Here is a 54979-nt window from a genome sequence, read left to right as displayed (position 1 = left end):
GCCGCATGGCTGACCGTGACATAGAGCGCACCGGCGATCAGAGGGGCCGCCGTGTTCATCGCGGCGTTGAGCGACTGCGTCGCTCCGCCGAGCCAGCCCTGCTCGTCGTCGCCGACCGCGTTCGACATGGCTCCGTCCATCGCCGCGGTCGAGGCGCCCTGCCCTGCGGCGAGCATCAGCGCACCGACGATGAACACCCACGGCTGCGCGAAGATCGACGCGACGACAGCGAGCCCGGCCAGTCCGATCGCCTGCGCCACGATGCCGCTGATCATCACGCCGCGCTCGCCGATGCGAGGAAGCAGGATGCCGAGCAGCACGCCCTGGATGAGGATGTCGATGATGCCGACGCCTGCCGTGAGCAGACCGATCTGCGTCGGCCCCCACTGGATCGAGTCCAGCGCGAGCACGCTGAAGTTGTTGACGAAGAAGCCGAACGGGAGCGCCAGGAGGCCGAATCCGATCATCAGACCACGCAGCTCTTTGCGTCCGAACGCTTCCTTGAAGACGCCGAACGGCTGGATCTCGCGCACCGAGATGCGCTCGATCCGGTTCTCGGGCGCGAGGCTCTCGGGCAGCAGGAAGATGCTGAGGATCGCGATCACGAGGGCGACGGCTGCGGTGAGGAAGACCGGCAGCTGCAGGCTGACGGCCGCGAGCAGTCCGCCGATCGCGGGTCCGATCATCATGCCGATTCCCGAGAGCGCACCGAGCAGACCGAACCGCTGAGCGCGCTTCTCGGGCGGCGTGATGTCGGCGAGGTAGGCGAAGAGGGCCGGAAGGTCGCCGGCGGTCAGTCCCTGGATGACCCGCGCGAGCACGAGCACCCAGATCGCTCCCCCGATGCCGAACAGCGCCATGGCGAACGCCGCTCCGAAGGCGGCGGCGATGATCACCGGTCGCCGCCCGAAGCGGTCGGACAGGCGACCGAGGAAGGGGGCGACCAGGAAGGCGCACAGGCCGTTGATCGCTTCGAGGATGCCGACCCAGATGGCGAGGTCACCTTCGTGCGACACGTACTGCAGCACGACGAACGGCAGGACAGGAAGCACGACGGTCATGCCGACGACGGTGAGCATCGTCAGCACGATGAGCATGGTCCAGGCGCGCTTGTCGCTGCGCGCGAGCGATGTGTTTAGTGAAGTCACTTCGAAAATGTATCAATACCAGTTTTGTTGTCAAGCCAGTTTCGGATCGGGTTCGCGATATCGTGGACGCATGACGAACGTTGAGCCGATCGGTCGCCGCGAGCGCAAGAAGGCCGCGACGCGCAAGAACATCTCCGATGTCGCGACGATGATGTTCCTCGAGCGCGGGTTCGACAACGTCAGCATCCGCGAGGTCGCGGACGCGGCCGACGTCTCCCCGACGACGGTGTTCGCGCACTTTCCGCAGAAGGAGGCGCTCGTCTTCGACGAGGACGACGAGCAGCGGGACCGGCTCGTCTCCGCCGTTCGCGACCGCGCCCCGGGCGTCACCATCAACCGCGCGATCCACGACTTCTACACGGCCGAGGTGCACGCGAACCTCGCCGAGCACGGCGCGGAGGTGTCGCAGGTCTTCTCGCGGTTCCTCAACGAGACGCCGGCGCTGCGTGAGTACGCCGCCCGGATGTGGCTGCGACACGAGGACGCGCTCGCGGATGCGATCGCGGTCGAACTGGGACTGACCCTGGCCACCCCGGAGATCCGCGTGTACTCGCGGTTCGTGCTGCAGATGCAGCTGCTCGTCAACGAGAGCGACGACCAGCTCGGGATCCTCGCCGCCGGATTCACCGTGCTCGAGAACGGATGGGCGCCGGTCGAAGCGCGGATCACCGGCGAGGACTGACTGCGTCAGAAAGTCGACCAGCGGTCAACAACGCTGGCGTTCGACTAGATCGCGTGGATGCGATCGACTCTTCGCGACCGCGAAATCGCGGGATCCTCGACGACGTACCCGAGGGCTCGAAGTTCGTCGGCCGCAGACCGGGGGTCGTCCGACACAGCCGCGCGGAGCTGCATGGTTCGCCAGCGCTCTCGCCCTTCACAGATGGCGGCTTTGGCGGTCGACTTCACGTCAATGCCGAATTCGATCCACAGCATTTCGACTATGTCCTCGAGGCAGAGGCGAAAGCGATGCCCGCCCGTTGGAAAGTGTAAGTCGGCCAATCGCGGGGCCCTGCCAGCCCGGACCCCCTTCTGGTGGATCTTGCCGCGCCTAGTCGCCCCAGTCCGAAGCAGCTCTGCTCCGATCGATCCATGCTCGAAGTGCAGATTGTAGTGCGCCGCGGGAGTGTTCGAGCGAGCGTCTCGGACGTAATCAACAGTGAACAGCGGACGTCCGACTTCGAAGGGACGCACGAGGAACGTCGATCCGACGACAGTGGCTCGCGACGAGTTGGGACTCATCATGAGCTTGTAGTCCACCTCTAGTTGCAGCGCCGGACGTTCTTCAATCGTCAGCGGGATGCCACCCGCAAACACCGAGGCAATAGCAATGCGGGCCGATCCGTCCGGCTCCGTTGAAGCGTCGGCCGTGAATCCCAAGTGTCCAGTGGGCAGTATCTCTGAAAGGCGGAGCATCAACTGGACTGCGAACTCATAAGCCTCGTCTTCGAGGGGCGAAGCTTCCACTTCGTCGACTAGTTACCGGAGAGAAACTCTAGGCGCTCGAGCTCACGGAGGACTTCGAGTTCGTCGATCGAGAGCACATACTCATGCGCACGATCTCGCAGATCGTAGAGAGAGAATCCGACGGAGCTCAGCAGCTCGCGGCGCCGAGACTCGAGGTCGGTCGGCGAAAGCACGTTGACGATCGGTTCCGGGGTCATGGGAACAGGATGTCATGGGCCACTGACATGAGCTATCAGCGGCACACGGTTATTACCGTCAATCGGCCGGCGAGAACTGACTGCGTCACCGGTGAAGTGGACGCGACGGCGGGAGTCGAACCCTACGCACGCCCGCGGAATGACGTGGCCGGGCTAACAGAACCGCGTAAAATCGAGACTTCTCGGTCACCACAGTGGATTTGAGTTGACCCCGCTCACCAGTTCTGTTGTCACGGTGTTGTCACCGATGAGAGTGCACAGCGTGAACCTGGCCTCGCGCGCGCGACCCCCTACCCTGTCTCACTTGCGGGGAGAGAGGACCACCTCCCGGTGGTGGTCCCCCTCAGCCCTCCGATCGCTGGTTTTTTGGGCACCCCCGGCCGCTAGATTGTCGCCATGTCGAAACGAATGATCCGACGGTGGCTCCGGCCTCGAGAAGTGAACCCAGCATGGTTCACGACCTTCGCGGCGATCGCGGGTGCAGGTAGTGTGCCGATCACTTCGACATGGCCGTGGCTGCAAGTCACCGGCTGGGTGATGTTCTGCGTCGGTGTCGCCGGCGTCCTGTTCTTCGCCGGGCGTCTCGTCTGGTTCAAGCTGACCCCGGTTACACACGCCAAGCTCGAAGCGTTCTACCCGAAGTGGGTCAACGCTGAACACGAGCGCGCTCGCGGCGAGTCGAACATCAGGAAGGTCCGACGCTGTGTCGATATGTGGGTCGAGGAACGCTACCGGTTCTACAGCACGTACAACCTCGCACTCATGGCGTTCGTCGACGGCGGGGGTGGGATTACGTCCGGTCCCGCGCATGACCGGTTCATGCAGCACGAAATCCGTCAGACGTTCGCGATGATGGGTGCCGAGTACTGGCAGGATCGCCTCAAAGAGCTCGACCCCACGTACGAGTTCCCGCCCTATCCCAACCCATTGAGACGCTTGAACTTCGGAATTTGAATTTGCCTCTGCTCAGCCTCGGTGTGGCGGCGGAGTATGAGTCGCCTTGACTACGAGTTCGGCGAACTCCTCGCGGGACTTCGAACGCGTTGAGGTGTTGGCGTAGGTCACTACGTATCCGAAGTCTCGGCCGGCCGCTTCTCCCGCGAGGCTGACCGAGAACCATGCCGTGAAAACATCGCCAGGCGCGAGACTCTTCGGGAGATCAGGGAACGGGATCAGCTCCGAGTCGTATCCACGGCGCATGCTCGCGCTGCGCAGGTACTCGTCATCTTTGGTGATTGCGCTTACGTCGTAGATCACAGCCGCCGTGCGGCCAAGGTTTGTGATCACGACCTCGTCGCCGGTCGTGTGCGCCGTGTCCTCGAACGGAAGATATCTGCGTACGACGAACGCGTGCACCCGCGGCCTCGCGCTCAACGTATGCCAGAGCGAGACGCCAGACACGATCAGAGCGACGACGCTAATCAGCACACCCCACGACCCATCAGGGAACACGACCAACGGTGAGTCAACGACGATCCACGGATCCGAGGGGGCTGGAGTCGGCGGCATGGCTCAGATCGTAGCGGCGTTCAGCCCGTACCGATCCCGGAGTCGACCTATCTGCCCCATGCGGCAGATGCCCACCGTGTCCGGGTAGTCCGGCCACGGTGGGCATGTGGTGCATCTGGTGTCAGCTGGGCGTGTCGCCGTCGGCTGAGACGAGACGGTGCCCAGGAGCTCCGTGAGCAGCGCGATTAGCACGCCGGCATGGCATCGCAGCCGAAGAGCGCGACCGTGGTCCTGCTCGGGCACAAGTCCGCGGCCATGACTCTTGACGTGTACGCCGACCTGTTCGACGACGACCTGACCGCCGTCTCAGATGCCCTCCATCAGGCCCGGGCAGCGTCGAGTGTTGCCAAAGTGTTGTCACCGAGCATCGGCGGAGCAACAGGAAAGCCCCGCAAGCCCTGATTTCTCGGGGATTGCGGGGCTTCCGAAGTGGACGCGACGGCGGGAGTCGAACCCGCAACGCCATCAGGTATGAGCTGAGGCCCGGGACCGCCCGGATCGCCGCGATGGGAATGACGCTACCCGGCCCCGACCGGGAAGACCAGGAACGTTGCGGGGATTGACAGAGTGAGTCCGCGCATGACAAGGACCGTCGCGGGGCGTCACACGTCGGCGTCGGCCCGGCGGTGTACCGTCACGATCATGGCAGCCGCAGACGCCCCCGTCACGACCGGACAGAAGACGCATCGCTACCTGCGTCTGGCGCTGGTTCTCATCGTCGTCGCGCTGATCTTCGCTGTCGTGTTGCAGAGCATCGTCGTGTCGTGGACACCCCTGATCTTCGGCTGGAACCCGCTGCCCTCGATCAGCCACGCCTTCTACACACCGGTCCGCGACGTCTTCGTCGGCACCCTGATCGCGGCATCCGTGGCCCTGCTCGCGCTCTCGGGACGCAGTCGCGCGACGACCCTGCTCGACGTGTGCGCGGTGTTCGCGCCGCTCATCGCGATCGTTCCCGTGGGCATCGCCGATCCGCGCGCGGTCGACCGGATGTCGTGCCCGACGGCGCAGGAGTGCATCCCCGCCGACGCCGTCGCAAGCGCGAAAGCGGGAATCGCCGTCTACGCCGTGGTGGTCGTGGCGGTCGTGGTCACGATGGCGCTGATCCGTCGCCGCACCCGCACCCCGAATCGCTCGGCGACGCGAGTCTCGATCATCGCGCTCGTGACCGCGGTCGTGGTCGTGGCGCTCGCATTCGCTCCGGCGGTCAACGAGCACTTCCCGTTCAACTTCTGGCCGGTCAACAGCATCCACTTCGCAGCGACCCTGTTGTTCTTCGGAGTGTTCGCAGCCGTCCCGATCCTCTACGCGGGCGGGCCGCTCGACCCGGCCGAGACGCCGCCCACGCCCCGACAGCGCACGATCTATCGGTGGATCTCGGGGCTGATGATCGCCGACCTCGTGCTGCTGGTGGTGGCGCTGCTCTTCCGTCAGGCCTTCGGTGAGACTCCGGTCGTGCTGATCGGCGAGGCCGTCGCACTGATCCTGTTCGCCACGTTCTGGTGGGTGCAGACCTTCCAGCGGTGGAACGACCCGAACCCGCCGTCGATCGCCGCGCCTCGACCGTCCGCCGCGTGAGGGCACTCAGCCGTGTGAGGGGTCGGCAGCGCCCTCAGCGCCGGATCGAGTCGTGGAAGGGGTTCGGCTCGAGCGTGAAATCGGTCGACGCGTCGGCCCAGGTGCCGCCGCCCGCCGACGATCGACCCCGCCGCAGAGCGCCGAGCAGCGCCGTGGCAGGCACGCCGACGGCGAGCGCCGCGGTTCCGCGGAGTGTGCGGTCGTTCGCCCCGAGCACACTCGCGCGATGCCACGCCTCGTGCATTGCGCCACCGCGGGCCGCCGGCACGCGCTTCGCCGGGAGTCCCCCGGCGCGGCGCAGCGCGACGAGCTGTTCGACGTGCTCCCACCAGGTCGACTCGGCCGAGGGGTGGAAGTAGTTGTCACGCAGCCAGACGGGGTGCGGATGCCGGAAGCGCCCGGCCACGACCTCACTGCGCCCGCCCAGCAGACCGCTGCCGACGAACACCGTGTTCAACAGGCTCTTGCTCACTCCGAACGAGTCGAGGGCGATCACGGGCACCCCCTGCGCCACCGCCTCGACCGCCGCGGTGGAGCTGACCGTGACGAGTCCGGCCGCCGTCGACAGCGCCTGTGCCATGGATCCGTACGAGACGACGAGGTTCTCCGGACGCCTCGCAGGGAGCAGATCGAGGTACGCGTCGCGTTCGAGATGCGTCTCCGACTCACCGGGCCGCGACCGCAGCTTGACCACCACACGGCGGTTCGGGTCCGCTTCGGCCGCGCGCACGAGGGTGGCCGCGATCTCGGCCCGCTCCTCCCGGTCGGTGGGCACGAGGGCCTGGGCCGCGAACACGATGTCGGTCGCCGGCATCCGCACCGCCCGGGGCTTGGCCGGCCTCTCGGCGACGAGGGTTCCGGACGATCCTCCGGACTCGGCCGCGATCACCCGTGCCCGATCAGCCGCCACCATCCGCGATCGGGATCTCGCGAACGGCAGGGTCGCGAGTGCCGTCGGCACCTGCACGCCGATCCGGCGACCGAGCTCGGCGAACGCGCGCTCCTCCCGATGCGAGTGCACGACGAGCAGATCTGCGTTCCGCCGGTACTCGAGGGCACCGCGCTGCGCGGGAACGGCCATGCCCGGAAGTCCGGCGACGACGACCGGTCGCACGGTGAGCCCGTCGACGACCCGGCCCAACAGGCGCACGAACGGGCCGCGGCCGGCGAGCAGCACGACGTCAGGACGCTGCCCCTCGAGCCAGGCGCTCACGCGCGCGAAGGACAGGCGGGTCACATCGTCGGACAGCATCCCCGTGCCCGCCAGCGCACTCCGCTGCTGGTCGAGGCTGGCGGTCAGCGGCGTCTGCACGAGCAGCAGGTGCGGACGGATGCCGGGCACGCTGCCGAGCAGCGACGCCGACCATTTCACGAACGAGTCGGCGTCGGCGATCGCGACGACCCGCAGCGAGCCGGATCCGCTCATGCCGGGATGCGGCGCAGCTTGGCCATCGGCGCCCGCTCACTGTCGAACACGCGCTTGACGCCGTCGCCCAGAGCCATCTCGATCACGCGGATGTCGCGCACGAGGTGCTCGAGTCCGGTGGGTTCGAGGGATGCCGCATGGTCGGAGCCCCACATCGTGCGGTCGAGCGTGATGTGGCGTTCGACGGCCACCGCTCCGATCGCGACGGCGGCGAGCGAGATCTGCAGCCCCCGCTCGTGGCCCGAGTATCCGACCGGAACACCGGGGTAGCGGTCGCGCAGGGTGGCGATCGCGCGCAGGTTGGCCTCTTCGGGCTCGAGCGGATACGTCGAGGTGGCGTGCATCAGCACCACCCGGTCGGTGCCGAGGGTCGTGAGGGCGCGGTCGATCTGCTCGATCGTCGACATGCCGGTGGAGAGGATGACGGGCTTGCCGGTCTCGCGCAGCGCGACGAGCAGCTCGGTGTCGGTCAGGCTCGCGGAGGCGACCTTGTGCGCCACGACATTGAGGTCTTCGAGGAAGGCGACGCTCGGCACGTCCCACGGCGACGCGAACCAGTCGAGCCCGAGCATCGTGGCGTGATCGCCGATCGCGATGTACTCGTCACGGCCGAACTCGACGCGGCGGCGGTAGTCGAGGTAGCTCATGGTGCCCCATGGCGTCTCGCGCGGAACATCGCGCATGTGCTCGGGGGTGGAGATCTCGGGGGTGCGCTTCTGGAACTTCACGGCGTCGGCTCCCGCCTTCGCCGCGACGTCGATCAGGCGCTTGGCGAGGTCGACGTCGCCGTTGTGGTTGAGGCCGATCTCCGCGATGACATAGGCGGGGTGACCGCCGCCGATTACGCGTGAGCCGATGCTGACAGTCATGGTTCCTCCGGTCGTCGAAATGGCCTTCTCTCCTGAGTACGCGCCGGGGGTGAACGCCGAACGACAGGAGGGTTACCGGCACCGGTCAGGCGGGCAACACCCGTTCGATCAGCTCGCGGACGGCGCCGTGGCCGCCCCGGCGCGTGAGCACGACCCTGGCGGCCTCGAGCACCAGCGGATGCGCGTCGGCCACCGCCACCGGCCAGCCGACGATGCGCAGCGCCGGCAGGTCGTTCACGTCGTTGCCCAGGTACGCGATGTCGGCCAGCGCGATGCCGACCTCCTCGGCCCACCCGCGCAGCGCGGACTCCTTGTCGTCGATGCCGTGCAGCACCGGAACGCGCAGCTTGTCGGCCCGAGCCCGCACCACCGCGTTGACCTCGGTGGAGAGGATCAGCATCGGGATGCCGGCCCGCCGCAGCAGCGACACCCCCATGCCGTCTTCCCGGCTCACCCGCACCCGTTCGATGCCGTCGGCGTCGACCGTCGCCGTGTCGTCGGTGTGCACGCCGTCGAAGTCGGTCACGATCGCTCGCACCGGCACCCGGTCCGGGCTCTCGTGAAGGGCGGCGAGCGCTCGGGCGATGCGGAGCTGCTGCTCGTCGTCGATCTCGATCGCCGTCCATTCGGGCACCTCGGCGACGCGGATGCGGCCGAAGAAGCGGTGCTCCGCCTCACGGAAGCCGTCAGCGCGGAAGACGTAGAACGCGCCCGTCTCGAGGTAGTGCGGCTCGCGATCCTGGCGACGCGGGCGACGCGCGGCGTCGTGGTTGAGTGCGACGGCTGCGTCGGCATCCGCGCTGCGTGCCCAGAGGAATCCGTAAGTCTCATGGGCCGCGAACACGCTGTCCGCCCGACGCGCGCTCACCTCGCGCACGGCACGAGACAGGGCCTCGCGCGGGATGAACGGCGATGTCGCCTGCAGGAAGGCCACCACGTCAGCCCGGTCTCCCCCGGCGGCGAGCTCGTCGAGAGCATGCAGGATGGCCGACTCCGACGACGCCGTGTCGCCGGAGATCGCGGTCGGTCGCCGCACGACTCGCGCCCCGGCCGCCTCGCTCACCGCCGCGATCTCGTCGTCGTCGGTCGACACCACCACGAGGTCGATGCCCTCGGCCTCCAGCGCCGTGCGCACGGCGCGTTCGATGAGAGGCACACCGCCCACACGGCGCAGGTTCTTGCGCGGCACGCCCTTCGACCCGCCACGTGCCGGGATGATCGCGACGACCGTGCCGGCATCCGTCCTCTGCTGCTGCTGCTGCTCGATCATGCCGCTCGTCCCCTCGCCGTCATCGCCCGTCATCGTCCGTCATCGCCCTCTGAGCACGCGCCAGGCACGCGAGAGTCTGCGCCGCGCGGCGAGCACGGTGAGCCGCACCTGCTCGACTCGACCGATGCCGCCCACCGGGCGCAGCACGCGACGGATCGCCGTCTCGCGCGGCGCCCCGGGCAACCGCAGTTCGATCAGCCTCTCGGGCGCGAAGTAGCGATCGCGATCGGACGGGCGGATGCCGGAGAGCAGCTGCTCGGCACGATCGCGGAGGTGCGCGGCGACGACGGGCTGCATGACGTAGCCGACCGCGTCGATCAGGAGCTGCATGCGCGCCGGATCGCGATACGGGGAGTCCGGCCTGGTCAGCGCGTCCACGATCGTCGCAGGCACCCGGTTGCTGTTCTCGTACGGAGTCAGACGTGCGAGCACGGTGTCGGTGCCCACCGCCTCGATCTCTCGACCGAACAGGGCCTGGACGGTCGGCAGCGCCGTCGAGAACCCGGCGATGACGGCCCTGGCATCGACCCGCTCGGCCAGCGCCTCTGCGGCGAGCGCGCCGCGGTACTCGCGGAAGTCGATGCCGTGGACCGCTGCTCGGTCGCGCAGCGCGTCGCTGAGCCGAGGCGGCGCCGACGGGTGCGGCTTGAAGACGATGTGCTGTGGTCGCCGGCCGGCCGCACGATCGATCATCTCCTTCTGCAGCGCGATCTCCTCGCGCTCGCCGACCAGGCCGAGGGCGGACAGGTACTGGCCGAGGACGAGCACTGTCGGCTCTCCGTCGAGCGCGCTCTCGAGCTCCGCCGTGTCGTCGACCGCCTCGGCGGTCTCGGCGAGCACCGCCCGGAACAGATCGGGTGAGACCGGCACCGGCGTCGCGACGGGCGAACCCACCAGCGGTGTGACCCCCGGCACCACGTCGACGTGCACGACGCGGCCGATCCGAGCGGTGATCGTGTGCGGCATCCGCACCCGCATCGGCGAGTACGTCATGAGCCCGTCGCCGATGATCGTGAGACGCGCATGAGGGAAGATCTGCATCAGGACGCGCGCCGGGGCGACCTGCGGGCTCTGCACGAGCAGTTCGAGGTCGCCGGGGTCGATCCCCCATGCCCTCGTCAGCAGTCGCCGCAGCAGCGGCAGGTCGCCGGCATCCGGCTTCCAGGAGCTCGGATGCAGCGGACCGAGCAGCGCGTCGAGATCCTCGATCCGGTCGAACCGGTCGCGGAGGCTCGCGAGCGCCGGGTCGGCGACGATGCCCACGGACGTCTCGGGCACCCGCGAGGACACGAACGGCACGAGCACGCGCTCGCCATGCTCGCCGAGCAGCCCGCCGTCGAGCGCGGCGGCGACGGTGGCGAGCCCATAGGCGCTGTGCACCGCGAAGAGCTGGGTCATGCCGCACGTCCGACCGCACGCAGCAGCGGGGCGAGCACTCGGCGACGCGGCCCGTCGAGGCGCGACAGCACGGCCGTGGTCTCACTCTGGGGCAGGCGGGCCAGCAGCCCGCGGAGGCCCGCGCGCATCTCGGCGCGCAGCGACGGCGTCATCCGCCTCGATCGCACCAGGTGCCGGGACGAGAGGGCCATCACGCTCCACACCGCCTTCGGGAGGAATCGGTCGGCCTCGGCATCCGCCTCGACGATGTCGAGCACCTCGCCCATCGCCCGCACGAAGTCCAGTTGGCGGCGGTCGCGCACCTGGGTGAGCGATGTCGACACCCCCCGGCGGTAGAGCAGGGCAGGAGCGTCGACCACCGCGAACGACCGGGCCAGCAGATGCAGACGCCAGATCCACGGACGATCCTCGGCGGTGAACAGGCCGGGTGTGAACCCCGCGATTCCCTCGTCGATCAGGCGACGGTGCAGGACGCCGGCCCACGCGAACGGATAGTCGACCATGGTCGGCTCGTTCTCGGGCAGGATCGCGTCGCGCGGAGAGCCGACCGCCTCGCGCCACGGGTGAGGCGCCGGCACCAGGGTGCGCACGCCGTCCTTCACCGTGACGTGATCGGTGCGGAGCATGTCGCAGCGCAGCTCATGCAGTCGGCGCACCAGCACCGAGAGCCGCCCCGGCTGCATCCAGTCGTCGCCGTCGAGAAAGCAGAACGCGTCGCCGTCGACCCGCTCGAGCCCCTGATTGCGGGCGCTCGCGAGCCCCTTCGGCCGGGCGTTGACGATGACCTCGGCGTGCGGGAAGCGCTCGGCGTAACGTCGCATGAGCATGCCGGTGTCATCACGGGAGCCGTCGTCGATCGCCACCAGCTTGAGCGCGGCGGGATCGTCGAACTGCCGTGTCAGCGTCTCGAGCGTCGTGCCGATGTAGGCGCCTGCGTCCTTGGCGGGCAGGATGACGGTCACGAGCGGTGTGCGCACAGAACTCCCCCGGGTCGACGGTGTCGGAATGCTCTCAGGCGCTCCTTGCCGGTCGGCGGCCTGCGGGTGAACGCGCGGTGACGTGATCTCGGTCGACCCCGGCGTGGCGATGCCGGATTCGCACCGCGCCCGGGGATCGGCGACGATGGGAGCATGCTCTGGCCGTTCGGAACGACGTGGCGCCCGGTGCGGCAGAAGCGCCGCAGCACGGTCGACCTGCGGTGGCTGAGCGCCCGCACCTGGACCCGCCGCTGGTACCCGCAGGGCATCGACCTGGGCCTGTGGCAGGGGCGTCGGACTCTCGCCGTGAGCTGGTTCCGGCAGCAGCTCGACGGACACCACCTGGCATCGCGGGTCGCGTTCGTCGACCTCGAGCGCTCCCGACATCTCGACGTGCTGCTCGCGATCGACGAGGACGGCGAGCTCCAGCCCGCCCGGATCCACGCCGGCGGACTCGCGTGGTTCGACGACCGCCTGTTCGTCGCAGCCACCGGCCGTGGCATCTGGGAGTTCGACCTCGCCGATATCCGGCGCGTCCGCGGCCCGGAGGCGCGACGCCTCGCCGGCGCGCGGGGACGCGGTCTGCGGGCCACCGCGCTCGTCGCGGTGCGCACCCGCGTGCACCCGCTCGACCTCCGCTGCTCGTACCTCGGCCGCGTCTACGACGACGAGGGAGTGCCCCTGCGGAGGGTGCTCATCGGCGAGTACACCCGCGACGACGAGGGACGCATCGGCGAGTTCTCCGTGCCGGACGACGATGGCGACGAGTTCCGTGAGATCAGCCGTTTCTCGCCAGGGATCACGCACATGCAGGGCGCCGTCCGCTGGGGTGACCGGCACTTCGTCTCGCAGTCGGATCACATGCGACCCGGCGTCCTGTGGACGGGGAACCGCGATTCGCTGGCACGCGACCGGGTGCCGCTGCCCGTCGGCTGCGAGGACCTCGCGCTCGACCTCGACGAGAAGCTGCTGTGGTCGCTCGGCGAGCACCCGTGGAAGCGCGTCGTGCGCGGCATCCCGTTCCGGACGCTGGGCATCGACGGCTGACAGCTGACACCTCAGGTCGCGAACGTAGACTGGGCAGGTGAAGAACCGTGCACCTTTCCTCGTCTACACCGTGCTGCGTCTGCTGGCCTTCCTCGTGCCGCTGGCGATCATGTGGTTCTTCTTCCCGATCTTCCGCGAGTACTGGTGGCTCGCCGCGATCTTCGCCGCGCTCATCGGCGTGAGCATCTCGATGCTGTTCCTGCGCCGGCCGCTCACCGACGCCTCGGCCCGGATCGTCGAGCGCCGCGAAGGCAAGAGCTCCGCCGCGCAGAAGGACGCCGACGTCGAGGACGACGCGATCGACGGCGCCGAGAGGGCCTGACGCACAGCGCCAGCCGGTTCGATCGGCGTCTCAGCCGGCGAGGGCCCAGAAGAACGCACCGGCATAGAGGAGTGCGGTCAGCGATGTCAGCGCCAGGGCCGTGACGAGCTCCTTCGCCTGACGATAGGTCCAGACGATCAGGATGGCCGGGAGCCCGGCGAGCAGCGCGAGCAGCCCGATCCACGCGATCGGGTACAGCAGCGCGATGAACGCGAGGATGCCGAAGGGCACGATCACGAACAGCGTGAAGAGCACCTGGGTCGCGCGCTTGCCGATCAGCACCGTCAGCGTGCGCTTGCCGACCAGGCGATCCTGATCGATGTCGCGCAGGTTGTTGGCGAGGAGCACGGCGCAGGCGAAGAGGCCCGCCGCGATCGCCCCGAGCCACGCCTGCTGGGGCAGTTCGAACGCCTGCACCCACGTCGTGCCGAGCGTCGCGACGAGGCCGAAGAAAATGAAGACGAACACCTCGCCGAGAGCGTTGTACCCGTAGGGCCTCTTGCCGCCGGTGTAGAACCACGCGGCGATGATGCACGCGGCGCCGATGGCCAGCATCCACCACTGCTCGGTGCGGACCACGATCGCGACGCCGACCGCCGCAGCGAGCGCGAAGAAGACCAACGCGGCGACGAGCACGGTGCGGGGCTTCACCCGACCGGATGCCGTCAGGCGGGCCGGGCCGACGCGCACGGCATCGGTGCCCCGGATGCCGTCGCTGTAGTCGTTCGCGAAGTTGACGCCGACCTGCAGCAGCACGGCGACCGCGAGGCACGCGAGCGCGATCACCCAGTGGAACTCCGGACCGGTGCTGCGTGCGGCGCCGGTGCCGATGACGACGGGGGCGACGGCGAGCGGCAGAGTGCGCAGCCGTGCGGCGCCGATCCAGTCGCGGACTGTGACGGGCCCGGCGTCGATGGCGGTCTGGGTCGCCGGATTGCCGCTCGCCCGCTTCGCGGGATTGCCGCTCACACGGGGCTGATTCTTCTTGCGCTTCGAGGATGCTGCCACGCAGGGAATCCTACTGGGGGCGCCGATGGACGCCCCCTCTGCGCCTCAGTCTCGGCGGAAGTTCAGATGGATGACACCGCTCTCGGCCACCTCGGAACGCAGCTCGTAGTCGTTCTCGATGCCGCGCAGTCCGTCCCAGATGCGCTGCCCGCTGCCGATCACGAGCGGGTTGACCGCAAGGTGCAGCCGGTCGACCAGGCCCGCGCGCAGGAACTGCCGCACGACGTCGATGCCGCCGCCGACGCGCACGTCCCGGTCGCCGGCCACCGCGGCAGCCCGGGCGAGCGCCTCCTCCGGGGTCGTCTCGAGGAAGTGGAAGACGGTCCCGTTGGCGAACTCGATCGGCTCGCGCCGTGCATGCGTGAGCACGAAGACCGGCACCTCGAACGGCGGCTCGTCGCCCCACCATCCGCGCCACTCTGTGTCATCGGGGTTCTGGTGCAGACCGAACATCCCGGCACCCATGATCTCGGCGCCGACGCCCTCGAAGTACTCCTGGGCGTATCTCTCGTCGACGCCGGTCGTGCCGGCACCGGACGTGTCGCCGAGCACGCGGCTGCGGAACGTCCGCGTCGCGGTATACGCCGCGACCAGACGAGACCAGTCCTCGCCGAACGGATTCTCGGGTGATTGGTCGGTGGTCGTCGCGAATCCGTCGAGGGAGACGTTGAGATCGACGCGGACTGCCATGTGGCTCCTCGGTGCGGTGTTCTGGGTGTTCTCGGTCGTGCGGTGGCGGGCGGGATCAGCCGTCGGGGTTGCTGTCCTTGCCGTCGAGCCAGAGGGTGTCGGACGCATCGCCGTGCGCGCCGCCCTTGCCGACGTGCTTGTCGCTGATCTTCGGCCCCTTGAGGATCACGTGGACCATCGCCTGGGCATGCCCGTGCCCGAGGCCGTAGTCCTGCTTGAGCCAGTTGAGGACGACGGTGGACTTGGTCGTCTCGTCGAAGCCCTGCTCCTTCGCCAGTTCGATGAACTGCCGCGGGGTGAGGCCGGTCTGCGTCTCGACCTTGTCGAGGTATGCCTGGAAGGACATGGGTGCTCCTGATGTGTCGTTGGTCAGTCCTCGGAGAGGAAGGTCTGGATGATCGTGGCGGACGCATGGATGCCGATGAGGCGCAGCGTTCCGCGACCGATGTTCGTGAAGGAGTGTGGCACGAAGGCCGGGCCCGTGGCCGTGTCACCGGCGGAGGCGACGATCGTGTCCGCGCCCACCGTGATGCGCGCCGTGCCTTCGAGCACCACCCACGTCTCGGGGTAGGGATGCCAGTGCAGCCCGGGCCCGTCGCCGGGCTGATTCTCGACGAAGAAGTAGGAGATGGCCGCACCGTGATCCGCGCCGACGAAGCGTCGGCTGTTCCCGGTTCCGATGCGGATGTCCGCTGCGGCGACGGCTGCGAGAGCAGATGACGTGGTGTTCATGAGCCCAGTCTCGACAGGCCGTGATGAACGACCTAGAGTTTCGATGTGGATCGAAACTCTGTCGTCGCAGGTGCCGGCACGCCACGCGAGGGCGTCGAGCATCCCGACCACCGCGTGGAGTTCCTTCTGAGCCCCGGAGACATCCAGGCGGTGCGATTCGGCATATCCCCCGGGCATGAGCTCGCCCACGCCGTGCGCGTGCTGCTGCGGCCGGCCCAGCACCCCCTGCAGTGGGGATGGCTGCGCGCCGTGCGCGATCGGCTGCCTCGCGAGAGCTTCCGCCTGCTCGCCGTCGTCGTCGGCGATGACGGCTATCTTCCCGACTTCTTCACGACCGCCCCCGCATGGGACATGACACCGGAGACCGAGCTGTCGGCGCTGCGCAGCGCACCCCTCGATCCACTGCGCGTCGACCTCGGCAAGATGGTCATCCGCTCGACCGGCGCTCGCCGACGCGCACTGCGCGACATGCAGCAGCAGCCCGAACGAGCGCGGGCGATGATCGCAGACGCCTGGTCGGAGATGTGGGATGCCGCACTGGCGCCGGTCTGGCCGCAGCTGGATCGGCTGCTGCGAGCCGACATCGCGGTCCGATCGCGAGTGATCGCCACGTCGGGGATCAGAGAGATGGCCGGGGGTCTCCACCCGAAGGTGACCTGGGGCGACGGGGCCGTGCGCGTCTCGCTGCGCCGCCACAGCGAGGTCGTCGACTGCCACGGAAGCGGGCTGGTGCTCGTTCCGTCGGTGATGTCGACATGGGGGTGCATGGTGCTCACCGAGCCGCCGGCGCAACCCACGCTGTTCTACCCGGCGCGCGGGGTGACCGCCGGCTGGTCGAGGGACGCCGCCGAGATCTCCGGGGCGCTGGGCGCCCTCCTCGGCCCCGCTCGCGCCGGCATCCTCCTGGGAGCCGGCACGTCCCGCACGACCTCGCAGGTCGCTCAGGACGCGGGAATCGCGGTGTCGACCGCATCCCACCACCTCACCGTGCTGCGCGACGCAGGACTGATCTCGAGCGAGCGCGACGGCGCGAGGATGCTGCATCTGCGCACGCCCCTCGGCGAGGCGATGGTCGGCGCCGCCCTGTGAGCACCGCGCGTCCGCGCTATGCGGATGCGTCCGGCGCGACCGAGATGATCGGCCGGTGCTCGTAGTAGGTCTGCAGCACGACCGTGGTGCGGGTGCTCACGTTCGCGGCCAGCCGGATGTCGCGCACGAGCTCTTCCAGCGCGCGGGGCGAGGCGACCCGCACGAACAGCATGTAGCTGGCGTCTCCCGCGATCGAGTGGCACGCCTCGATCGCGTCGAGGTGTTCGAGAAGCTCGGGGGCGTTGTCGGGCTGCGCCGGGTCGAGCGGCGTGATCTCGATGAAGGCGGACAGGGGCGTGCCGACGAGTTCGGGGTCGAGGATCGCGCGGTAGCCGGTGATGATCCCGCGCGTCTCGAGGCGACGCAGACGTGACTGCACGGCCGACACGGAGAGGCCGACAGCATCGGACAACTGGGACAGTGTCGCACGGCCGTCTCGTGAGATCTCGGCCAGGATCGCGCGGTCGACAGAGTCATCCATAGATGTAATATTATCGTCAGGATTCCGTATATGCCGGAATCTTTCCGTCAAACTCTCCGATCGGAGGTCCCGATGTCCATCATTTCTGCCCACAGCACCGCTGTTCAGGCCATCGTCGGCGAACCCGAGGTCGTCGAGGACGCATCGATCGCCGAGCAGAGCGTCGCCTGGGCTCAGCTCAAGGACGCCGCGATCGCGATCCGCGAGATGCAGATCAAGGACGGATCGATCCCGGATGCCGCGCACCACGCCGCGGCGCGCGACCTCGTCGCCGCGATCACCGCCGGCATCCGCGCACTCGCTCCCGCCTTCCCGCACGACGCCGAGTACCTCGCCGCCTCCGTCGTCGACTTCGACCGCTGGGTCTCGGAGGGCTTCGGCGTGCCGGACTTCCTCGACTCGCTCCTGGCGTTCCAGCCGCAGCAGCACCGCGTCGACGGCATCCGCCACCTGGTCGTCTTCCCGATGTACACGCAGAACGGATCGAGCGACCGACTCGTCGAGGCGCTGATCGTCGAGACGATCTGGCCCGAGTTCATCGCCGCCCTCGAGGCCGGCGACTACGGCAACAAGCTGTTCGTCTCGCTGCGTCTGGTCGACTTCACGCCCGGCTACGACACCAACTCGGCCGTGCTGTTCCCCGAGACCGTCGCGATGCGCGAGATCCCCTCGTTCACATGGGGCGCGATCTTCCAGGACCGCGAGGCCGCACGCTACCGCCGGGTCACCCGCGCCGCTGCCGCGATCACCAACCTCGACCTGCCTTTGCGCGCGAGCGCGATGCTCGACGATCAGCAGGTGGCTGAGAAGACCTTCGTCATGTGGGACATCATCCACGACCGCACCCACATGCGCGGCGACCTGCCCTTCGACCCGTTCATGATCAAGCAGCGGATGCCGTTCTTCCTCTACTCGCTCGAGGAGATGCGCTGCGACATGACGGCGTTCCGCGAGTCGGTGAACATCGAGCGCACCCTCGCGGCCCGCATCGCCGCGGGTGAGGAGCTCACCGAGACCGAGCAGGAGATGCACGACTACGCGCACCTCGTGCAGTACGCGGTGATCTTCGACCGGATCTTCCGCTTCTCGATCACCGGCACCCGCACGCGCAACTACGACGCCGTCGGCGGACAGCTGCTGTTCGCCTGGCTGCACCAGCGCGGCGTGCTGCACTGGACCGACACGGCGCTCACCTTCGACTGGGACAACGTGCCGGATGCCGTCGTGGCTCTGGGCGACGCGATCGACGACCTGTACTGGCACTCGATCGACCGCCCGAAGGTCGCGCACTGGCTCGCCGCGTACGACCTCGTGCGCGGCACGCTCACGCCGCACCCGGCATCGCAGTGGGCCCGCGGGTTGTCGGACGAGATCCTCGCCGGCGCGCCGAAGGGTTACACGGATGCCGTGATGGACGACGAGTTCCCGCTGTCGATGTTCTTCGAGACCCTCGACAAGAAGATGAAGGCGGTCATCGAGTCGACCGTCGGCATCCGGGGCACCGACGACTGACTCGAATCGCGCATTTCTGGGGTCCGATCGTGTGGTGCGACCGGACGCAGCGTCTGCGGCCATTCCTGCCCGGAGTGGCCGCAGAACTGTTTCTTCACGAGAGTTGAGCACATGAGCGTCACCGACCGCACGATCCTCCTCGCCGGAGCCACCAGCCCGTCTGGCCTCGCCCTGGCGCGAGCACTCGTCGACGCCGGGGCGCGCGTCGTCGCCACCGGCCGATCTTCAGAACGGCTGCACGCGCTCGACGCACTCGGCGCACAGGTCGAGGTGGCCGACGCGACCTCGCTGGCGTCGATGACGGAACTCGCTTCCCGCCTGCAGGCGATCGACGCCGTGATCCCGCTGGTCGGCGGCTGGCGCGGCGGAGGGGGCCTCGCCGGACAGACCGACGACGACCTGCACGCGCTTATGCCCGCGTTCGATGCGGTGCGCGCCACCAGCCGCGCCTTCGACTCCCTGCTGCGGGCCTCTGACGCCGGACGCTTCGCGATCGTCTCGTCGACAGCGGTCGGTCGCCCTCTGGCGGGAGGCGCGAACTATGCCGCCGTCAAGGCCGCGAGCGAGGCGTGGACGCGCGCGGTGGCGCAGGGCTTCGCGAAGGCAGCGCGGGATGCCGTCGAGCCCCTGCGCGCGGCATCGGTCGTCTTCCGCGCCAAGGCACTGGACCCGGACTCACTCGCGCCGCAGGTGCTCACACTGTGGGATGCGGACGCCGCCGATCTCAACGACCGGATCATCACGCTCGACTGAACGCCGCAGCCCGTTCCGCTGCCGACGCGTTCGGCTGGTGACGCCGTTCCGCTAGCGGCGCGCCTCCGGCACCTCAGGAGGGAGCCCTCGGAGGGGCGGCGGAGCATCCGCGACGCGCGCATCGACGCTGCGGTCCTCCGCGGAATCCGCTCGGCCCTCGGCCACCGCGTCCGCGTTCCACTCGGCGCCGGTGCCCGTGCCGCCGCCCGTGTTCTCGCCTGCGTCGTCGGGTGCGCCGTCGCCGTCGGGTTCGCGGTCGCCGGGATTCTGCTCCGGCGCGTTCGCGTAGAGCTCGGTGAGCTTGCGATACGACTTCGTGAAGAAGGCCAGCGTCGCGGCGATCACCATGATGATGCCCGCGAACAGGCAGATCAGGGCGATGCCCCGAGCCTCACCCTCACCCAGCAGCCATTCCCACTGCTGCTGCCCCTCGGGCGTCCTCATGTACGGGATGATCAGGAACTCCGCGATCGGCGCGATGAGGAATGCCGTGATCGGAGCGGCTGCGGCCTCCATCGCCGCGGCGACGCCGAACACACGCCCCTGCCTGTCATAGCGGACGACCTTCTGGATGATGGTCTGCTCGGCCGCCTCGACGGGCGGCACGAGGGCCATGTAGATCCACATGCCGACGACGTAGAGCGGCCACCATTCGCGCAGCATGAACACCGACCCCAGGATGCCCATCGCGATCACGACGAGCAGCAGGGTGCGCATGGGTTTCGCCCCGAGGCCGAACTTCGCCACGAGCCCACCGCCGATCAGGAACCCGGTCGACGCGAACGCCAGTGCGAAGCCCCACATCTGCGCGTCGAAGAGGGTGAGACCGTACGGATCCATCAGCGCCATGTACACGCCGCCGATGAGGTTGTTGAACGTCGAGAAGATGATCAGCGCGAACAGTCCGGGGGCCAGCCGGATCGCCGCCACACTGCCGCGGAAGTCGAGGGCGCTCTTCGCATCGGGGTCTGGCTGCGGCGCCCCCTCGGGGATGCGGATGAAGAGCAGGTGCACGAAGGTCAGCACCATCGCGCCGATCGCGATCGCGAGCGTCCACCCCATGCCCAGGAAGCCGATGGACAGCCCGGAGAAGACGCTGGTCACGAGGAAGGCCAGACCCTGCACCGTGCCGACCAGGCCGTTGGCGTTGGCCCGTCGATCTTCGGGGACGAGCAGCGTGACGGTCGTCGAGAGCGCGATGTTGCGGAGCTGCTCGATCACCCCGCCGAACAGGATGATCGCCGAGAACAGCCAGAACCACGGACCGCCGAGGTCGAGCAGCGCCGCCTCCGGCTGCCAGACATAGAGAACGCCGGCGATCAGGAAGGCGACCGCCGAGATGACGCTCGAGAGCAGCATCACCGTGTGTTTGCGATTGCGGTCGACGATGGTGCCGAAGATCATCGCGAAGAAGGCGATGAACAGCATGTACGCGCCGCCGATGACGCCGGTCGCGAGCACGGACTGCGTCTCGATGTAGACCCAGAAGGTCAGCGCGAACCACAGAAAGCTCGTCGTCACGTTCGCGATGAGCGTGTTGACGAGGACGTTCGCGAAGGCGGTCTTCGCAGCGCTGCGCTCCATGAATTAGAGGGTAGGCGGGGCCTCGGACATTCGCTAGAGCGGTATGCCGGCCGGGGGACGCCGGGCTCGGCATCCGCCCGTAGGCTTGTGCGGTGACTATTCAGCATGACCCCGCGGTCCGGGGCTTCGCCAGCGACAACTATTCCGGCGTCCACCCCGAGGTCCTCGCGGCCATCGCAGCGGCGAACGGCGGCCACCAGGTCGCGTACGGCGAGGACGCCTACACCGCACGTCTGCAAGAGGTGTTCCGCGCCCACTTCGGCGAGGGCGTCCAGGCGTTCCCGGTGTTCAACGGCACGGGTGCGAACGTCACCGGCCTGCAGTCGATGCTGCCCCGCTGGGGAGCCGTCATCGCGGCATCCTCCGCGCACATCAACGTCGACGAGGGCGGAGCGCCCGAGAAGATCGGCGGATTCAAGATCCTCGCCGTGCCGACCGACGACGGCAAGCTCACGCCGGAGCTCGTCGACCGCGAGGCCTGGGGCTGGGGCGACGAGCACCGCGCGCAGCCGCTCGTGGTCTCGATCACGCAGTCGACCGAGCTCGGCACCCTCTACTCCGTCGACGAGATCCGGGCTCTCGCCGATCACGCGCACGAACGCGGCATGACCCTGCACCTCGACGGCGCGCGCATCTCGAACGCGGCCGCAGCCCTCGACGTGCCGCTGCGCGCGTTCACCCGCGACGCCGGCGTCGACGTGCTCAGCTTCGGCGGCACGAAGAACGGCGCGATGCTGGGCGAGGCCATCGTGGTGCTGAACCCCGAGGCATCGAACGGACTGCAGTACTCCCGCAAGTTCAACATGCAGCTGTCGTCGAAGATGCGCTTCGTCTCCGCCCAGCTCATCGCGCTGCTCGAGGGAGACCTGTGGCTGCGCAACGCCCAGCACGCGAACGCCATGGCGCAGCGACTGCGCGGGGCGATCGAGGCCGGCATCGCGGCCGGCGAGATCACCGGCGTCTCGTTCACGCAGCCGACCCAGGCCAACGGCGTGTTCGCGCAGCTGCCCGATGGCATCGCCGACCAGCTGCGCGAGAAGTTCCGCTTCTACGACTGGGATGCCGCGCGCAACGAGGTGCGGTGGATGTGCGGCTTCGACACCGAGGAGTCCGACGTCGACGAGTTCGTCGCAGAGCTCGCGCGCCTCACGACACGCTGAGCTGAGCGGAACTGAGCGGAGCGGCTAGCGCAGCAGACCGAGGTTCGCGAGCGCCAGGCGGATGAGGGTGCCTCGCCCGCCCTCCATCTCGGCGGCGACGGCGTCCGAGGCCGCGGCCTCGGGCGAGAACCAGGTGACCTCGAGTGCATCCTGGCGCGGCTCGCACGTGCCGGTGACCGGCACCACGAATGCGAGCGAGACGGCATGCTGACGGTCATCGTGGTAGGCGCTGACCCCCGGGATCGGGAAGTACTCGGCGACCGTGAAGGGCAGCGGCTGCGGCGGCAGCAGGGGGAACGCCATCGGGCCCAGATCGTTCTCGACATGGCGGAACAGCGCGTCGCGGATCGTCTCGCCGAACCGCACTCGGCCCGAGACGATGGTGCGCGTCATCTCGCCCATGGGCGTCGAACGCAGCAGGATGCCGATCTCGGTCACCTGCCCGGAGCCATCGGTCCTCACCGGGATCGCCTCGACGTAGAGCATGGGCAGATGGCGTCTCGCCTCCGCCAGCTCGAAGTCGCTCAACCACCCCGGGTTGGAGTCACGCGAGGGCTGTGCGGCGCCGAAGCCCTCCATGCCGTCGTCGGGCTCGGGGTCGGGATCAGGTGTGCGGACGGCCATGTCTCCTTTCTACCAGCAGCGCCCTCCGGCGAACACCGACTTGAGGCCACGACCGGCATACGATCCGATGATCGTCTCCTGCGGGTGTCGGACGGCGCTGGCAGGATGGGACCGTGAGCGAAGAACTGATGATCGACGGGCTCCTCACGCGCTGGTCGACGGAAGATCGCGCGGGGATGCCGCTGCTGGTGCTGCTGCACGGATACGGCGCCGACGAGCACGACCTGTTCGGTCTCGTCCCTTACCTGCCGGACGGCATCGTGGTCGCGTCCGTCGCCGCCCCGCTCGCTCCCCCGTGGCCGATGCCCGGGCGCTCGTGGTACGCCATCGAGGGTCTCGACGGCCGCAGCTCGGCATCCGTCACCGTCGCGGCAGAGGCGTTCCTGCGCTGGCTCGACGATGTCAGGGCCGACGCCCCTGCCGTGGCCCTTCTCGGGTTCTCGCAGGGTGCCGCCGTCGCCCTGCAGGCCATGCGACTCGCGCCCGGGAGCATCGACACCGTGGTGGCCCTCAGCGGTTACGCAGCGCCCGGCGAGCTGCCGGGCGACGATGCGCTGACCGAGGCGCGACCGCACGTCTTCTGGGGCCGAGGCACGAACGACCAGGTGATCCCCCAGGCGCTGGTCGCGCACACCGCCGAGTGGCTTCCGGCGCACTCCGAGTTGTCCGGACGCGTCTACACCGGGCTCACGCACAGCATCTCGGAGGAGGAGCTCCGAGACGTGCGCGCGTTCCTCACGAAGTGGTTGGAGCGCGCCGTCGAGGCGTGACCGCCCCCGCACGCAGCCGCGACACGCCCGGGGTTGCGAAACTCCGACACGCCCGGGTATCGTCGTTGAGTCCTGTCCGCCGTGTCTGGAAGTCCTTTGATCTGATCCGTCGCCTCCGCGCTCATCTTTCCGCGCGCTGACCCGACGATCGCCGACTCCACGGCAGACCACCGCCCGCTGTCCTTCGACAGCGACCCGCTCAGACGGGCCCATCGGGCGACCGGTGTCAGTGCACCCTCGCACTGGACAGGAGACACCATGTCAGTCCCCACTCTTCATTCATCGGTCACCCTCGATCGACTCACCTTCACCTGGCCCGACGGCACGTCAGCGCTCGACTCGGTCTCCGGATCATTCGGCTCCGGTCGCACCGGCCTCGTCGGTCGCAACGGCGCCGGCAAGTCCACGCTGCTGCGGCTGATGGCGGGCGAGCTGACCCCGACGGCCGGGCACCTCACCACCACCGGCGAGGTCGCCTACCTGCCGCAGCAGCTCACACTCGACGTCGACCGCCGGGTCGCCGATCTTCTCGGAGTGGTGCCCACCCTCGATGCCGTCCGTGCGATCGGCGCGGGCGACGTCGATCAGGTGCACTTCGACACGGTCGGCGACGAGTGGGACATCGAAGCGCGCGCCGAGATGTCCCTGGCAGACGCCGGGCTCGCCCCCGAGTTCCTCGACCGGAGGGTCGGCGAGCTGTCGGGTGGTGAGGCCGTGCTGGTCGCGATCGCCGGCATCCGTCTCCGGCGCGCGCCGATCACCCTGCTCGACGAACCGACCAACAATCTCGACCGCGACGCCCGCGCGAGACTCGCGGCGATGGTCCGCTCGTGGAAGGGCACACTCATCGTTGTCAGCCACGACCTGTCGCTGCTCGAACTGATGGACGACACCGCCGAGCTCTACGCCCAGACGCTGAGCGTGTTCGGCGGGCCGTACTCCGAATGGCGCGCCTGGTTGGACGCCGAGCAGGATGCCGCGAGGCAGGCGGAAGTGACGGCGAAACAGGAGTTCCGCAAGGAGAAGCGCCAGCGCATCGAGGCCGAGGTCAAGCTCGCCCACCGAGCGCGCACCGCCAAGAAGGCCGAGATCGAGAAGCGCGTGCCGAAGATCGTGGCCCACGGGCGCAAGATGGCGGCCGAGGTGTCGGCGGGCAGGCTGCGCACGGAGGTCGGGGCGAAGGAGGATGCAGCCCGCACCGCGCTCGACGAGGCGGGGCGGCGCCTGAGGTCCGACGCGTCGATGAAGATCGAGCTGCCGGATCCGCAGGTGTCACGCAGTCGTCGCATCGCGACGATCGGCGACGGCGAGAGGTCGTGGATCATCCAGGGCCCCGACCGGGTCGCGCTGATCGGGCGCAACGGCGCCGGAAAGACCACGCTGCTCGAACGGCTCGTGGCCGACGTCGGCCACGACTCCGGAGAAGCGCTGCCGCTCGACGCGGACCGGCCCGATCCGTCAGGTGACGACGCGGATCTCCGGACCTCCGGAGCGCGCCTCGTCGCGACAGCTCTCACCGACCGGATCGGCTACCTGCCGCAGCGCGTCGACGGGCTCGACGAGAACCGGTCGGTATTCGAGAACATCGCGGATGCCGCACCGCAGGTGCCCGAGAAGGAGCTGCGCAATCGCCTCGCACGGTTCCTCATCCGAGGGGCCACCGCGGAGCGACCTGTCGCCGCTCTGTCAGGCGGGGAGCGGTTCCGCGTGGCTCTGGCGAAACTGCTGCTCTCGGACCCCGCACCCCACCTCGTGGTGCTGGACGAGCCGACGAACAACCTCGACATCGACACGGTCGATCAGCTGGTCGAGGCGCTCCGGGCATACCGCGGGGCGGTGCTGGTCGTGAGTCATGACGATGCGTTCCTCGCGCGTCTCGACCTGGGACTCACGCTCGAGATCGACGTCGACGGCTCACTGACCGCGAGATGAGCTCACGCCCGTCGGCTCCGCATCGCCCGGGTATGGGCGATCGCGGGGTCGGCGGCGAGCAGGGTGTAGTCCTCGGATTCTCGAGGGACGAGCGCGACCCGCCCCTCGGCGTCGTGGGCGATCCCCCACCCGTAGCGTTTTCCCAGCGGTGATGAGCGCAGGCAGGGCTGCCCCTTCGAGAAGAACGCCTCGCGTGCGGCGGAGTCGTCGGGGTCGATCCCGGCACGCAGCGCATGCGTGATGAAGATCACGTCGTCGGAGGTGCGCGCATACGGCTCCTGCGCGATCAGTCGATAGTGCAGTGCGGCGATCGTGGGCCTCTCACCCGTCGGCGGCTCTTCGGCGTGGTCGAGGGGACAGTCTTCTGCGACCTCGATGAACGTGCTCGCGTAGTTCGTGGTGTGCGTCGCCATACCTACAGCATGCCCGCACCCTCGGACAATGCCGACCCCGATGTCGGTGGCACGGGTGATGATGGAGGGATGAGCGACGTGCTCGAACGCTTCACCCCTGCCACGCAAGACTGGTTCCGGGGTGCGTTTCCCGAACCCACGCCCGCCCAGTCGGGCGCCTGGAATGCGATCTCTGCCGGAAAGCACGCGCTCGTCGTCGCACCGACCGGCTCGGGCAAGACGCTCTCGGCCTTCCTCTGGGCGATCGACAGCGTGTTCCGCGAACGCATCGAGCAGCCCACCCCTCCCGCGAAGCGCACGAAGGCCGCCGACGCCTCGCGCACGCGCATCCTCTACATCTCGCCGCTGAAGGCGCTCGGCGTCGACGTGGAGCGCAACCTGCGCTCGCCCCTCATCGGCATCGGCCAGTCGGCCAGGCGGCTCGGCGTCGAGGCCCCTTCGGTGACGGTCGGCGTGCGCTCGGGCGACACGACCTCGAGCGATCGCCGCAAGCTGGTCTCCGATCCGCCCGACATCCTCATCACGACCCCCGAGTCGCTGTATCTGATGCTCACCAGTCGCGCCGGCGAGACGCTGCGCGATGTGCACACGGTCATCATCGATGAGGTGCATGCGGTCGCCGCGACCAAGCGCGGAGCCCACCTCGCGGTGAGCCTCGAGCGGCTCGATGCGCTGCGTCGCACCCACGGCCACGACGAACCCGCACAGCGCATCGGACTGTCGGCCACCGTGCGTCCGATCGACGAGGTCGCGCGGTTCCTCGGCGGCGCGGCCCCTGTCGAGATCGTCGCGCCGCCGGCGTCCAAGACGTTCGAGCTGGGCGTCGTGGTGCCGATGGACGACATGACCAATCCGCCACCCCCTCCCGGCGCGCCGAAGGATGCCGGAGATGCGGCGGATGCGGAGTACACCGAGGTCACCGGCTCCGTGTGGCCCCACGTCGAGGAGGCGATCGTCGATCGCATCCTGCAGAACAAGTCGACCATCGTGTTCTCCAACTCGCGTCGCCTCGCCGAGCGCCTCACCGGGCGACTCAACGAGATCTACTCCGAGCGCATCGGCGTCGCACTGCCCGAGGCCTCCGTGCCGGCAGCCATGATGGCGCAGGCAGGTGCCACCGCCGGAGCAGACCCCGTGCTCGCCAAGGCGCACCACGGGTCGGTCTCGAAAGAGCAGCGCGCCCAGGTCGAAGAAGAGCTCAAGTCCGGTGTCCTGCGCTGCGTCGTCGCGACGAGCAGCCTCGAGCTCGGCATCGACATGGGTGCGGTCGACCTGGTGATCCAGGTCGAGGCTCCGCCGTCCGCGGCCTCCGGTCTGCAGCGCGTCGGGCGAGCAGGCCACCAGGTCGGCGAGATCAGCCGGGCCGCCCTCTTCCCGAAGCACCGCGGCGACGTGCTGCACACCGCGATCGTCACCGAGCGGATGCTGGCGGGCAAGATCGAGGCGATCCAGGTGCCCCGCAATCCACTCGACATCCTCGCGCAGCAGACGGTCGCCGCCAGCGCCCTCGGCGAGATCAGCGTCGAGGAGTGGTTCGAGACCGTGCGTCGCTCGGCTCCGTTCCAGTCGCTCCCGCGATCGGCCTACGAGGCGACGCTCGACCTGCTCGCCGGACGGTTCCCCTCCGATGAGTTCGCCGAGCTCCGCCCGCGGCTGGTGTGGGACAGAGACGCCGGCACCCTGACCGGACGTCCGGGCGCGCAGCGCATCGCCGTCACGAGCGGGGGCACGATCCCCGATCGCGGACTCTTCGGGGTCTTCGTCGCCGGCGAGTCGACCGGCGCCCGCGTCGGCGAGCTCGACGAGGAGATGGTCTACGAGTCGCGAGTGGGCGACGTCTTCACGCTCGGCACGACGAGCTGGCGGATCGCCGAGATCACCCATGACCGGGTCAACGTCATCCCCGCCTACGGCCAGCCCGGCAAGGTGCCGTTCTGGCACGGAGACGGCATCGGCCGACCGTTCGAGCTCGGCGAGGCGCTGGGGAGGTTCTCGCGAGAGGTCTCCGCCGCGACTCCCGAGAAGGCCGCCCAGCGACTGATCGAAGCCGGACTCGACGCGCAGGCGCGGATGAACCTGATGGCGCACCTGACCGAGCAGCGCGAAGCGACCGGAACGCTGCCGACCGATCGCACTCTGACGGTCGAGCGCGGGCGCGACGAGGTCGGCGACTGGCGGGTCATCCTTCATTCCCCGTACGGCATGAAGGTGCATGCACCGTGGGCGCTGGCGATCAACGCCCGCATCCGCGAGCGACTCGGAGTCGAGGGCTCTGCGGTCGCGAGCGACGACGGCATCATCGTGCGCATCCCGGATGCCGAGGCCGAGCCGCCCGGGGCCGAGCTCTTCGTGTTCGACCCGGATGAACTCGAGCAGCTCGTCACCCAGGAGGTCGGCGGCTCGGCGCTGTTCGCGTCGCGCTTCCGCGAATGCGCGGCGCGCGCGCTGCTCATGCCGCGCACCAACCCCAACCGGCGCACCCCGCTGTGGCAGCAGCGTCAGCGTTCGGCGCAGCTGCTCGAGGTGGCGCGCCGGCACCCGACGTTCCCCGTGATCCTCGAGACGCTCCGTGAGGTCCTGCAGGACGTCTACGACCTGCCCTCGCTGCGCACGCTGGCGGTGTCGATCGCCGACCGGCGCATCCGGCTCGTCGAGACGCAGCCGTCTCAGCCCTCGCCCTTCGCCCGCGACCTGCTGTTCGGCTACGTCGGCGCCTTCATGTACGAAGGGGACTCTCCCCTCGCCGAGCGCCGGGCGGCCGCCCTCTCGGTCGACCCCGCGCTGCTCGGCGAGCTGCTCGGCACGGTCGAGCTCCGTGAGCTGCTCGACCCCGATGTCATCGCCCAGTTCGAGAGAGAAGCGCAGCGCCTCGACCCCGAGCGACGAGCGCGAGGTCTCGAAGGCGTCGCCGATCTGCTGCGGATGCTCGGTCCGATGGATGCCGCCGAGATCGACGCACGACTCGACCCGGAGACGGGGTCCGCATCCGACCACCTCGACGCTCTGATCGCCGCCCGCCGCGCGATCCCCGTCACCGTCGCCGGCACCACGCGCGTCGCAGCCATCGAGGACGCCGGTCGGCTGCGTGACGCACTCGGTGCCGCGCTGCCCACCGGCATCCCCGTCGCATTCCTCGAACCGCTCGCCGATCCGCTCGGCGACCTCATCGCGCGCTATGCCCGCACGCATGGTCCCTTCACGACGGATGCCGTCGCGACGCGATTCGGGCTCGGCGCCGCCGTCGCGCGGCATACCCTGCAGCGGCTCGAGCACTCGGGCAGACTGACCAGCGGTTACTTCCTGCCCGAGGCCTCGGGCACGGGGAACGAGACCGAATGGTGCGACACCGAGGTGCTGCGCCGCCTGCGGATGCGGTCGCTCGCCGCGATCCGAGGCAGCGTCGAGCCCGTGTCGCCCGAGGCGTATGCGCGCTTCCTGCCGGACTGGCAGCACCTGGGACGCCCGCTCGAGGGACTCGACGGGGTGCTCGCGGTGATCGAGCAGTTCGCCGGGGTGCCCGTGCCCGCGAGCGCGTGGGAGTCGCTCGTGCTGCCCTCTCGGGTGCGCGACTACTCCCCCGCCCTGCTCGACGAGCTCACTGCCTCGGGAGAGGTCATCTGGTCGGGCCACGGCACGCTGCCGGGGCGCGACGGCTGGGTCTCGCTGCATCCCGCAGACCTCGCGCCGTTCACGCTGCCCGAGCCCGACGACGAGATCGCCGCCGACTCGCTCGAGGCCCGAGTGCTGATCGCGCTGGATGCGGGTGGCGCGTACTTCGCCGGTCAGCTGAAGGACATGACCGGCGCCGAGAACGAGCAGTCCGTGCTCGAGGCGCTGTGGGCGCTGACGTGGGGCGGCCGGGTCACCAACGACACCTTCGCCCCGATCCGGTCGCTGCTGGCCGGTGGTTCCCAGGCGCACCGGGTCACCCGACGCGCTCCGCGCACGCGCACCTATCGGGGGATGTCGCTGGCACGGACCGCGCCCCGACCGACGTCGATCGGCGGGCGCTGGTCGCTGCTGCCCACCGTCGACACGGATGCCGCTCGTCGTGCGACCGTCACCGCAGGGCTGCTCCTCGACCGCTACGGCGTGGTCACCCGCGGAGCCGTGCAGGCCGAGGGCGTGCCGGGCGGGTTCGCGCAGACATACCGGGTCCTCGCCGGCTTCGAGGAGGCTGGGCACTGCCGCCGCGGCTATGTGATCGAGAGGCTCGGCGCGGCGCAGTTCGCGGCATCCGCCACCGTCGACCGACTTCGCACGTTCGCCGGGCTCGCCGATCCGCCTCCCCGCAATGCCGTCACGCTCGCCGCGACAGATCCCGCCAACCCCTACGGCGCGGCGCTCGGATGGCCCAAGCGCGACGAGGTCTCGCATCGCCCCGGGCGCAAGGCCGGAGGCCTGGTGGTGATCGTCGACGGATCGCTCGTCCTCTACCTCGAACGCGGGGGACGCACGGTGCTGTGCTTCACCGACGACGCCGAGGTGCTGCGCGCGGCAGCGACCGACCTCGCAGCGACCGCCCGCGCGCGGCGCCTCGACACCCTCACGGTCGAGAAGGTCAACGGCGAAGGCGTGTACGGCACCGAGCTCGCCCTCGCTCTGCAGGAGTCCGGATTCGTGGCCACCCCCCGCGGCTACACGCTGCGCAAGGCGATCTGACCGGCCCATGACCACTGCTTCTAGGCTGGACGCATGATCGGGGAGTTCATCAGCGGCGTCCGCACCCTGCTGCGCGGTTTCGGCACATGGCGGCGCCGACCGGGGCTCATGGCCCTCGGTCTCGTACCGGGCTTCATCGCCGCGCTGGTGCTGCTCGCCGGACTCATACCGCTGGCGCTCACTCTCGGGCCGATCTCCGACGGTCTCACCCCCTTCGCCGACGGCTGGATCCCGGCCTGGCGCTCGGTGCTGCGCGCCGCCGTGGGCATCGTGATCTTCGCCGCGGCGCTCGCACTCGCGAGCGCCGTGTTCAGCGCCCTCGCCCTGACGATCGGCGACCCGTTCTACCAGCGCATCTGGCGCGCTGTCGAGGCCGATCTCGGCGACGCCCCGCCCTCGGACGGCGGCGGATTCTGGATGGCGGTCGGCGAGGGCCTGAGACTCGTGGTCCTCGGCATCCTGATCGCGATCGCCGTGCTGCTCCTCGGTCTCATCCCTCTCATCGGCGGATTCCTCGGTGCGGTGGGCGGCGTCGTGCTGTCGGGACGGATGCTCGCCCGCGAGCTCACCGGGCGGGCGTTCGACGCCCGCGATCTCAGCCCTGCCGACCGGGCGGTGCTGTTCCGCGGCAGCCGCGCGCGCGTGCTCGGCTTCGGTGTCGCCACGCAGCTGTGCTTTCTGATCCCCGGCGGGGCTGTCGCGGTCATGCCCGCCGCTGTCGCGGGTGCCACTGTCCTCGCGCGCACCATGCTGCAGCGCACGCCGCTGCCACAGCACACTACGCAGCACACTCCACAGCACACTCCTCCGCCTCCCCTGCCGGGCAGCGTCTCGGCGCCGCTGCCGCCACCCCCCGGGTCAGGGCACGCCTGATGCCCGAGGGCGATACCGTCTTCCGCACCGCCAGACGTCTCGACGAGGCGCTGGTCGGCGGCGAGGTGGCGCGCTTCGACCTTCGGATGCCGCGATTCGCGACGCTCGATCTGACGGGTCAGCCGATCCTCTCGTCGATCGCGCGCGGCAAGCATCTGCTGCTGCGGATCGGCGACAGCACGCTGCATTCCCATCTGCGCATGGACGGCGCCTGGCTCGTCTACCGGGCGGGTGAGAAGTGGCGGCATCCGGCGTTCAAGGTCCGCGCGATCGTCGGCACGGCGCAGCGCGAGGCGGTGGGCATCGACCTCGCCGAGGTCGAGGTCGTTCCGACCCGCGACGAGGACGAGCTCGTCGGCCATCTCGGCCCCGATCCGCTCGGCCCGGACTGGGATGCCGTCGAGGCCGCCAGACGCGTGAGCGCCGACACCCGCAGCATCCACGTCGCCCTTCTCGACCAGCGGAACGTCGCGGGGTTCGGCAACGAATACGCCGCGGAACTCCTGTTCCTCCGCGGAATCCTGCCGACGACCCCCGCACCGGAGGTCGACGTTCCCGCACTGCTCGACCTCGGCGTGCGCACGATCCGCGCGAACCGCGATCGTCGCCATCGCACCTTCACCGGAGTCGACCGCCCCGGTCAGGGGACGTGGGTGTACGGACGTGCCGGACGCCAGTGCCGCCGCTGCGGAACCCCCATCAGACGCGGCGAGCAGGGCGCGGATCCGACCCGCGAGAGGATCACATTCTGGTGCCCCGTGTGTCAGCGATGACCCGCATCCATGCTCGGGAATGAATCCGGCACCCCCGTGGTTATTGATATATCCGGAGAACTCCGGAACACGGGAGGAATCGTGGGAAAGAACTACGTCGACATCGAGAACGACCAGGGCGCCACGCTGCGATACCGCAAGCACGCCAACGGTCGCGGTCTCGTCGCGCACGGCGCGAAGGTCCATCCGAAGGCGCACATCGAAGCGGGCGCCTACATCGAACCCGGCGCCCGTATCGGCGCGGGGGCGACCATCGCCCGCGGCGCATGGATCGAACCGGATGCCGTGATCGGCGAGGGTGCGCACGTCGACGCGCACGCACACATCGGCCAGGGTGCCGCCGTCGGAGACGGCGCGCACATCGGCGTCCGCACCGAGGTCGGCGCGGGAGCGCGGATCGTCCGCGGTGCGAGGATCGGCGACGACGAGACGGTCGCGGCCGGACTGACGGTCGCCACCGACCCGAAGGGGCTGTGGCTCGCGGCCTGATCGGCCGCGCTCTCAGAACGTCTCACCTCATCCGCCGGGTACCCTGGAGCACATGGCGACTCAGGGACGAAGACCGGCAGGACGTGCCGGCAAGGGCTCGCCCGTGCGGCGCAACAAGGCCGCACCGGCTCAGCGGTTCCCGCCACCCAAGCCTCCGAAGAAGACCGCCAAGGTCGTCTTCGACGCGCCCGACACCGAACCGGAGCAGCCGCGCACATTCCGTCTCGGGGTCGTCCCCGGCGCGACGCCGGGCAAGTGGATCGATGCCTGGAAGCAGCGGATGCCGCATGTGCCCATCGAGCTGGTGACGATCGAGGTCGCCGATCAGCGAGACGCCATCGGCGACCTCGATGCGGCCCTCGTGCGCCTGCCGCTGGCAGATGAGAATCTGCACATCATCACGCTGTACGACGAGGTGCCGGTGGTGGTCGCATCGATCGAGTCGCACCTCCTCGCGGCCGACGAGTTGACCGTCGCCGATCTGTCGGGCGAGATCGTGATGGTCCCGACCGACGATGCGCTCGGTCCGATCGACATCCCGGGTGCCGTCGCGCCGGCCTTCGCACCGCTGTCGGTCGCGGACGCCATCGTGACCGCCGCCACCGGGACGGGCATCGTGATCGTCCCCATGTCGCTCGCACGCCTGCACCACCGCAAGGATGTCGGCCACCGCCCCCTGGCCGACGGCCCCACCTCGACGGTCGCCCTGGCTTGGCGCCGCGATCACACCACCCCCGACGTCGAGACGTTCATCGGGATCGTGCGCGGCCGCACGTCCAACTCATCCCGATGACGCGAGCGCGCCGCCACCGCGACGGCTCCGCGGCGGCTCCGTGATGTGGTCGGAGTCGGCGGCGACGTCGACCGTGTCCCGTCGTCGTTAGACTCTCGTGGTGGTCTCGCTTCTCTACGTCTGTGTGCGCCCCGAACTCGGGGCGGCGGATGCCGAGCACGCCTCGTTCCGACGGGCGCTCGGCGTCGACGTCGTCGACCGCCTCGACCTGCTCACCGAGCGCCTCGACCCCGCGCGCCTCGCGCGATACAGCGGCGTCGTCGTCGGCGGCTCGCCGTTCAACGTCAGCGACGTCGAGAAGTCCGCCGTGCAGCTGAGGGTCGAAGCGGATCTCGAGCACATCGCGCGGCTGGCGATCGACTCGCAGGTCGCCGCCTTCTTCACCTGCTTCAGCATCGGCGTGGTGACGCGGATGCTCGGCGGCCAGGTCACGTCGGACACCCCCGAGTCGGCGAGCGCCACCGTGATCGAGACCACCGCCGCCGGCGCCGCGGACCCCGTCTTCGGTCCGAGCTCCCCCGCGCTCACCGTCTTCACCGCTCACAAGGAGAGCGCCGCGGCTCTGCCGGAGGGCGCGGTGCTGCTCGCCACGAACGACACCTGTCCCGTGCAGGCGTATCGGGTGGGCACCCACCTCTACACGGCGCAGTTCCATCCGGAGCCGACTCCGCGGGACTTCGCCGATCGGATGACGTTCTATCGCACCACCGGGTACTTCGACCCCGACGAGTTCGACGCCGTGCAGGGGCAGGTGCTGTCGGCATCCGTGACGGAGGGTGCGGCGCTGCTGCGCCGTTTCGCGCAGACGTTCGCGGCAGCCTGACGCCCGCGGGCTCATCCTGACTCGCGGGCTCAGCCGGTCAGGCGAGCCCGTCGCCTCAGCCGCGCAGCAGCTCGACCCGTTCGCGGAGGTATGCCTCGAGCGGCATCCAACCGCCTGCCGTGCTCCATCGCACGGATGGCACCGTGTCGACCATCGCCAGAGGCCCGGATGCTCCGCCCGCGTCCACGACGGCGAGGTCGATCACCGACCATCCGACGTGCACGACATCGCCCTCGTCGAACCCGCCCCGCAGTGCCAGAGCACGTCGTTCTGCGCGCTCGCGCGCGGACTCCGCCGTGTAGCCGCGGCGCCCCGGATCGGCGGCCCTCAGCACCTCGGCGGTCGCCAGTGCGTGCGTCTCGGTGAGCAGCAGCACCCCGAGGTGCCACGCCTCGCCCACCCGCACGATGCGGCGTCCGCGCCACCGCGATTCGCGCTCTTCACCGAGTCCCTCCTTCGGAAGGCCGGCGAGCGCACGCACCGCGTCGGCGACGAGCGCGGACGCGGCCGTCACAGCTCCCCCTGCGGTGTCTCGCGGACGAGCGCCGGGTCGACGAGTCGTGCCGCCTCGCCGCGGATCAGCATTCCGATCAGGGGGAACAGCAGCACCGACAGCATCCCGGCCCCGACGAGTGCTGCCGCCGTGCCGGTGTCGATCATCTTCTGATCCACCCCGATCGCCGTCACGGCGACGATGATGGGCAGCCCGGTGGCGGCCAGCAGCCCGATCGCGGTGCGGTCCCTGGCGCTCGCGCCCGTCGGCGCGGAGAGCTGCGCGGTCGTGCCTCGGAGCACGAGCAGCGCGACGAGGAACAGCGGAAGCATCAGCATCGCCGACGACGAGCCGGTGAGCGCCTGCAGGTCGAAGTTCACGCCCGTGTAGAGGAAGAAGATCGGTACGAGGAAGCCGAACGCGATGGCCTCGAGCTTCGTCTCGACCGCCTCGGCGTCCTTCTCGGGCGCGCGCGCCATGATGATGCGCCACACCGCTCCGGCGACGAATGCACCCAGCAGCATGTCGAGGTCGAGCACGACGCTGAGGCCGACCAGCGACGCGATGAGCAGCAGCACGAACCGCACGCCGAACTGGTCGGAGGTGTGCAGGGTCGCACGCACGAACGAGTGGAGGCGCCCGTGCGGCATCCTCCGAGCCATGAGCACGGCGAGCCCCGCGAGCACGACGAAGGCGAGCAGCACCGCGGTGGCGAGCGGGGTGGTGCGGGTGCTGAGGAAGAGCGAGATCGCGATCAGCGGCAGGAACTCGCCGACCGCGCCGATCACGGTGACCGCACGTCCGAACGGGGTGTCGGTCTCCTGCGCATCCCTGAGGATCGGCATCAGCGTGCCGAGTGCGGTGGAGCTGAGGGCGATCGCGATCACGACCACCCCCTCGCCCGGGGCGAGGAGGAAGCCGATCCCGATGCCCAGCACCACGCTGATGGCCCACCCGATCGAGGCGCGGACGAGGGGCCGTCCGGCGACCGCCCGGAAGTCGATCTCGGAGCCCGCGATGAAGAACAGCATCGCGAGACCGAAATCACTGAGCTTCTCGAGGATGGGCGTCGGCTCGACCCAGCCGAGCACCGCGGGCCCCGCGAGAATCCCGAGGACGAGCTCGAACACGATGATCGGCACGCGGATGAGGGGTCGGATGCCGCGCGCCAGCAGCGGCGCTGCCACGGCGAGCAGCGGGATCAGCACCAGTCCGAGATCGCCCGCGTCCACGCTCCCAGAGTAGCGACCCGTCGTCGCGATGCGTCCGATTCGCCCGGTGGTCGCATCCACGGCAGAATCGATGCACACCCCCGAGGAGCCCTCATGTCTCAGCCCGACACCGCCCGCCTGCTGATCGCCTGCGATGATCAGCCCGGCATCGTCGCCGCCGTCGCCGGCGTGCTCTCCGTCCACGGCGCGAACATCATCTCGCTCGACCAGCACTCCACCGACTCCGAGGGCGGCCGGTTCTTCCAGCGCACGGTGATCCACCTCCCCGGGCTCTCTGCGGCGCGCACGGCTCTCGAAGCCGATCTGGCTCAGGTCGCCGAGCGGTTCGGCATGGACTGGTCGCTGCACGACACCGCGCGGCGCAAGCGCGTCGCGATCTTCGTCTCGAAGTACGATCACTGCCTGATGGAGCTGCTGTGGCGCACGCAGCGAGGCCAGCTCGACATCGACGTCACGATGGTCGTCTCGAACCACCCCGACCTCGCCGAGTCCGTACGCTCGTTCGGGGTGCCGTTCGTGCACATCCCCTCAGGCGACAAGCAGACGATGGAACAGCGTCAGCTCGAGCTCCTGCGCGGCAACGTGGATCTGGTGGTCCTCGCCCGGTACATGCAGATCCTCACCGACGACTTCATCGAGGGTCTCGGCGCCCCGATCATCAACATCCACCATTCCTTCCTCCCCGCGTTCATCGGGGCGAACCCGTATGCGAGGGCGAAGGACCGCGGTGTGAAGCTGATCGGAGCCACCGCGCACTACGCGACGGCGGATCTCGATGAGGGACCGATCATCGAGCAGGATGTCACCCGCGTCACGCACTCGGAGTCGGCAGCCGATCTGCAGCAGCGCGGCGCCGACGTCGAACGCCTCGTTCTCGCCCGCGCCGTGCAGTGGCATGCCGAGGACCGTGTGATCGTCCACGGCCGGTCCACCGTCATCCTCTGACCCGGGGTGCTCAGAGGGGTGCGACGCCTCTAGCCGATGACGTCGCTGGCAAGCCCCCGTACCTGGCCAGCTTCACAGCCCAGATCGACAACGACCCTCACCGGGCCTCCGGCACTCCCGCCAGCAGTTCGGCGAAGGCCTCGGCGGCGGTCGCATGACCGGCCAGTGCCGCGCCCTGACCCATCCAGAGCGACTGCAACTCGCCGAGGTTCTGCCCGCCCGCTGCCGCGCGGAATCGGCCGGTGAGCCAGTTCTGCATCGGGAACGGGGCGATCGTCCCGCTCGCCTCGATCGCCCGCACCGCACGGTTGCGGGTGCCGCGGGCGAGGCGTCCGCTCATCGCCTTCGTGAGAACGGTGCCGTCGGCTGCGGTGGAGCGGATGGCGTCGCGATGCGCCTGGTTCGCCGCCGACTCCGCCGTCGCGAGGAAGGCCGTGCCGACCTGCACGGCTGACGCTCCGAGCGCGAACGCGGCGGCGACGCCGCGCCTGTCGGCGATGCCGCCGGCCGCGATGACCGGCACATCGACGGCATCCACGACCTGCGGCACGAGTGCGAAGGTCCCGACGAGCGATTCCTCGGCCGGACGGAGGAACGACACCCGATGGCCGCCGGCCTCGAAGCCGGTCGCGACGACGGCGTCGACCCCGGCGTCCGCGAGTGCGACGGCTTCGGCGACGGTCGTCGCGGTTGCCACGACACGGATGCCGCGGCGGTGCGCCTCGTCGACGACGGCGCCGGACGGAACCCCGAAGACGGTGCTCAGCACGGGTGGTGCCGCCTCGAAGATCGCGTCGAGCTGCTCGTCGAGGGGAGGCAGGTAGCGCTCGGGGCGGGCGGGCACCTCGAGTCCGACCGCGTCGTAGAACGGCTGCAGCGCCTGCGCGAACACGGTGTGCTGCGGATTCGGCTCGACCTCGTCGCCGGTCGGCAGCCAGATGTTCACCGCGAAAGGACGCGAGGTCGCCTCCCGCAGAGACGCGATCGTCGCGCCGATGCGGTCGGCGTCGTAGCCGTAGAGCCCATAGCCGCCGAGGCCGCCGGCCTCGCTGACCGCCGCCGTGAGCCCGACGGAGGAGAGCCCGCCGAACGGACCGAGGATGATGGGGTGTTCGATGCCGAGCAGTGCGCGCAGATCACTCATGCTTCGAGGCTATCTCCGCTCCCCTGCCCCGAGGCGGGCGCGCGACCGACGCCGCACTCGGATGCCGGTGATAATCTCGGCGTGAGGGATCAGGGAGGCGCGCATGAGCGAATGGTTCGGGCAGATGCTCGGCTTCGTCGCGGCCGCGCTCGGGGTCATCGCGGTGCCGGATGCCGCGGCACTCGGTGTCGCGATCGCGCTGATCGCCCTGACGACCCTCACGATCGCCGTGGCGCTGAGCGTCGCACCGCCCTCTCCACGCAGCGCCCCGCACCCTTTGCGGGCGATCGACGTCTCGACCCTGCTCGCCCAGAGCGATCCTGACGCCGCCGGTCACCCGCGTCCTCGTGCGCCGGGAGTCGCCGTCTCCGCGTAGTCCGCCCTCGTACGGGACTGCGCGGCTTTCGCCGACCCTTCCCGACACACGAACGGACTTCCATGGACATCTTCGCCTTTCCACCCCTGACCTTCCTGCTCGACGCGGCGTACGGCGCCCTCGCCGGGCTCTCCGCACTGCTCGAACCGCTCGCCGGAGCATCCGCCGCCGCACTCGCCGTGGTGCTCGTCACGCTTCTCGTGCGCGCCCTGCTGATTCCCGTCGGCGTCTCGCAGGCGAAGGCCGAGCAGACCAGAGCGCGCCTGGCTCCTCGGCTGCGCGAACTGCAGCGCCGGCACAAGAAGAATCCCGAGCGCCTGCAGAAGGAGATGCTCGAGCTCTACCGCTCCGAGAGCACGTCTCCGTTCGCCGGGATGCTGCCGGTCCTCGCTCAGGCGCCGGTCGTCGGCATCCTGTACACGCTGTTCATCCGCCCCGACATCGCCGGACACCCGAACGACCTGCTCACGCACGACCTGTTCGGTGCACCGCTGGGCACCAGTTTCGTCTCCGCCGTCTTCGGCGGCACGGCGACGCCGGAGACGCTGTGGGTCTTCGGTGCGCTGATCGCCGTGATGATCGTGGTGGCCGAGATCACACGACGGGTCTTCCGGCCGGCCGTGGTCGACGACGACTCGCCGCTGAACTCGCCGACGATGCTGCGTGTGACCAGCGCTCTGCACTATCTGACGGCCGTCTTCGCGATGTTCGTGCCGCTCGCCGCCGCGCTGTATCTCACCGTGACCGTGGTCTGGACGCTGGTGCAGCGGATGCTGCTGCGGCGCCGCTATCCGCTGCCCGTGCCTGCTGCGGTCAGCGCCTGACGGGTCGGCCGGTCATTCGGGCAGCGGGATCGGCGCGGTGAAGGGACCGGGCTCGTCGTCGCGGCGGGCGCCGTCGGGCGCGGTCCCGACCTCTCGGGCTGCGGCCGCATCGTCTCGACGGCGCTGACGTCGCACGCCGAGCGTCGTGCCGACGCTCGCCGCCACCACCAGGGCGATCGCGAGCATCCGCAGCGGAGTCGCCGACTGCCCGAGGATCAGCCACCCGGCGAGCGTCGCGAACGCGGGCTCCAGGCTCAGGAGCACGCCGAACACGCGTTGCGGCAGGCGACGCAGCGCGGCGAGCTCGAAGCTGTAGGGGATCACCGACGACAGCACGGCGGTGACCGCGGCGAGCAGCAGCAGCTGCATGTCGCCCGCGACGGTGACCGCGGCCGGCACACCGACCGGGATCAGCAGGATCGCGGCCACGACCAGGCCGACCGCGAGTCCGCTGCTGCCGGGGATGATGGCACCCACCCGGGCACTCATCCGGATGTACATGGCCCAGAAGCCGGCGGCGATCAGGATGAAGACGATCCCGAGCGGATCGAGGGGCTCGGCGCCGATCAGTCCGTCGACGCCGAGCAGTACCATCCCGAGCAGCGCGACCCCCACCCAGGCGGCATCGACGAGGCGCCTGGTCAGCACGGCGGCGAGGACGAGCGGCCCGAGGAACTCGATCGCGACGGCCGGACCGAGCGGGATGCGGTCGATCGCGGCATAGAAGAAGCCGTTCATCGCGGCGAGCGAGACCCCGAACAGCACGGCGGCGAGCCACTGCGACTTCGACCACCGGAATGGTCTCGGGCGCACGATGACGACCAGCAGCAGCGCCGCGATCGCCACGCGCAGCGAGGTCACACCCCACGGGCCGAGCACCGGGAAGAGCTGGGCCGCGACCGCGGCGCCGAACGGCAGCGACAGGCAGGAGCAGACCACGAGCACGACGCCCACGAGCGGACGGGACGGCGTGGACTGCTTCACCCAGCCAGCCTACGGCGCGCGCGGATGCCGACGAACCGGCCCCGTCAGAGGTGCTTGCCGCCGGTGACCGCGAGCACAGCGCCGGAGGTGTACGACGACTCCGCCGACGCGAGGTACACGTAGGCGCCGGCGAGCTCTGCGGGCTGTCCGGCTCGGCCGAGAGGCGTGTCGGATCCGAAGGTCTTCACCCGTTCGTCCGACCAGCCGGTGGCCGGGATCAGCGGCGTCCAGATGGGGCCGGGAGCGACGGCGTTCACGCGGATGCCGCGCTCTCCCGCCTCCTCGGCGAGCGCCTTGACGAACGCGACCTGCGCCGCCTTGGTCATCGCGTAGTCGATGAGGTTGGGCGACGGCTCGAAGGCCTGCACGGACGACGTGACGATGATGCTGGAGCCGGACTCCAGATGCGGGTACGCGGCCCTGGCCGAGTACAGCAGGCCGAAGAGGTTGGTCTCGAACACGCGGCGGAGGCGGTCGGTCTCGAGATTCTCGAAGCCGTCGATGTCGTGCTGGTACGCGGCGTTCAGCACCAGGATGTCGAGGCCGCCGAAGGCGCTCCGCGTCTCGATCACCACCTCGGTGGCGAAGGCCTCGTCGCGGACGTCGCCGGCGAGGCTCAGCCCCTGCCGGCCTTCCGCGCGCACGAGGTCGATGGTCTCGTCGGCATCCGCCTGCTCCTCCGGCATGTGCACGATCGCCACGTCGGCTCCCTCGCGGGCGAAGGCGATCGCGACGGCTCGGCCGATTCCGGAATCCCCGCCCGTGATCAGGGCTCGCCGCCCCTCAAGACGCCCGTGGCCCACGTACGACTCCTCGCCGTGGTCCGGAGTCGGGCGCATGTCGTCGGTCAGTCCCGGCTGGTTCTGCTGCTGACCGGGGAATTCCTCGTCGCGGTGCTGGCTGCGGGGGTCGGGGGTGCTGTCTGCCATGGTGTCTCCTCTTCCTCGCGACTCGCCATCATCGTGCGTGGCCTGAGTCGGGCGTTCAACGAGACTCGCGGCCCGTCGGCGCCCTCGGGAGGGGGTTGACAATCGACACCTCGATCGACGATCGGAGTGCGACAGGTGAATGGCTCGGGCCGCTCAGGCCCCGGGGGCGGCGGGCTCGACGTCGGCCGACGCGACGGGGCCGGACGTGTCCTGTGGCTCGGGAACGAGATACAGCCCGCTCGGCGCGTTCGCGGTGAAGGCGAGCGCCTCGATCCAGGCGCGGTTGATCGACGGCTGCCTGCTGCCGAAGTACTTGAAGGCGAGCGAGCTGCCCGGCTGCACCCACACCGTCGTGCGGCCGCCGCCGACGCTCGCGTCTTCGCGCCAGCTGAACGGGAACGGCTCGGCGCGTCGCAGCTTGGCGGTCATCACGAGCTGCAGGTGGGTGAGGGCGCGATCCTCGATCTCGGTCTTCACGCTGCCCTCGTAGATGAACTTGCCCATTCGCCCTCTCCTCTGGTGTGCAGGTCTTCGTCATGCAGTTTATGGGACCGCAGGCCCTCGATGCGTCGGCCCGAGCGGGCTGTCCAGACGGGGTCGGAGCGGGCCGAAGTCAACCCCCTGCGTGCGGATCCCTTCGCCGATATCCTGGCAGGAACCGCGAGGAGACCCACCATGAACGCACGACACATCGACGACCGTTCCGATGAGGGCTACACCCCCACGACCACTCACGCCGAGTTCGGCGCGGGCAACCCGCGCCTGCGCGTCACGCGCGACGGCGAGCGCGCCGAGTTCGCCCTCGAGGTCGACGTGGTGCGCATCGGCTCCGCTGCCGACAACGAGCTGCGGCTCGACGGCGCCGACCCCGTGCACGCCACGATCACGCACGACGACCGTGACGAGTACGTCCTCGAACTCCACGGCGAGGGCGAGATGAACAGCAACCCCGACGCCACCGCCACCCACCCCGGCGATCGCACCCAGACGCTGCGCACCGGCGCACGCTTCACCGTCGGCGAGTGGGAGCTGGTCTACGCCCGCGACGAGTTCGCCGACCACGGGCGCCCGTACGGCGGACGCCTCGGCGGCGAGTACTCCGACCAGCCGCTGCAGCCCCCGCGGCCCGACTACTCCGACGAGGCGACCATCGAGTCCGACGCCCCGACGCACGCGGACTCCGCCGAAGAGAAGTGACAGCAGAGCAGTCACCGCTGGACCGCGTCAGCGAGGTCGCCGCTGAGCGCGGACTGCGCATCTGCGTGGTGGAATCCCTGACCTCGGGACGTCTGGCGAGCACGATCGGCGCGGGGGCCGACGCCGGTGAGTGGTTCGCCGGCGGCATCGTGGCCTACCTCACCGATGTGAAGGAGAGCCTGCTCGGACTCACGCCGGGAACGGATCCGTGTTCCCCCGAGTGTGCCGAGCATCTCGCCGCGAGCGCACTGCGGCTGTTCGACGCCGACGTCTGCATCTCGACGACGGGGGTCGGCGGGCCCGATCCTGAAGGCGGGCACGAGCCCGGCACCGTCTACGTCGGATGGGCCACGGGCGACGGGGTCGGTCACCGCAGGCTGGCTCTCAGCGGCGATCCGCAGGAACTCCTCGACGAGACGGTCGACACCGCCATGCGGCTGCTCGCGTTCCATGCCGAGGGCATCCGCCCTGCGGGGCCGCGGCGCTCGGGACCGGAGTCTTCGGCATCCGCGGCTGCCGAAGACGACGCCGAAGACGACGCCCAGGGAGATGGCGCGGCAGAGCCCACGGCCTGAGCCCTGGCTCTCCTGCGCTCGACCCGTCTCCCGTCAGCGTCCGGGTACGACGCCGATGCGCAACGGCGCGCCGGGTGCGGATGCCGCGGTGATGGCCTCGTCGAGGTCGGCGAGCTGCCGCACTTCGCCGACCGCGTCCACGAACGGGTAGGCGCGTCCTCGTCCTGCGAGGAATGCGACAGCCTCGGCGAGCTCCGATCCCGTGTAGTTGTGCACGCCGGTGACGGTCACCAGCCGGCGAACGATGCTCTCGGCGTCGAGGGGCACCGGCTCGGCAGGGAAGACGCTCCCGACCAGCACGACCGTGCCCCCGGTGGCGACGCCGGTGAGCGCCTCGGCCACGGCATGCCCCGAGGCCTCGATCACGACATCCGGATCACGATCGATCGGACCGGCGCCGAAGCGTGCGGCCAGAGCCAGCCGTTCGGGTGCGGGGTCGAGCACCTCGACCGTCGCGCCGTGCTCCACCGCGATCGCCGCGGCCGAGAGCCCGACGAGTCCGGCTCCGTGGATGCGGACGGTCGCGCCGTCGAGGTCGTGATCGCGCGCAGCCCGGGCGACGGCGGCCCAGGCGGTCGCGGTCGCGCACGATGCCGGAGCGAGCACCGCGGCCGGCAGGGACTCGGGCACCCGCACGATCGCGGTGCCCGCCCGCACCTGGACGTGCGAGCCGAACGCGCCGGTGAGGTCGCCGTGCACGCCGATGCGGTCATGACCGTACTTGCCGAGCGTGCGGCACTTCTGCGGCACACCCCGGGCGCACCTGTCGCAGGTGCCGCACGAGATCGTGACCGACCAGACGATCCGATCCCCGATGCGCACGGGGACGCCGTCGACCGTCGAGGCCCCGCCGTCGCCCAGGGCGATCACACGTCCGACGCTCTCGTGTCCGAGCACCAGCGGCACCGGGGCGGACCGACGTCCGTGCACGGTGTGGACGTCGGACCCGCAGATCGTCGACATCTCGACGGCGACGAGCACGTCGTGCTCACCGAGCGCGACACCGGGCACGGCGATCATCTCGTGCGGGTGGCCCTCACCGATCCACACCATCGCTGTGGCCGCGGGCCGCAGGGCCACGTCGCGACGGTGGCCGGGAGGACGGATCAGCAGAGTTCCCATGTCAGGGCCTCAGACCGTGGGCACGAGAGGGAGCAGCCCGCGCTCGGTGAGCGTGCCGCGAAGATGCGTCACGTCCTCGAGCACGACGTCGGCACCGGCGAGCTCGAGCGCGCGTGCGTCGTGGGCGCCCGTCAGGACGCCGGCGACGAGACCGGCGCCTGCGCGGCGGCCCGACTCGACGTCGCTGATCGTGTCTCCGGCGACAGCGACAGCGGCGACCGACGAGGTCTGCGTGCGGATCAGCGCCGTGAGCACGAGATCGGGTGCCGGACGCCCGCGCCCGGCGTCGACCGGAGAGAGGGCGAGGTCGATGAGCCCGCGCCAGCCCAGACCGTCGATCAGCGCATCGCGGGTGACCGGCGCGAATCCCGTCGTGAGCACGACCCTCAGACCGGCGTCCTTCAGCCCCTGGATCGCATCGGCCGCCCCGGGGATCTCGGTGACCCCCTGCTCGGCCACGATCTCGGCGTAGGCGCCTTCGAATGCGGCCGTCGCGCGCTCGGCGGCGGCACGGTCTCCTCCCGCGAGGTGCGTGAAGACCTCGATCTTGGACTGCCCCATGGTGGCGCGCACGTGCGCGAGCGCGTCGTCCCACGGCATCCGATCGGCGACTCCGGTGCGTTCGGCGGCGCGCTGGAACGCCGTCTCGACGACCCCGTCGTCGAGCACCGTCGTGCCGGCCATGTCGAGCACGATGAGTTCGAGCGCCGGTGCCGGAGCTGCGTCGAGCTGAGTGGTCATGGGGTTCCTTCCATTGCAGGTGTCCACCCGAAGGCGGCGGTGAGATTCTCTTCGGCGAGCCCCAGACCCGTGGTCATTCCGATGCCGGTGGTCGCGGCGAGCACCAGCACCCCCTCGTCGACCGTGTCGATGAGGAAGTCCTTCGACGCCTTCGCATACACGCCCTGCCAGCGCTCCAGCACCCGTGGGGCCGGCATCTCGAACAGCGCCTCCGCCTCGGCGAGGAACGCCGTGAACGCGGCCTCGGGTTGGAACGGCTCCGGCGCGGTCGATGTGGCGTGCGAGTCGCCGATGATGAGCGTGCCGTCCGGCAGCTGCGTGTACATCTGATTGAGATCGAGCGCGGCGAGGTCCGGACGCTCCGAATGCAGGCGATCGCGGAGCGCGGCGGTGGCGGCACCGTCGGCGAAGCGTCCGTAGCGGACGAGCGACCACCCGGTCAGCAGCGGGGCGGAGAGCGGATGCCGGAGACTCACCGCTGCACGCATCATGTCGAGAGCGCACCGGACGACGCCTGACCGTTCCGCCACCTCCGGCAGCAGCTGGTCGATGTCGTGATTCGCCGCGACGACGACCGCGCCTGTGGTGATCGCGCCTCTCGTCGTCTCGACGCGGCGTCCGGCGACGGAGGTCGCCGCCGTGCGGAAGCGGAAGTCGACGCCCAGTCCTGTGAGGTGCCGCACGATCGCCGCGGCGGCGGTGCGCGGATCGGTCTGCAGGTCGGTCTTGATGTGCGCTCCGCCGAGGAGTCCCCGGCGACGGAGCGGGGCGAGGCGCAGCAGCTCATCCGCATCGAGCATCCGGATGCCGCCATCGGCCGCCGCCTGCTCGAGCACGGCGATCTCGTCGGCGTGGCGGGCGGCGACCAGTGTCCCCGACTCGCGGATCCAGAACCCCGCATCCTGAGCGAGGCGCAGCCACAGGTCTCTGGACAGGTCCGCGTAGCGCCGGGCCTCCCCCGTCTGCGCGCCGATGCAGAGGTGGCCGAAGTTGCGGATCGTCGCGCCGACGGGAGCATCCGCTCTGTCGACGACGATGACGCTCAGACCCCGCCGCACCGCCGCGTACGCGGCGCCGAGGCCGATGATCCCCGAGCCGACGACCACGAGGTCGACGGAGTCGGTCGAGCCGGCGCGGCCGCTCATCGGAACACCTTGCGCATCCACATCGCAAGCCCTTCGACGACGAGCACGGTGACGAGGATCATCAGCACGATCGCCGTCACGGTCTCATAGCGCGAACCCTGGCTGGCGTTGAGCAGGTAGTACCCGACACCGCCTCCGCCGACGATGCCGAGGATGGTCGCGGCGCGGATGTTCGTGTCGAGCATGTAGAAGCTGTGCCCGATGAGCGCCTGCATGCCCTGCGGCACGGTCGCCGAGGCGTAGGTCTGCAGCCGGGTGGCGCCGACCGCCCGCAGGGCCCGTTCGGGCCCACGGTCGACCTCCTCGAGGGAATCGGCGATCAGCTTGCCGAGCAGACCGATGCCGCCGATGGCCAGCGCGATGACTCCCGCCTGGGCGCCGAGGCCGGTGATGACGACGAGCACGATCGCGAGGATCAGCTCGGGAATGCCACGGATGCCGACGAGCAGGAAGCGCGCGATGCCCCGCGCTCCCGCTCCGGGTGCGACGTTGCTCGCGGCGAGGGAGCCGAGGATCAGCGACGGCAGCAGCGTGAGCACCGTCGCCGCGAGTGCGATCGCGACCGTGTCCCGCATGGCCGCGATCATCGCGGACGCCTCATAGCTGCCGAATGACGGCGGCCAGAACTTCGCTGCGACCTCGGGGAGCTTGGCCCAGAAGGTGAAGAAGTCCATCCAGTTGATCTGGCTGACGACGACGCTGCCGATGACGCCGAGCACCGCCGTCACGATGCCGGTCGTGTTGCGCACCCGCTCCGCGGTCCACGGTCGACGCACGGCGGTCTGCGGGCTGGCCGCCCACTCCGGGCGCTCCGTCGTCGCCGCGCCCGTCGCCCCGCGCAGTCGCGGGTGGATGATGCGGTCGATCCACGACCGCGTCTGCCGCTGCTGGCCGAGCATTGCCCCGCGCACCAGGCTCGACACGATCTCCATCACGACGCACAGGATGAAGATGACCAGGGCGATGCCGAGGCCTTTGCCGTAGTTCAGCGACTTGAAGGCGTAGGACATCTCGAGTCCGAGGCCGGCCACGCCCACGTAGCCGAGCACGACGCTGCCGCGCAGGTTGATGTCGTTGCGGTGCAGCACCGTCGCGACCCAGCTCGGCAGCACCTGGGGAAGGATTCCTGAGGCGAACTCCTGCATCTTCGATCCCCCCGCGGCGCGGATCGCGAGCCGGGGGCCCTCGTCGATCTGCTCGATCGCGTCGGCGAACATCTTCGAGATCATCCCGATCGAATGGATGCCGATGGCGAGGATGCCGGGCAGGGTGCCGAGCGAGAACATGAGAACGAACGCCATCGCGAGCACGACATCCGGCAGCGCTCGGGTGAGCACTCCCACGAACCGCGCGGCGGCACGCCATCCGTTGCCGGGGGTCGTGTTGGAGGCTGCGAGGTAGGCGATCGGCACCGACAGGGCGGCGGCGAGCAACGTGCCGACGAGCACGAGCCCGACGGTGAGGGCGATCAGCCAGGCGAGGTCGGCCGGTTCAGGGAACGAGAGGCCGCCGACTCGGGCCATGAAGTTCTCGGCGTTGCCCCAGCTCTGCACCATCGCCGGGATCGAGATGCCGACCTCGTCGACGGCGAGGATGCCGAGCACCAGGAGCGCCAGCAGCGTCAGCCCGGCGGCGATGCGCTCGGCGGAGATCGGGCGGCGAGGAGCTCGATCGGCGACACTCGCGCGTGCGGGGGTCGCGTGCGCCCGCGGCGGGTCCGAGAGGACGGTCATGAGGCCCGCGCCTTGTCGAGATGGGCGACGTCGACCGTGATCTCGGTGAGTTCGTCCTGCACGGCGCGGATCTCTGCGGTGGTCGTGGCGACGCGGCCGTAGATCTCCATGACCTCGGCCTTGGTCAGGTCGCCGGTCGGGGTGTCGAGCACGATCTCGCCGTGGCGCAGCCCCACGATGCGGTCGGCCCACGAGATCGCGAGGTCGACCTGGTGCAGGCTGCAGACGACCGTGAGCCCCTCGTCGGCGGCGATCTCACGGATCAGCGCCATCACCTGGTCGCTGGACTCCGGGTCAAGGGATGCGACGGGCTCGTCGGCGAGCAGGATGTCGGGCTTCTGCATCAGGGCGCGGGCGATCGCCACGCGCTGCTGCTGGCCGCCGGAGAGGGTGTCGCTGCGCTGATAGGCCCGGTCGAGCAGCCCGACGCGATCGAGGTGCTCGAGGGCGCGCAGCTTCGCCGCCTTCGAGTAGCCCCAGAGGCCGAGCCGCGGGCCGCGGACCTCCGACAGAGATCCGGTGAGCACGTTCTCGAGCACCGTCAGCGAGGGCACGAGCTCGAACTGCTGGAAGATGAATCCCACCCGGCTGCGGAGGGCGCGTAGTGCCTTGCCCTTGAGCGTCGGGACCTTCGCGCCGAGCACCTCGATCTCGCCCGAGGTCGGCACCTCGAGACCGTCGAGGTGGCGCAGCAGCGTCGACTTGCCCGAGCCGGAGAGCCCGAGCAGCACGACGATCTCGCCGCGTGAGACCTGCAGCGATGCGTTCTTCAGCGCGGTGGTCGAGCCGAAGGTCTTCGTCACACCGTCCAGGCGGATGAGGGCATCGGATGCCGTGTTCATGTCAGTTCTCCAGGGTCGTGGCGTCGAGCGTGATTCTTGCGGGTGAGCGCCCCGCGCTCCGCTGCCCCGGGGTGGGAGCACACTGCGGAACGGGGGCGCTCGGCTGACGCTGCGGTCAGCGATCGGGCGTCAGCCCTGGCACTGCTCCGCTTCGGTCTCCTTGCAGATGTCGCGGATCAGGTCGTAGTACGCGTCGTCGACGGGCTTGGTGGCGTAGAACACGCTGCGGAACGCATCAGTGTCCGCGCCCTCGATGCCGGCGGCGATGATGTCGTCGATCGTGATCTCGGAGAGTCCGTCGATGAGCTCCTGCGCGACGTCGTCCGGCAGAGTCGACGAGTAGACAAGCGGCGCTCCGGGGACCATGGTCTCGTCGATGACCTTGACGGCATCCGACTTCTCGACCTCGGAGTCCTCGGCGAATCCGACCTCGCACTCGACGCCTTCGCCGACCTTCTGCACGCTCACGTCATGCTTGCCCGCGAAGACGGGCGTGATGTCGGTCTTGGGGTCGATGCCCGCCTCGAGCAGGTTGTAGGAGGGGAAGAGGTATCCCGACGTCGACGAGGGATCGACGAAGCAGACCTTCTTGCCAGCGAAGTCCTCGATGCTCGAGATGTCGCTGTCGGCAGGCACGATGGCCTGGGAGTAGTACCCGGGCTCCTGGCCCTCCTCGGTCACGATCGAGGAGATCGGGGTGAGCTTCGCGCCGTTGTTCGTGGCGGTGACGTAGGTGAAACCCGAGAACGAGGCGACATCGACCTTGCCGGCGACGGCTGCCTCGATGAGCGCCGCGTAGTCGGTGGACTCGTGGTACTCCACCGTCTTGCCGGTGATCTCGGCGATGTAGTCCATGAGCGGCTGGTAGTTCGTCTCGGTGTCGACCGAGTCGGGCACGACGCCGAAGACGAGCGTGTTCTCGTCGACGGCGAATCCGCCGGCGGCCGATGATGCGTCGGCACCGGACGCGCCGGTGGCCTCTGCGGAGCCGGAGCAGGCGGCGAGGCCGAGCGCGAGGATCGCGGCGCCGGCGAGTACGGGGAGAGCGCGGAGCTTCATGAGGACCTTTCAGAGTGAGAGGGGTGATCCACGAGCCACTCTGACAGGGCAACAGCCAAGATATGTACCTAACTTGGAAGAGTTCAAGGTCCGTTCACCCGGTCTTTCCTCGGATGAACATCGAGGGAACGCGCAACCGTTCCACCTCGATAGCGAAGTAGTATGCCTATGTGGCCGAAGCTGTATACACCCAGATCGCAGACGACCTCCGCGCGCAGATCGCGGCGGGCACCCTGCGCCCCGGCGACGACGTGCCGACCGAGGCGGAGCTCGCCGAACGGTGGCGCACCTCGCGGGGTCCGATCAGGAACGCTCTCGCCGCCCTGCGCGGAGAGGGCCTGATCGAGACGGGGCGGGGACGCCCCGCGCGGGTCGTGTCGCGCAAGGCCAGCCAGGCGGTCGATGTGTCGGTGCCGTTCACTCGCTGGGCCCGCGATCTCGGGGTGACTCCGGGCGCGCAGACGCAGGAGTTGAGCCTTCGCAGGGCCGGTGACCGCGCAGAACTGCTCGGAGTGTCACCCGAAGACACGATCGTCAGCGTCGTGCGACTGCGCCTGCTCGACGGCCGGCCGACGATGCTCGAGCGGCTCTTCTACACCGAGGCAGTAGGACGACGACTGCTCGACGTCGACACGGACGAGGTCTCGATCACGGAGTACCTCGGGTCGGTGGGACACCCGATCGTCGGGCTCGAGCACCAGATCGACGCCGTCGCCGCCGACGAGCAGGATGCCGCCCTGCTGCGCGTGCCGCAGGGAACGCCGATCCTTCGACTCAGCCGCATCTCCCGTGATGCGAGCGGGCTCATCTTCGAGGCGTCCGAAGATCGCTACCTCAGCGAGGTGGTGCGGTTCACGGTCGCGGCGTCGGGGATCTCGACGGACGGGCACTACATGCGTGCAGTGGGCGGCTGAGAGCCGGCCAGTCGATCGGCATCGATTCCTCGAGGTGACTCGTCGGAGGAAGCCGATCGCGAGCGCGATGGGGATCAGATTCCAAAGACCGCGCTCGCGATCACAGCGCTGGGGATGCGCTATTTCTGGGGTATACCCAATGTAAGCGCCCGGCTACACCATGGAACACGGTCTATAGTCGAGATCTACCCTGGACTTTCGTCTAGGTTTCACGTCGAAAACCCCGGAATTCCGCGGATCTGTCTCCCAGCGTACCGGAATACCGGTACGCAATCCCCTGCCATTTTCAAGCCGGGATGCTGGGATGCCGGAGGCGTCAGACGATCGGCAGCAGCGCCGAGACGACCCAGCGGCCGTCGACTTCGCCGGCGCTGAATTCGCCGCTGGCACCGAGAACCCGTTCGGCCATGCGGCCGATGCCCGTGCGGCTCGAGGAGAGCTCGCGACGCGGCGTGATGGAGAGCGGACTGCTCACCGCCATCTTCGCGGCGTCGTCGTCGATGTCGAATCGGATCTCGACTTCGCCCGCGCCGGCGTACTTGAGGACGTTGGTGGCGGACTCTCGCATGATGCGCGCGAGGATGATCTCGGCGGCCCGCGGGACGCGCTCATCGGAAGGGTCGCCGATGACGGCCACGGCATGGCCGGCGGCTTCGAACTCCTGCGCGGCCTCCTCGACGGAGGCCACCAGATCACCGGAGGGCATTCCCTCGGAGCGGGGTCCGTCGTCTGCGAGGTCGATCACGAAGCGGAGGTCGGTCATCGCCTTGCGTGCGGCGATGCGAATCGCCTCCTGCGAATCTCTGCTCGTGCGATCGTCGTCGAGCATCTGCACGTGCAGCGCCACCACGGTGAGGTGGTGCGCGATGCTGTCGTGCAGCTCGCCGGCGATCCAGCGCCGCTCAGCGAGTACTGCCTGGCGTTCCTGCTCGGCCTTCTCGGCCAGTTGCATCTCTAGCGTCCGCCCTCGAGCGAATGCCAGGCGAAGCGCATAGCCGACGGCTCCGGATACTGCGGCGCCGACCAGGAAGATGCCGATGTTGAACGCATCCGTCGAATCGCCCATGGCGACCAACGCGGATGCGACGAGGAAGACTCCGACATAGGACAGGACCAGTGAGGTCCACCCCAGGCGCACGATCAAGCCGGCCGCGAAAGCGGCGACGGTCAGCACCTGGGCTTCGATGCCGGGGATGAAGGATAGGGCGAACACGACGCCGAGGGCGTATGTCGCGATGAGTGGCGACCAGAGGAAGAGGCCGAGGACTGCAGTGGATGCGATCCCGATTGCCGCTGTCAGAGGTTCCAGCCCCGGAGGGAGGAACAGTCCGACGATGTCGAAGATGACGATGGTCCCGACGACCGCCAAAACGGCGATGCGTTCTATCGTGCTGAGCTTCTCGCCCCTGCCGAGTCGGGTGACGTCAGAGCGGTCACCCGTCGAAAGACTTGAAGCCATACTTCAGTATCTCCTTTTCGCCATATAGATTAGCGGTAGAAGCCGAAGAAGTGACCAACCTGGTTCCAGAAAGACATATACGTTCACCTCCTTTATTGCACTTTTGACTAGCGATGTACTCATCTTCTCGGTGATCTGCGAGCGGCACATCTGTCTCACGGCTACACCTCGATAGCCAAAGGTCTAATACCTCGCGCCGCAGGTAGACCCCGGTTAGGCTTCCTCCATGTCCCAAATCCGCGTCGTGATCGTCGATGACGATCCCCTGGTGCGCTCAGCGCTCTCTCACTTCGTCTCCCGCGACCCGGAGATCACGGTGATCGCCGAGGCGGAGTCCGGGCTCGAGGGCATCGAGGTCGTGGAACGCGAGCGTCCCGACGTCGTGATGATGGACGTGCAGATGCCGGAGATGAACGGCATCGAGGCGACGGCGGTGATCAGCGAACGCTGGCCTGAGATCAAGATCCTCGCGGTCACCACGCTGGACGGCAGCGACACCGTGCTTCCGATGCTCAGCGCAGGTGCGTCGGGCTATCTGCTGAAGGACTCGAGCGCGGCGAGCATTCTCGAAGGTGTGCGAGAGGTGTACAGCGGAGCGAGCTCGCTGTCGCCGCGGATCGCGTCGCTGCTGATCAAGCACGTGCGGGATACGGAGCCCGTCGGCGGCGACGACACCCTGGAGGCGCTCACGGATCGCGAGCAGGAGGTGCTGCAGCGACTCGCGCAGGGGATGTCCAACGCCGAGATCGCGCGCACACTGATCGTGTCGGAGGGAACCGTGAAGGCCCACCTCGGCCGCATCATGTCGAAGTGGCACGTGCGCGATCGCGTGCAGATCCTCGTCACGGCAGCGCACGCCGGGCTGGTCGACTTCCGCTGAGGCGGGGCCCCTGACCGGCGGGATCATTGGAGTGAGACTGCTGAGGCGAGCCCGCTGAGCCGGGCACTGTGAGTCCGGCCCGCTCGGGCTGGCCCGCTGAGTCCGGCCCGCTGTTCGGGATCAGCAGCACTTGCCGTGAGGATGCCGCCGCGTATCACCCGGTTCGAACGAGGCACCTTCGGTCACGGTCCGCGGGGAGGCTGTGTTGTGGGGTGCGCCAGCGTTGGTCGGGGTCCCACCAGTTCGGTCCACGGACTTCGGGGAGCCCGTTGTTCATACGGATCTCCCACTGCGAGGTGCCCAGGGATCGGTGGTGCCACCAGCACAAAGGCACACCGTTGTCGGTGTGGGTCGGCCCACCGCGGGCGTGTTCGGTGACGTGATGGATCTCGCACCAGGATGCGGGCACGTGACACCCGGGGATGAGGCATTCCTTGTCGCGGACGATGATCGCCCGGCGTTGATGCACGGTGAACACGCGGTCGGTGGTGCTGATCCCGATGATGCGCCCCTCGTCCAGGAGCACCCGTTGGATCACCCCCGCACATGCGGTCTGCGCCGCGACGGACACAGGCACATGCGCACCGGATCCGGGGATCGTCGCCCACCCGCCATTGCCCGCACCACCACCCGCGCCGGCGATGCCCGCACCGAAGGCAGAACCTTCCGCATGGTGGGCGAGGTCTGTCGCGTCGACGGTGACGACGAGCACCGGGGATGCACCACCGAGCGTGGGCATGTCCTTGTGACGGGCGGCTATCGCGAGAGCGGCGGCGAGAGCATCGTGGCGTTTCTGCGACGCCGTGCGATCATCGAGCACGCTGCGCTCATCCACATTGAACGGATCAACACCCGGGTCAGCACCGGTGTCTGTGTCTGTGTCTGTGTCTGTGTCTGTGTCTGTGTCTGTGTCTGTGTGACCGGTGTCACCGCTGGGGGTGAAGAACACTCCCGGCATGGGCGGGCCGTCACCCTTCGGGTTCAGCATCGCGTCCAGGATCAGCTGCAACTGGGCCGCGGCATCCGGAGTCAGATACCCCCGGATCGCATGCATCCCGTCCGTGAGACGACCGATCGTGATCCCGCGCTTGCGCCGCGCGTCATCATCCTTCGGCTCCTCCCCGTCCGGGTCGAACATCGAGGCGAGATCCTCCGCAAGAGATTTCAAATCCTGCACCGTCGGCGCCGGACCAGAATCCGCGCCCCCGCCGATCCCGTGCCCGCGGGCGCACCCCGCCAACGCCACATCCGCCGCCAACCGCTGATCCACGCTCAATCGGTCCCACACCCGCTCGATCGGGCCCGTCGCCGCCAGAAACCCCGTGACACCCACCACACCATCCAACAAGGCCACGCGCATCTCCGACCACCGCGCCGGCATCCGCTCCCCCGCCAGACTCACCGGCCGGCGCACCAGATCGACGACCCTGTCGACCCGGGACGCACCCCGCACATCCACGCCGACCATCCGCTGCACCAGCTCGTTCACCCCGCGACACCCTGCCGCATGCGGAAACCCCGCAGGATCCCCGGTCGCCACGGTCTCCACGATCACCGCCTCGGCCCGCCGGAACACGGCCCCCACCGCCTGCAGCACCGCGACACGCTCCGCATCGCTCAACCCCGCCAACGCGTCATCACACAGCACCGCATCAAGGTCAGTGACGACCCGACCCAGACGCTCCACGATGCTGTTCATACCCTCGAGTCAACACGGGGCCACCGACATCCGACCCCCGAAACCAGTCCGATTTATCCCAGATCACAGCACGTATTCCAATCTCCCGGAATGCCGCACAACGCAGGCACAAGAGGAGCGGAGAGACCAGTCAACGAGGGCAGAAGAGACAAGAGGAACGAGGAACGAGACACGAGGAACGAGGAACGAGACACGAGGAACGAGGAACGAGAAACGAGGAACGAGGAACGAGGAACGAGGAACGAGGAACGAGGAACGAGACACGAGACACGAGGAACGAGACACGAGGAACGAGGAACGAGAAACGAGGAACGAGG

Annotated in this window: 55 protein-coding genes, 1 tRNA gene and 1 pseudogene (1 of these 57 cut by a window edge); 25 read left to right on the top strand and 32 right to left on the bottom strand. The window is 69.2% G+C overall.

Going from position 1 to position 54979, the window contains the following annotated elements; genetic code table 11:
- Positions 1-1148 carry the 5' portion of an MFS transporter gene (locus QRN21_RS10370; protein ID WP_285363969.1) on the bottom strand. The gene continues 166 nt to the left of window position 1, outside the view, so 1148 of the gene's 1314 nt are visible here — the first part of the coding sequence; its start codon is at positions 1146-1148; the stop codon falls past the left edge of the window.
- A 70-nt stretch (positions 1149-1218) separates the two neighbouring features.
- Here QRN21_RS10370 and QRN21_RS10365 point away from each other — a divergent pair, with 70 nt between their 5' ends.
- Positions 1219-1830, top strand: a complete 612-nt coding sequence (locus tag QRN21_RS10365) for a TetR/AcrR family transcriptional regulator (RefSeq protein WP_285363968.1) — start codon at positions 1219-1221, stop codon at positions 1828-1830.
- 44 nt (positions 1831-1874) lie between these two features.
- On the opposite strand, the gene QRN21_RS10360 is transcribed toward QRN21_RS10365, so the two are convergent.
- Together QRN21_RS10360 and QRN21_RS10355 are read right to left on the bottom strand one after the other, a co-directional pair.
- Complete coding sequence (locus tag QRN21_RS10360; RefSeq protein WP_285363967.1) at positions 1875-2615, bottom strand: hypothetical protein; 741 nt, start codon at positions 2613-2615, stop codon at positions 1875-1877.
- An 8-nt stretch (positions 2616-2623) separates the two neighbouring features.
- On the bottom strand, positions 2624-2812 hold the full coding sequence (locus tag QRN21_RS10355) for a hypothetical protein (RefSeq protein WP_285363966.1): 189 nt from the start codon (positions 2810-2812) through the stop codon (positions 2624-2626).
- Between the two features lie 489 nt (positions 2813-3301).
- Between QRN21_RS10355 and QRN21_RS10350 the strand changes: the two genes are divergently transcribed.
- Positions 3302-3766 carry a hypothetical protein gene (locus tag QRN21_RS10350; protein WP_285363964.1) on the top strand — a complete coding sequence of 155 codons (465 nt, stop codon included), beginning with the start codon at positions 3302-3304 and terminating at the stop codon, positions 3764-3766.
- A 12-nt stretch (positions 3767-3778) separates the two neighbouring features.
- On the opposite strand, the gene QRN21_RS10345 is transcribed toward QRN21_RS10350, so the two are convergent.
- Positions 3779-4321: a DUF8453 domain-containing protein gene (locus QRN21_RS10345; RefSeq protein WP_285363962.1), complete on the bottom strand. Its 543-nt coding sequence runs from the start codon at positions 4319-4321 to the stop codon at positions 3779-3781.
- A 231-nt stretch (positions 4322-4552) separates the two neighbouring features.
- Here QRN21_RS10345 and QRN21_RS10340 point away from each other — a divergent pair.
- Positions 4553-4723: pseudogene (locus tag QRN21_RS10340) on the top strand (site-specific integrase); the annotation flags it as partial.
- Positions 4724-4751: 28 nt separating this feature from the next.
- Here the strand turns inward: QRN21_RS10340 and QRN21_RS10335 are convergent.
- A tRNA-Met gene (locus QRN21_RS10335) sits at positions 4752-4827 on the bottom strand.
- A gap of 136 nt (positions 4828-4963) precedes the next feature.
- Here QRN21_RS10335 and QRN21_RS10330 point away from each other — a divergent pair.
- Positions 4964-5899: a hypothetical protein gene (locus QRN21_RS10330; protein ID WP_285363958.1), complete on the top strand. Its 936-nt coding sequence runs from the start codon at positions 4964-4966 to the stop codon at positions 5897-5899.
- Between the two features lie 34 nt (positions 5900-5933).
- Here the strand turns inward: QRN21_RS10330 and QRN21_RS10325 are convergent, their stop codons facing one another.
- The 5 genes from QRN21_RS10325 to QRN21_RS10305 all read right to left on the bottom strand — a co-directional run bounded on the left by QRN21_RS10325 (position 5934) and on the right by QRN21_RS10305 (position 11839).
- Positions 5934-7325, bottom strand: coding sequence for a DUF6716 putative glycosyltransferase (locus QRN21_RS10325; protein WP_285363957.1), 1392 nt, complete (start codon positions 7323-7325; stop codon positions 5934-5936).
- Complete coding sequence (locus QRN21_RS10320) at positions 7322-8194, bottom strand: N-acetylneuraminate synthase family protein (RefSeq protein WP_056279662.1); 873 nt, start codon at positions 8192-8194, stop codon at positions 7322-7324. The genes QRN21_RS10325 and QRN21_RS10320 overlap by 4 nt, the downstream gene beginning before the upstream one ends.
- An 85-nt stretch (positions 8195-8279) precedes the next feature.
- A complete protein-coding gene (locus QRN21_RS10315; protein WP_502883100.1) occupies positions 8280-9497 on the bottom strand; it encodes a cytidylyltransferase domain-containing protein in 1218 nt (405 codons plus the stop codon).
- A 6-nt stretch (positions 9498-9503) separates the two neighbouring features.
- Positions 9504-10862 carry a polysialyltransferase family glycosyltransferase gene (locus QRN21_RS10310; RefSeq protein WP_285363956.1) on the bottom strand — a complete coding sequence of 453 codons (1359 nt, stop codon included), beginning with the start codon at positions 10860-10862 and terminating at the stop codon, positions 9504-9506.
- Entirely contained in the window at positions 10859-11839 is a 981-nt protein-coding gene (locus QRN21_RS10305; protein WP_285363955.1) for a glycosyltransferase family 2 protein, read from the bottom strand. The genes QRN21_RS10310 and QRN21_RS10305 overlap by 4 nt, the downstream gene beginning before the upstream one ends.
- Positions 11840-11992: 153 nt before the next feature.
- Between QRN21_RS10305 and QRN21_RS10300 the strand changes: the two genes are divergently transcribed.
- Both QRN21_RS10300 and QRN21_RS10295 read left to right on the top strand, forming a co-directional pair.
- The gene (locus tag QRN21_RS10300; RefSeq protein ID WP_285363954.1) at positions 11993-12886 is read left to right on the top strand and encodes a hypothetical protein; all 894 of its coding nucleotides are present in this window, start codon (positions 11993-11995) and stop codon (positions 12884-12886) included.
- Positions 12887-12923: 37 nt separating this feature from the next.
- The gene (locus QRN21_RS10295; RefSeq protein ID WP_053097557.1) at positions 12924-13208 is read left to right on the top strand and encodes a DUF4229 domain-containing protein; all 285 of its coding nucleotides are present in this window, start codon (positions 12924-12926) and stop codon (positions 13206-13208) included.
- 30 nt (positions 13209-13238) lie between these two features.
- Here QRN21_RS10295 and QRN21_RS10290 read toward each other — a convergent pair whose 3' ends face one another.
- Genes QRN21_RS10290 through QRN21_RS10275 form a run of 4 tightly spaced genes read right to left on the bottom strand, consistent with a single transcriptional unit; the run spans position 13239 to position 15638 of the window.
- Positions 13239-14216, bottom strand: coding sequence for a 1,4-dihydroxy-2-naphthoate polyprenyltransferase (locus QRN21_RS10290; protein WP_053097558.1), 978 nt, complete (start codon positions 14214-14216; stop codon positions 13239-13241).
- Positions 14217-14261: 45 nt separating this feature from the next.
- Complete coding sequence (locus tag QRN21_RS10285; RefSeq protein ID WP_285363952.1) at positions 14262-14906, bottom strand: dihydrofolate reductase family protein; 645 nt, start codon at positions 14904-14906, stop codon at positions 14262-14264.
- Between the two features lie 55 nt (positions 14907-14961).
- A complete protein-coding gene (locus tag QRN21_RS10280) occupies positions 14962-15252 on the bottom strand; it encodes a DUF4287 domain-containing protein (RefSeq protein WP_187250291.1) in 291 nt (96 codons plus the stop codon).
- 23 nt (positions 15253-15275) lie between these two features.
- Positions 15276-15638: a cupin domain-containing protein gene (locus tag QRN21_RS10275; RefSeq protein WP_285363949.1), complete on the bottom strand. Its 363-nt coding sequence runs from the start codon at positions 15636-15638 to the stop codon at positions 15276-15278.
- A gap of 45 nt (positions 15639-15683) precedes the next feature.
- Here QRN21_RS10275 and QRN21_RS10270 point away from each other — a divergent pair, with 45 nt between their 5' ends.
- Positions 15684-16727, top strand: a complete 1044-nt coding sequence (locus tag QRN21_RS10270; protein WP_285363947.1) for an ArsR/SmtB family transcription factor — start codon at positions 15684-15686, stop codon at positions 16725-16727.
- 16 nt (positions 16728-16743) lie between these two features.
- On the opposite strand, the gene QRN21_RS10265 is transcribed toward QRN21_RS10270, so the two are convergent.
- Positions 16744-17208, bottom strand: a complete 465-nt coding sequence (locus QRN21_RS10265; RefSeq protein ID WP_053097561.1) for an Lrp/AsnC family transcriptional regulator — start codon at positions 17206-17208, stop codon at positions 16744-16746.
- 72 nt (positions 17209-17280) lie between these two features.
- Here QRN21_RS10265 and QRN21_RS10260 point away from each other — a divergent pair, with 72 nt between their 5' ends.
- Complete coding sequence (locus QRN21_RS10260; RefSeq protein WP_285363946.1) at positions 17281-18720, top strand: DUF6421 family protein; 1440 nt, start codon at positions 17281-17283, stop codon at positions 18718-18720.
- Between the two features lie 111 nt (positions 18721-18831).
- Positions 18832-19473 carry an SDR family NAD(P)-dependent oxidoreductase gene (locus QRN21_RS10255; RefSeq protein WP_072591710.1) on the top strand — a complete coding sequence of 214 codons (642 nt, stop codon included), beginning with the start codon at positions 18832-18834 and terminating at the stop codon, positions 19471-19473.
- A 51-nt stretch (positions 19474-19524) separates the two neighbouring features.
- Here the strand turns inward: QRN21_RS10255 and QRN21_RS10250 are convergent, their stop codons facing one another.
- Positions 19525-21057, bottom strand: coding sequence for an MFS transporter (locus tag QRN21_RS10250; protein WP_285363944.1), 1533 nt, complete (start codon positions 21055-21057; stop codon positions 19525-19527).
- Positions 21058-21149: 92 nt separating this feature from the next.
- Between QRN21_RS10250 and QRN21_RS10245 the strand changes: the two genes are divergently transcribed.
- Positions 21150-22217, top strand: coding sequence for a threonine aldolase family protein (locus QRN21_RS10245; protein ID WP_053097565.1), 1068 nt, complete (start codon positions 21150-21152; stop codon positions 22215-22217).
- 24 nt (positions 22218-22241) lie between these two features.
- On the opposite strand, the gene QRN21_RS10240 is transcribed toward QRN21_RS10245, so the two are convergent.
- A complete protein-coding gene (locus QRN21_RS10240) occupies positions 22242-22841 on the bottom strand; it encodes a DUF4916 domain-containing protein (RefSeq protein ID WP_053097566.1) in 600 nt (199 codons plus the stop codon).
- Positions 22842-22954: 113 nt separating this feature from the next.
- On the opposite strand from QRN21_RS10240, the gene QRN21_RS10235 reads away from it, so the two are divergent.
- Entirely contained in the window at positions 22955-23611 is a 657-nt protein-coding gene (locus QRN21_RS10235; RefSeq protein WP_285363941.1) for an alpha/beta hydrolase, read from the top strand.
- A gap of 258 nt (positions 23612-23869) precedes the next feature.
- Positions 23870-25543 carry an ABC-F family ATP-binding cassette domain-containing protein gene (locus tag QRN21_RS10230; protein WP_285363940.1) on the top strand — a complete coding sequence of 558 codons (1674 nt, stop codon included), beginning with the start codon at positions 23870-23872 and terminating at the stop codon, positions 25541-25543.
- Between the two features lie 2 nt (positions 25544-25545).
- Here QRN21_RS10230 and QRN21_RS10225 read toward each other — a convergent pair whose 3' ends face one another.
- Positions 25546-25956, bottom strand: a complete 411-nt coding sequence (locus QRN21_RS10225) for a DUF6157 family protein (RefSeq protein ID WP_285363939.1) — start codon at positions 25954-25956, stop codon at positions 25546-25548.
- A 69-nt stretch (positions 25957-26025) separates the two neighbouring features.
- Here QRN21_RS10225 and QRN21_RS10220 point away from each other — a divergent pair, with 69 nt between their 5' ends.
- The 6 genes from QRN21_RS10220 to QRN21_RS10195 all read left to right on the top strand — a co-directional run bounded on the left by QRN21_RS10220 (position 26026) and on the right by QRN21_RS10195 (position 34369).
- Positions 26026-30618: an ATP-dependent helicase gene (locus QRN21_RS10220; RefSeq protein WP_285364299.1), complete on the top strand. Its 4593-nt coding sequence runs from the start codon at positions 26026-26028 to the stop codon at positions 30616-30618.
- A gap of 33 nt (positions 30619-30651) precedes the next feature.
- Positions 30652-31491 (top strand): EI24 domain-containing protein, encoded by an 840-nt coding sequence (locus QRN21_RS10215; protein WP_285363937.1) that lies wholly within the window; start codon positions 30652-30654, stop codon positions 31489-31491.
- A complete protein-coding gene (locus tag QRN21_RS10210) occupies positions 31491-32264 on the top strand; it encodes a DNA-formamidopyrimidine glycosylase family protein (protein ID WP_285363935.1) in 774 nt (257 codons plus the stop codon). Before QRN21_RS10215 ends, QRN21_RS10210 begins: the two co-directional genes overlap by 1 nt.
- A gap of 81 nt (positions 32265-32345) precedes the next feature.
- Positions 32346-32753 (top strand): DapH/DapD/GlmU-related protein, encoded by a 408-nt coding sequence (locus tag QRN21_RS10205; protein ID WP_053097570.1) that lies wholly within the window; start codon positions 32346-32348, stop codon positions 32751-32753.
- 52 nt (positions 32754-32805) lie between these two features.
- Positions 32806-33546, top strand: a complete 741-nt coding sequence (locus tag QRN21_RS10200) for a LysR substrate-binding domain-containing protein (protein ID WP_285363933.1) — start codon at positions 32806-32808, stop codon at positions 33544-33546.
- A gap of 100 nt (positions 33547-33646) precedes the next feature.
- Positions 33647-34369, top strand: a complete 723-nt coding sequence (locus QRN21_RS10195) for a glutamine amidotransferase-related protein (RefSeq protein ID WP_053099224.1) — start codon at positions 33647-33649, stop codon at positions 34367-34369.
- 55 nt (positions 34370-34424) lie between these two features.
- On the opposite strand, the gene QRN21_RS10190 is transcribed toward QRN21_RS10195, so the two are convergent.
- Together QRN21_RS10190 and QRN21_RS10185 are read right to left on the bottom strand one after the other, a co-directional pair.
- Positions 34425-34883, bottom strand: a complete 459-nt coding sequence (locus QRN21_RS10190) for a hypothetical protein (RefSeq protein WP_056279635.1) — start codon at positions 34881-34883, stop codon at positions 34425-34427.
- Positions 34880-36094 (bottom strand): cation:proton antiporter, encoded by a 1215-nt coding sequence (locus QRN21_RS10185; RefSeq protein WP_285363930.1) that lies wholly within the window; start codon positions 36092-36094, stop codon positions 34880-34882. Before QRN21_RS10185 ends, QRN21_RS10190 begins: the two co-directional genes overlap by 4 nt.
- Before the next feature lie 93 nt (positions 36095-36187).
- Here QRN21_RS10185 and purU point away from each other — a divergent pair, with 93 nt between their 5' ends.
- Entirely contained in the window at positions 36188-37039 is an 852-nt protein-coding gene (gene purU / locus QRN21_RS10180; RefSeq protein ID WP_285363928.1) for a formyltetrahydrofolate deformylase, read from the top strand.
- Positions 37040-37136: 97 nt separating this feature from the next.
- On the opposite strand, the gene QRN21_RS10175 is transcribed toward purU, so the two are convergent.
- The gene (locus QRN21_RS10175) at positions 37137-38183 is read right to left on the bottom strand and encodes an NAD(P)H-dependent flavin oxidoreductase (protein WP_285363926.1); all 1047 of its coding nucleotides are present in this window, start codon (positions 38181-38183) and stop codon (positions 37137-37139) included.
- A gap of 103 nt (positions 38184-38286) precedes the next feature.
- On the opposite strand from QRN21_RS10175, the gene QRN21_RS10170 reads away from it, so the two are divergent.
- Positions 38287-38559: a DUF6412 domain-containing protein gene (locus QRN21_RS10170; protein ID WP_053097575.1), complete on the top strand. Its 273-nt coding sequence runs from the start codon at positions 38287-38289 to the stop codon at positions 38557-38559.
- Positions 38560-38621: 62 nt separating this feature from the next.
- Positions 38622-39383, top strand: coding sequence for a YidC/Oxa1 family membrane protein insertase (locus QRN21_RS10165; protein ID WP_285363923.1), 762 nt, complete (start codon positions 38622-38624; stop codon positions 39381-39383).
- A 12-nt stretch (positions 39384-39395) separates the two neighbouring features.
- Here the strand turns inward: QRN21_RS10165 and QRN21_RS10160 are convergent, their stop codons facing one another.
- From QRN21_RS10160 to QRN21_RS10150, 3 genes are all read right to left on the bottom strand, one after another.
- A complete protein-coding gene (locus QRN21_RS10160) occupies positions 39396-40367 on the bottom strand; it encodes an EamA family transporter (RefSeq protein ID WP_072591721.1) in 972 nt (323 codons plus the stop codon).
- A gap of 44 nt (positions 40368-40411) precedes the next feature.
- Positions 40412-41296: an SDR family oxidoreductase gene (locus tag QRN21_RS10155; protein WP_285363920.1), complete on the bottom strand. Its 885-nt coding sequence runs from the start codon at positions 41294-41296 to the stop codon at positions 40412-40414.
- 153 nt (positions 41297-41449) lie between these two features.
- Positions 41450-41800: a DUF7882 family protein gene (locus QRN21_RS10150; protein ID WP_285363918.1), complete on the bottom strand. Its 351-nt coding sequence runs from the start codon at positions 41798-41800 to the stop codon at positions 41450-41452.
- Between the two features lie 171 nt (positions 41801-41971).
- On the opposite strand from QRN21_RS10150, the gene QRN21_RS10145 reads away from it, so the two are divergent.
- Positions 41972-42493 carry an FHA domain-containing protein gene (locus QRN21_RS10145; RefSeq protein WP_285363917.1) on the top strand — a complete coding sequence of 174 codons (522 nt, stop codon included), beginning with the start codon at positions 41972-41974 and terminating at the stop codon, positions 42491-42493.
- Positions 42490-43068, top strand: a complete 579-nt coding sequence (locus QRN21_RS10140; RefSeq protein WP_285363916.1) for a CinA family protein — start codon at positions 42490-42492, stop codon at positions 43066-43068. The genes QRN21_RS10145 and QRN21_RS10140 overlap by 4 nt, the downstream gene beginning before the upstream one ends.
- Positions 43069-43101: 33 nt before the next feature.
- Here QRN21_RS10140 and QRN21_RS10135 read toward each other — a convergent pair whose 3' ends face one another.
- From QRN21_RS10135 to QRN21_RS10110, 6 genes are all read right to left on the bottom strand, one after another.
- The gene (locus QRN21_RS10135; protein ID WP_285363914.1) at positions 43102-44190 is read right to left on the bottom strand and encodes an alcohol dehydrogenase catalytic domain-containing protein; all 1089 of its coding nucleotides are present in this window, start codon (positions 44188-44190) and stop codon (positions 43102-43104) included.
- 9 nt (positions 44191-44199) lie between these two features.
- Positions 44200-44931: an HAD family hydrolase gene (locus QRN21_RS10130; RefSeq protein WP_056279623.1), complete on the bottom strand. Its 732-nt coding sequence runs from the start codon at positions 44929-44931 to the stop codon at positions 44200-44202.
- The gene (locus tag QRN21_RS10125; protein WP_285363910.1) at positions 44928-46076 is read right to left on the bottom strand and encodes a TIGR03364 family FAD-dependent oxidoreductase; all 1149 of its coding nucleotides are present in this window, start codon (positions 46074-46076) and stop codon (positions 44928-44930) included. Before QRN21_RS10125 ends, QRN21_RS10130 begins: the two co-directional genes overlap by 4 nt.
- On the bottom strand, positions 46073-47809 hold the full coding sequence (locus tag QRN21_RS10120) for a PhnE/PtxC family ABC transporter permease (protein ID WP_285363909.1): 1737 nt from the start codon (positions 47807-47809) through the stop codon (positions 46073-46075). Before QRN21_RS10120 ends, QRN21_RS10125 begins: the two co-directional genes overlap by 4 nt.
- Entirely contained in the window at positions 47806-48651 is an 846-nt protein-coding gene (gene phnC / locus QRN21_RS10115) for a phosphonate ABC transporter ATP-binding protein (protein WP_285363908.1), read from the bottom strand. The genes QRN21_RS10120 and phnC overlap by 4 nt, the downstream gene beginning before the upstream one ends.
- 129 nt (positions 48652-48780) lie before the next feature.
- Complete coding sequence (locus tag QRN21_RS10110; RefSeq protein WP_053097587.1) at positions 48781-49710, bottom strand: phosphate/phosphite/phosphonate ABC transporter substrate-binding protein; 930 nt, start codon at positions 49708-49710, stop codon at positions 48781-48783.
- Positions 49711-49880: 170 nt separating this feature from the next.
- Here QRN21_RS10110 and QRN21_RS10105 point away from each other — a divergent pair, with 170 nt between their 5' ends.
- On the top strand, positions 49881-50624 hold the full coding sequence (locus QRN21_RS10105; RefSeq protein WP_285363907.1) for a GntR family transcriptional regulator: 744 nt from the start codon (positions 49881-49883) through the stop codon (positions 50622-50624).
- A 316-nt stretch (positions 50625-50940) separates the two neighbouring features.
- On the opposite strand, the gene QRN21_RS10100 is transcribed toward QRN21_RS10105, so the two are convergent.
- Positions 50941-52083, bottom strand: a complete 1143-nt coding sequence (locus QRN21_RS10100; RefSeq protein ID WP_187250275.1) for a sensor histidine kinase — start codon at positions 52081-52083, stop codon at positions 50941-50943.
- A 226-nt stretch (positions 52084-52309) separates the two neighbouring features.
- Between QRN21_RS10100 and QRN21_RS10095 the strand changes: the two genes are divergently transcribed.
- Positions 52310-52963: a response regulator gene (locus QRN21_RS10095; protein ID WP_222839407.1), complete on the top strand. Its 654-nt coding sequence runs from the start codon at positions 52310-52312 to the stop codon at positions 52961-52963.
- Between the two features lie 154 nt (positions 52964-53117).
- Here QRN21_RS10095 and QRN21_RS10090 read toward each other — a convergent pair whose 3' ends face one another.
- Positions 53118-54662: an HNH endonuclease signature motif containing protein gene (locus QRN21_RS10090; protein WP_285363906.1), complete on the bottom strand. Its 1545-nt coding sequence runs from the start codon at positions 54660-54662 to the stop codon at positions 53118-53120.
- Positions 54663-54979 lie beyond the last annotated feature (317 nt).

The sequence above is a fragment of the Microbacterium sp. LMC-P-041 genome (assembly GCF_030209555.1).
GTDB lineage: Bacteria > Actinomycetota > Actinomycetes > Actinomycetales > Microbacteriaceae > Microbacterium.
This window is presented reverse-complemented; position numbering and strand designations above follow the sequence as displayed.

What these genes read in the sequence shown, in the direction of transcription:
- QRN21_RS10310 (WP_285363956.1), bottom strand. Translation starts at nt 10,862, where the DNA reads ATGACCCAGCTCTTCGCGGTGCACAGCGCCTATGGGCTCGCCACCGTC.
- QRN21_RS10215 (WP_285363937.1), top strand. Translation starts at nt 30,652, where the DNA reads ATGATCGGGGAGTTCATCAGCGGCGTCCGCACCCTGCTGCGCGGTTTC.
- QRN21_RS10165 (WP_285363923.1), top strand. Translation starts at nt 38,622, where the DNA reads ATGGACATCTTCGCCTTTCCACCCCTGACCTTCCTGCTCGACGCGGCG.
- QRN21_RS10155 (WP_285363920.1), bottom strand. Translation starts at nt 41,296, where the DNA reads ATGGCAGACAGCACCCCCGACCCCCGCAGCCAGCACCGCGACGAGGAA.
- QRN21_RS10220 (WP_285364299.1), top strand. Translation starts at nt 26,026, where the DNA reads ATGAGCGACGTGCTCGAACGCTTCACCCCTGCCACGCAAGACTGGTTC.
- QRN21_RS10210 (WP_285363935.1), top strand. Translation starts at nt 31,491, where the DNA reads ATGCCCGAGGGCGATACCGTCTTCCGCACCGCCAGACGTCTCGACGAG.
- QRN21_RS10110 (WP_053097587.1), bottom strand. Translation starts at nt 49,710, where the DNA reads ATGAAGCTCCGCGCTCTCCCCGTACTCGCCGGCGCCGCGATCCTCGCG.
- QRN21_RS10265 (WP_053097561.1), bottom strand. Translation starts at nt 17,208, where the DNA reads ATGGATGACTCTGTCGACCGCGCGATCCTGGCCGAGATCTCACGAGAC.
- QRN21_RS10345 (WP_285363962.1), bottom strand. Translation starts at nt 4,321, where the DNA reads ATGCCGCCGACTCCAGCCCCCTCGGATCCGTGGATCGTCGTTGACTCA.
- QRN21_RS10145 (WP_285363917.1), top strand. Translation starts at nt 41,972, where the DNA reads ATGAACGCACGACACATCGACGACCGTTCCGATGAGGGCTACACCCCC.
- QRN21_RS10315 (WP_502883100.1), bottom strand. Translation starts at nt 9,497, where the DNA reads ATGACGGGCGATGACGGCGAGGGGACGAGCGGCATGATCGAGCAGCAG.
- QRN21_RS10285 (WP_285363952.1), bottom strand. Translation starts at nt 14,906, where the DNA reads ATGGCAGTCCGCGTCGATCTCAACGTCTCCCTCGACGGATTCGCGACG.
- QRN21_RS10120 (WP_285363909.1), bottom strand. Translation starts at nt 47,809, where the DNA reads ATGACCGTCCTCTCGGACCCGCCGCGGGCGCACGCGACCCCCGCACGC.
- QRN21_RS10200 (WP_285363933.1), top strand. Translation starts at nt 32,806, where the DNA reads ATGGCGACTCAGGGACGAAGACCGGCAGGACGTGCCGGCAAGGGCTCG.
- QRN21_RS10225 (WP_285363939.1), bottom strand. Translation starts at nt 25,956, where the DNA reads ATGGCGACGCACACCACGAACTACGCGAGCACGTTCATCGAGGTCGCA.
- QRN21_RS10260 (WP_285363946.1), top strand. Translation starts at nt 17,281, where the DNA reads ATGTCCATCATTTCTGCCCACAGCACCGCTGTTCAGGCCATCGTCGGC.
- QRN21_RS10250 (WP_285363944.1), bottom strand. Translation starts at nt 21,057, where the DNA reads ATGGAGCGCAGCGCTGCGAAGACCGCCTTCGCGAACGTCCTCGTCAAC.
- QRN21_RS10325 (WP_285363957.1), bottom strand. Translation starts at nt 7,325, where the DNA reads ATGAGCGGATCCGGCTCGCTGCGGGTCGTCGCGATCGCCGACGCCGAC.
- QRN21_RS10090 (WP_285363906.1), bottom strand. Translation starts at nt 54,662, where the DNA reads ATGAACAGCATCGTGGAGCGTCTGGGTCGGGTCGTCACTGACCTTGAT.
- QRN21_RS10355 (WP_285363966.1), bottom strand. Translation starts at nt 2,812, where the DNA reads ATGACCCCGGAACCGATCGTCAACGTGCTTTCGCCGACCGACCTCGAG.
- QRN21_RS10170 (WP_053097575.1), top strand. Translation starts at nt 38,287, where the DNA reads ATGAGCGAATGGTTCGGGCAGATGCTCGGCTTCGTCGCGGCCGCGCTC.
- QRN21_RS10240 (WP_053097566.1), bottom strand. Translation starts at nt 22,841, where the DNA reads ATGGCCGTCCGCACACCTGATCCCGACCCCGAGCCCGACGACGGCATG.
- QRN21_RS10095 (WP_222839407.1), top strand. Translation starts at nt 52,310, where the DNA reads ATGTCCCAAATCCGCGTCGTGATCGTCGATGACGATCCCCTGGTGCGC.
- QRN21_RS10150 (WP_285363918.1), bottom strand. Translation starts at nt 41,800, where the DNA reads ATGGGCAAGTTCATCTACGAGGGCAGCGTGAAGACCGAGATCGAGGAT.
- QRN21_RS10230 (WP_285363940.1), top strand. Translation starts at nt 23,870, where the DNA reads ATGTCAGTCCCCACTCTTCATTCATCGGTCACCCTCGATCGACTCACC.
- QRN21_RS10255 (WP_072591710.1), top strand. Translation starts at nt 18,832, where the DNA reads ATGAGCGTCACCGACCGCACGATCCTCCTCGCCGGAGCCACCAGCCCG.
- QRN21_RS10100 (WP_187250275.1), bottom strand. Translation starts at nt 52,083, where the DNA reads ATGGCTTCAAGTCTTTCGACGGGTGACCGCTCTGACGTCACCCGACTC.
- QRN21_RS10275 (WP_285363949.1), bottom strand. Translation starts at nt 15,638, where the DNA reads ATGAACACCACGTCATCTGCTCTCGCAGCCGTCGCCGCAGCGGACATC.
- QRN21_RS10320 (WP_056279662.1), bottom strand. Translation starts at nt 8,194, where the DNA reads ATGACTGTCAGCATCGGCTCACGCGTAATCGGCGGCGGTCACCCCGCC.
- QRN21_RS10365 (WP_285363968.1), top strand. Translation starts at nt 1,219, where the DNA reads ATGACGAACGTTGAGCCGATCGGTCGCCGCGAGCGCAAGAAGGCCGCG.
- QRN21_RS10175 (WP_285363926.1), bottom strand. Translation starts at nt 38,183, where the DNA reads ATGAGTGATCTGCGCGCACTGCTCGGCATCGAACACCCCATCATCCTC.
- purU (WP_285363928.1), top strand. Translation starts at nt 36,188, where the DNA reads ATGTCTCAGCCCGACACCGCCCGCCTGCTGATCGCCTGCGATGATCAG.
- QRN21_RS10125 (WP_285363910.1), bottom strand. Translation starts at nt 46,076, where the DNA reads ATGAGCGGCCGCGCCGGCTCGACCGACTCCGTCGACCTCGTGGTCGTC.
- QRN21_RS10330 (WP_285363958.1), top strand. Translation starts at nt 4,964, where the DNA reads ATGGCAGCCGCAGACGCCCCCGTCACGACCGGACAGAAGACGCATCGC.
- QRN21_RS10130 (WP_056279623.1), bottom strand. Translation starts at nt 44,931, where the DNA reads ATGACCACTCAGCTCGACGCAGCTCCGGCACCGGCGCTCGAACTCATC.
- phnC (WP_285363908.1), bottom strand. Translation starts at nt 48,651, where the DNA reads ATGAACACGGCATCCGATGCCCTCATCCGCCTGGACGGTGTGACGAAG.
- QRN21_RS10280 (WP_187250291.1), bottom strand. Translation starts at nt 15,252, where the DNA reads ATGTCCTTCCAGGCATACCTCGACAAGGTCGAGACGCAGACCGGCCTC.
- QRN21_RS10300 (WP_285363954.1), top strand. Translation starts at nt 11,993, where the DNA reads ATGCTCTGGCCGTTCGGAACGACGTGGCGCCCGGTGCGGCAGAAGCGC.
- QRN21_RS10135 (WP_285363914.1), bottom strand. Translation starts at nt 44,190, where the DNA reads ATGGGAACTCTGCTGATCCGTCCTCCCGGCCACCGTCGCGACGTGGCC.